Origin of the sequence: Streptomyces sp. NBC_01549 (assembly GCF_026339955.1) — a bacterium.
GTDB lineage: Bacteria > Actinomycetota > Actinomycetes > Streptomycetales > Streptomycetaceae > Streptomyces.
The window spans coordinates 1-51,117 of record NZ_JAPEPW010000009.1; the positions used below are offsets into that span (position 1 = coordinate 1).

Consider the following 51,117-nt stretch of genomic DNA (forward strand, 5'->3'; position numbering starts at 1 on the left):
TCCACCAGCCCCTCGCGCACGGCCACCAGCGCCGCCTGTGTACGGGAGGCCAGGCCGAGCTTCGCGAGCAGCTTGCTGACATGGGTGCGCGCGGTGCGTTCGCTGATCGTCAGCCGGTCGGCGATGGCACGGTTCGAGAGCCCCTGCGCGACGAGGACGAGGACCTCGCGTTCACGGCCGCTCAGAGAGTTCAGCCCGTGCGACGGGGTGACGAGCCGCTGCGTGAGGCCACGGGTGACGGCCGCGTCGAGGAAGACCTCGTCCCGCTGGGAGGCCCTGATAGCCTCCTCGACCTCGTCGGGGGAGGCGTCCTTCAGCACGTAACCGGACGCGCCGTGCGCCAGGGCCGCGTGGACCCGCTCGATCTCCGAGAAGCTCGTCAGGACGACGGTCCGGACGTGCGGGTACCGCTCCGCGATCGCGGCCACCGTCCGGACACCGTCCAGCCGCGGCATGTGCAGGTCCAGAAGGACGACGTCGGGGAGCTCCCCGTGGGCGTTCATCGCCCCCAGCTTCTCCAGCGCCTCCTGTCCGTCGGCCGCCTCGCCGACGAACGCGATGTCGTCGACGAACTCCAGAAAGCTGCTGATGCCCCGGCGGACGACCGTGTGGTCGTCGACGACGAAGACCCTGATGTTCCTGGCCCGCTCGCTCATACCGTGCCTTCCTTCCGGTGCCCCGACCGGCCGCGGGGGAAGGGGAGTTCGGCCCGGACCCGGGTGCCTGATCCCTCCTCGCCGGTCGTGACCGCGACAGAGCCGCCCCACCGGCCGGCGCGGTCGCGCATGGAGGTGAGGCCGTAACCGCCTCCCGCGGTGGCGTTGGCCGCGACGCCACGGCCGTCGTCCACCACGTCGATCCACATGACCCGTCGCTCCCGGTCGAGGCGCGCGTCGACGTGGACCACCGTCGGCGCCGCGTGTTTGACCGCGTTGTGCAGCGCCTCGCTGATGATCTGGTACACGTCCTCGCTGAAGTCCGCCCCTCCCGTGTCCTCCTCCGTGAGGGCGTCGACGGTCAGGTCGACGTTCACGTCGTATCTGCGCTCGATGGCCTCGGCGAGGGCGTTCAGGGCGGGCAGGAGTCCCAGCTTCGCCGACACCGGGGGCTGCAGGGCCAGCACCACCCCGCGGAGGTCGCGCTGCACGTGGTCGACCAGGTCGGTCACTTCCCTGGCGACGGCTTCCACCCGCCCGGCGAGGGGTTCGTCCAGGCGCCGCGCGATCCCTCCGAGTGCCTTGGCCTGCATCCCGATGGAGAAGACGTGCTGGACCACCGAGTCGTGCAGGTCCCGGGCCAGCCGCTTGCGCTCCTCACGGCGGGCGGAGACACGTTCCTGGTGGATGAGTGTCGCGTAGTCGACCGCCAGGGCCGCCTGTTCGGCCATCGCGGTGATGAAGTCCAGCAGGGCGGGGGTCGCCCGGTAGCCGGTGGCGACGTAGACGTTGAGGGCTCCCAGGGCCTTGCCCCGCGACAGCAGCGGTGTGCCGACGAAGTCCTCCCAGTCCAGCTGCGACACGTACGCGTGGAGCGGTTCCCAGGCCGGGTCCGCGAGCATCTGGGCCCGGCGCCCGGGAAGGACCTGCTGACGCCGCTCGCTCATGCTCCGGTGTGTGATCAGGTCGGCGCCCCGGTCCCGCGACGCCATCAGCAGGTCGAAGAAGGGCGCCACCTGCTCGAAGCCCGCGGACCCCATGAGCTGCAGGCGGTCACCGCTCGGGCCGAAGGTGATGATCTGGGTTCCGGCGACGCCGGGGGTCCGCTGGATCTCCGCGGCCATCGCCCCCAGGACCGCCTCGAGGGAACTGTCGGACGCCATGCTCGCGGCGGTGCGCGCCAGCGCCGCCGCACTGCGGTGCTGCTGCTGGTACTCGGTGACGTCGCGGAAGCTGACCAGTGTGGCCTCGCCACCGAGGCGGTCGTCCGCGCCCCGGACGTAGGCCAGCCAACGCGGGGCGCGGGTACCGGCCTGCCAGACGCAGACCCGCTCACCCTCCTCCCGGGAGGCGGTGGTGCCTTGGGGGGCGCCGTTCTCCGGCCGGAAGGGGGCCACGCTGCCGATCAGCTCCTCGCGGGACCGGCGCATCAGGCGCGCTCCGGCCCGGTTGACCCATCGGATCGTCCCGTCCCCGTCCACGAGCGCCGCACCCGTCGCGAGCGCGTCGAGCGCGGATTCCCATTCGACCCGTTCGTCCATCCGTCACAGAGCTCCCTGGTCGCCTCGGCCGCCTACGTCAATTGTCCTCACCGCGTACTCCGTGATCAGCGTGGCCTTCGCGTCGTCCGCCCGATGACCGCGACAGGACGATCCCCCTACCGTCGACATGCGGCAGGCGCGCGTGACGTGCCCGCGCGGTCGGGCCGGGGCGACGCAGTCGCGACGGGCACGACACCCTACCCAACCCGTAGAAAGGTGGCGCTCGTGGACACGTTGGCCATCCACGCCGAGCGGCCGGCCACGGCTCATCTCCTGGACGGCAGAGGCACCGCCCGCACGATCCGGGCGGAGCTCACGGAGAGAGTCGCCCGGCTGACCGCCCGGGGCGTGCGGCCCGGGCTCGGAACCGTGCTGGTCGGCGACGACCCGGGCAGCATCGCGTACGTCGCGGGCAAGCATCGCGACTGCGAGGAGATCGGCATCCGGTCTCTGCGGGTCGAACTGCCCGGGACCGCCACCGAACGCGATGTTCTCGCAGCGGTGGCCGAGCTGAACGCCGACCCCGCCTGCACCGGGATGATCGTGCAGCTTCCGCTGCCCGCGGGGATCGACCGCGGGATCGTGCTGGAGAGCATCGACCCCGGGAAGGACGCCGACGGTCTGCATCCGACGAACCTCGGCCGGCTCGTCATCGGCGCGCCCGCACCGCTGCCGTGCACACCTCGGGGCGTCGTCGAACTGCTGCGCCGGTACTGCGTTCCGCTGACCGGCGCCGACGTCGTCATCATCGGCTGCGGGGTGACGGTGGGGCGTCCCCTGGGACTGCTCCTGACGCGCCACACAGAGAGCGCGACCGTCACCATGTGCCATGAGGAGACACGTGACGTGACCGCCCACCTCAGGCGCGCCGACATCGTCATCGCGGCGGCCGGCGCGGCGGCGCTGGTCCGAGCCGACGACGTCAAGCCCGGCGCGGTCGTCCTCGACGTGGGTATCACCAGGACCGAGGCCGGCATCGTCGGAGACGTGTCCGCCGACGTCGCGGACATCGCCTCCATGCTCGCCCCGATGCCAGGTGGTGTCGGGCCCATGACGCGGGCGATGCTCATGACCAACGTCGTCGAGGCCGCCGAGAGGTCCGTGGCCGCCCGCTGACCGGCCCCGCACCGGAAGCGAGGATCCGGCGACCCGGTCGTGCACCGGGTCGCCGGATCCTCGCGTACGACCGCGGCGGCGGTCGCCGGTGTCCATCAGTCCGGGAAGACCACCGTCGTGCGTCCGTTGACGAGCACCCGTCCCTCGAGGTGGTAGCGCACCGCCCGCGCCAGCACCCGCCGCTCGATGTCGCGGCCCTTGCGGACCAACTGGTCCGGGGTGTCGCGGTGGGTGACGGACTCGACGTCCTGAGCGATGATCGGTCCCTCGTCGAGATCGCCTGTGACGTAGTGCGCCGTGGCGCCGATCAGCTTCACGCCGCGCTGATGGGCCTGGTGATAGGGCTTCGCCCCCTTGAACCCGGGAAGGAACGAGTGGTGGATGTTGATGATCCTTCCCTCAAGGCGGGCGGAGAGCTCGTCCGAGAGGATCTGCATGTAGCGCGCGAGGACGACGAGATCCACCTGGTACTCGTCGACGAGGGCGAGCAGCTTGGCCTCCTGCTCCGGCTTGTTCTCCTTGGTCACCGGCAGGTGGTGGAAGGGGATGTCCCCGAAGTCGAGGTGGTGGTACACGGCGCGGGGGTGGTTGGACACCACGCCCACGACGTCCATGTCCAGCTCCCCGTGGCGCCAGCGGTAGAGCAGGTCGGCCAGGCAGTGGTCGAGCTTCGACGCCATGATGAGAACCCTCATCCGGTCGTGGCTCGCCTTCACGGTCCACGAGGCGTCCAGGGGGGCGAGGCTCGCGGAGACGTTCTCCTCGACGGCGCCGGGGCTCACCCCGGCCGGCACCTCGAATGCGATGCGGCAGAAGAAGCGACCGGAGAACGCGTCGTTGAAGTGGTTCGCGTCCTGAATGTTGCCGCCGATCCGCACGAGTCCCGCCGTGACCCGGCTGACGATCCCGGGGCGGTCCTGGCAGGCGAACGTCAGGGTGAATGAGCTGGGCATGGTGTCGGCTCCCGTCCTCGGATGGTCACGCCCGGCGCAGGTCTGCGCGGCGCCGGTCGGGCTTGTACGGAGCGGGGGCGACGGTCGCCCGGACCGCTTTCTGGGGTCCGTCGGGCCTTCCCCAGTGGACGACCACCTCGGTGCCCGGCTCGCTGTGCTGGACGTCGATGGTGCACAGCGACAGCATCTGCCGGTAGAAGTAGCTGTAGCCGCGGGAAGTGGCCACTCCGACGAGGCCGTCCCCGACCGTGACCTTGTCCGCCCACATGAAGCCGCGCTGGTCGCGGGGCATGTCCATGAAGGGGTAGTGGTCCTCCTGCCGGAACAGCGACGCGAAGACGTCCGCGACGTCGTCGCTGTTCCACACCAGGGTCCTCATGGCGCGGCGCGGGGCGGCCTTCTCCGCCTCGAGTGCCTCGCGCCCCAGGAAGTCGTGGTCGAACTTGATGTTGCGGCCCCATCCCAGCTCGACCGGGCTGCGGTAGTAGTCGCTGATGTCCGTTCCGTCGTACGAGCCGGCGATGTAGGCGGGCTGCGCGAACGAGGGCATGGACGCGGTGAAGGCCTCGCGATACTCCGTCATGTCCGCATCGAAGATGGCGGGAATGTAGTCGGTGGCGATGGTCGGGAAGCACGCCTCCAGATGATTGATCATCGTGGTCCGGGCACCGAGCTTGCGGATACCGAAGGCCTGGCCGACCTCCACGATACGGTCGTACACGTCCTGCTTGAAGGCCATCGGCCCCTGCAGCTCGAACCCGATCTCACCGGCCATGCCCTGGCGGAGCGCCCAGATCTCGTGACCCGCGATCGTGACGGTGTTGACCCGCATGAAGCCGGTCTCCCGCAGGCCGGAGTCGCCCGAGGCCTTCTCCAGCACGTTGACCGACTCGGGACCGGAGACCTGAAGCACGAACCAGTCGTCCCGCTCCACCCTGGCGTCGTAGTCCGTCTGCGACAGGTAGTGCGCGGCCCAGAAGCCGCCACGGCCGTGCAGCATGAAGTCGTCCTGGCCGAAGCGGGTGAGCACTCCCTCGTGGATGACCTTGCCGTCCTTGTTGGTGTGGATGGCGTGCTTCGACTGCCCGATCTCGAACGACGCGAAGCTGTTGACCGTGATGTCACCGAGCATGGCGAGAGCATCCGGCCCGGTGATCCGGTGCTGCCACAGGAACGACCAGTCCCCGATGTAACACGTGTGCTTCCACGACAGGCTCTCGTCGAGCCAGTCGGTGTACTCGGGCTGGCCGAAGCGGCTCCAGGCGTACCCCTCCGGGGGCTTACGCATACTGCTGACTGTGTACGTCATGTCGTCCCTCGCTCCGCGGCCTCACTGCCGCAAGGCCCGACGCTAGGCCGGGGAGCCGACGCCGGGAAACGCTCCTATGTCTCCGCTTCCGCTCGCTTTTGCATGACCGGGCACGCGACAAATGACGTACGACGGCAGGGCGGGTCTTTTGACGCCCACTTGGACGGCGAGATCAATCACCGGTATTTCACCGGCGCGCGGGTGCTCGCCGGGATCGGAGACGACCGATGGCGCTTCACCGACACTGAGAAACCGGGCGCCTGGCCTCGGTCGGACGTGGGCCTTCGCCAGCCCGACCGCCTCACCCGGTGCCCGACCCACTGCGACCGATGACGGGCCGACGGAGCCGGCATACCGCCACCCGAGCAACCCCCGCGGAGGGCTTGACAGAGGGGCGCGGAGGTTCTCGGCCGGGTACCTACGCATGTCCGCTGAGAACCTCGTCCAGCGTCCCCCTCGATCCTGTTTGGCATCGGTAGAGGGGGTCAGGGCCGAACTGGCCAGCAGTCACGGCAAAGGCCGTTGCAGTACTCGTTCACACCGGAAGCCGCATCCATTGCGTCGCGACATACAGCTCTGTCAGCAGCTCCTTGGAGCGGGCGCTGACGAGGACATGATCGAGGAACGTACGGAAGGACTGGTCGTCCGTGCCCAGCAGCCCTTCCTGCGCCATCTTCCACCAGTGTGTGCCGATCGGCTCGCGCTCCACAGGGATCGTGGGCCCGGCCTCTCGAAGAGCCGTGTCGACCAGGCTGAGGGACAGAACGAGTTGGGCCTGGATGACACCGAGGTCGAGTGACCCGTCGAACATACGGAACTCCACGTGGTCCGGCCCGGAATCCCCGCCGAGCAGACCCTGGACGCCCGACAGGTTCAACGCGGGGTAGGAACCGTCGCCGCGGCTGTTGCCCGCCGCCAGCTCGGCTCCCGTAGCGGGCGGCCGACGGCCGACCACGTTCGGTACGGCGAAGCGCAGGCCACGGTGAGAGAAGCTGTGAGGATTCTGGGCCAGCCGGTAGATCACGTCCTCGTTCTCGGCGATGAGCGCGAGCAGCCTGTGGTGGGCGGCGACGCTGCCTGCGAAGTCCGCGACACCGACGTGGATGTGGCCGCCGCTCCGGCCGCCTGCAACACCCCCGTACTTGCGAATGACGCCCAGTACGATCGCGAGGTCGCGCCAGGTTTCGGCCGTGTCGTACAGGAGTGGCGAGATGATCTCTCCGCCCTCCACGGAGGCGTCGTTTTCCAGCCGCCAGGTGTTCGGGTCGTCGGAGTACCCGTCTTCCCGGCTGTGTGACTGCTTGAACTCATGGTCGCCGGTCAGAAACGCGTCGTGGAGAGCGAAGGCGATGGCCGCACGCGCTCTGTTCTGCTGCTCCGAGCTCATCATCAGAGGAAAATCGAATTCCACCTCCAGCCCGAACGGCCTCCCGAACCGCTTCGACCCCAGTCCGTCGGTCACCTCGTGCATCCGGGGCCGCACCCAGGGGCCGCCCTCCCGCGTGCGGTCGGTCGAGGCCTTACGGACGAGTTCGAACGCGGCCGAGTCGCGGCCGTACAGGGCGCCACCGGGCCGTCTGACTCGGGAGGCGTGCGTGGCGAGGGCGCGGGCCCGCCCGGAGGACAGGTGGAGGAATGAGAACTCCGGCTCGGTACCCACGCTGTACAGACGGCGCCGGTCGGCCAGCCGGTCGGCCTCCGGCCGAGAGCCCGGGCGAGTGTGCGCAGAAGGACCCGGACGTGTGGAGGGAACGGCCGGGACGGACGCGGGCGACGGGGCCGACCGAAGCGGACGCGGCACGTCCTGAGCGGGCTGGAACTCGCTCTCCGGAGTGAGCCAACCGAGACCACGCCACAGCGTCCTCTGCCTCATGTCGAACCGGACCAGGCCGGCCTGGTAGGGGTTCACCGATGAGTCGGCCGGCCAGTTGCCCTGGTCCGTGATGTAGTTCTCAAGGTGACCATTGAGGAAGCGCGCCCCGGTCAAGGTGTGTGGCGAGGCCGGCCCATAGTCAGGGCCCACCTTCCGCAACTCGTTCGGGTCCAGATTCCGCAACCTGTTCACGTCCGGAAGACTCTTGATGACCTGTTCCATGAAGACCGAGTGGGGTGGCGTGACGATCAGGTTGCCGCTCACGCCACCCCGCCCATAGGACAGGTCGACCGCGACCTCCTGGGCCTCCTGCCGGCTCAACCGTCTCGGCGGGTACGCAATCGACGCGGGCTCGAGTTCTACCCTGTCCAGGCTTGTTCCGAGTTTGCGCTCGTCCCGTAGCCAGGCCCCCAGAAGGGGCACGCCCGAAGGATCCATGTGGGGAAGCCGAGTGGGCAGGACCACGTTGCCCGGTGCTATGTCGACGTCCACGTACACACCGCCATGGCGGTGCAGTCCGGCGTAGCGGACCACGTCGGATGCCAGATGGTGGGCACGGATCCCCCGAGCGAAGTCGAACACCTCAGCCGCCTGACGCCAGCCGTGGAACAAGGGAGCGCTGCCGTCGACGATGTCGACGCTCACGTGGGGGTGGCGCAGCAGGACCTCGAAGAAGCGCGCGTTGCCGGCCCACCCGGCCTGGTCGGTCAGCAGGTGCATCCGCCAGCCTTCGGCCTCCGCGGTCGCCGCCCTCCAGCTTTCGATGTTTTCCTGGGCCGATGGCCGCAGCCGCCCGCCGAACCAGGCCATGAGCAGCCGGCTGGGTACCGGCTGCGGGTTGTCTCCGGGGCCGGCGAGAACCAGGGGCGCCGGGGTCGGCACCTCGATCAGCTCAGCGCTGATCCCCGCTCCGGCTTCTGACGGCGAACGCTCCCTGGAGGGCAGGGCGAGCTCGTTCAGGGCCAGAAGCCGACCGCCCGGCGTCTTCGCCAGTGCCTCGATGAGGGAGTCCTGCAACTTCCTGGCCGTGATGCGGACGGCGTGCGGAGAGCCGGCGATGGCGAGATACGGCGCGGCCAGCCCACGGCTCCTGTTCGTCACCGCGAGACGCGCGAGCCGGTTGGCCGCGCTGACGACGGTGTGCAGACCCGCCGCGCTGAGCTGCGGCTGATCCTCGGGTTCTGGGCCGACGACGAGCTCGACGATCCTGCGACGGCCGCCGGGTTGTGGCTGGCCGCTTCTCGTCGCCCCGGCTCTCTGGGGGCCGGTGGTGAAGCCGGCGCCTCCGCGGTACACGCCTGGTGGTGGCTGATGGGCTGCCCTCGGAACCCCGGCCGGCCCGCGCCCAGACGACCCAGCCGGCCCGCGCCCGGACAACCCGGTCCCCCCCGGGACGGGCGCGGCGACGGTGCGGGGCATCGTGAACGCCCTCACCACGCCAGGGCTCGGGCTCGGGGGTTCCGGCGCCGTGCCGCGCTCGTCAGGTGACGACGGCAGGGCCGGCCGCGTCGGGAAACCGGCGGCGGCCGACGTGCGTGGTCCGTCGAGTGCCTCCCGCGTGTCCCGCCCGGTCTCCGCGGTGGCAGCCCTGCCCCCGGTCCGCTGGTTCCCTTCCAGGGCGAACCCGTTGGTCCGCTGCTCCTGTCGGACCAGGCCTGCGTGCGCGGCGGTGGCCGGCCCGGCCAGTTCCCCGGACCGGGCAACGGGATCCACGCGTACAAGGGCACCGCCGTCGAGCATGACCAGTGCGGTGCCTTCGCTGTTCGGATCTCGGACCAGGTCCATCACCGCGGTGGCGCCGATGACCGGCGTGTCGTGGCCGAGTTGTGCCGCCAGACGTTGGATGAAGGAGGTAGGTATGAGGTCCTTGGCGGCCGAGTAACAGATCGCGGTGAAGACGGCGCCGGCCCCTCTCCACACCTCCTGGAAGCCGGGCCGCAGCAGCAGGCGGCCGAGTTGCTCGGGGCCCGTTCGGACGGTTTCGCCGCTCGTGGTGAGCAGTTCGACGTACGTGGGGGAGCCGGGCTCCGGGCTCCGGGCACCGTGGGCGAGGAAGGTGTACGCGCCGGTCGGCGCCGGTTGTCCGGCCAGGCCGTCGAGCACGTATCCGCCATCGGCCGCGCGCCGCGCCGTGTACACCCGTGACGTCGGTCCCAGCGCTGCCACCAGCGGACGGTAGGGGGCCGCGTGGCGGTCCGGCAGCGACACGTGGCCGACCACACGTCCCTGACCGTCGTGGATCGGGTGCGCGATCAGTTCGCTGAAGGGAACGGACCTGCCGTCCAGGGTCAGTATCCGCTCATCGGGATCGAGCGCCGTGTCATCCGTTCCACGCCCGCCCGTCAGAGGCTGGCGGAATTCGCGCGAAGCGGTTCCCGGCCCGGTCGCGGTGAACTCGGGCGCTTCCGTGCCCCGCTCCCCTCCGCGGGTGGACAGAGCGCGCGTGACCACCGACCGGGTGCCGTCGGATGACGGCCCGCGGGCGAGTGAGAGGCTTCGCGGGGAGGGCTCGTCAGATGTCGTGGCGCTGCTGCTCTCGCGGGAGGAATCCGCCCTGCCGGAGACTGCCATGCTCTCGGATGCGGGGACCAGACCGCCTCCGCCGGAGTTTGTGCGCCGGCCCTCAACGAGGTGGGGTACCGGTGGTGCCTCCGTGGTCCGCAGGACGGCGGTGCCGGCCACCCAGCGGGTGCCGTTCGGCCCGGTGACTCTCGCCAGCGCGACCGCACGGATCAGGTGGCCGGGCACGCCCCGCGCGGCGCCGGCCACCGGGGTGCCGAATCGCAGCATCTCGCGCCGCGGAACGGCATGGCTGTGGGTCACTCCGGTGGTGGTGCGCTGACCCGTCACCGGGACGGTGGGGCCGAGGCGGCCGGTTCCGTGCGAGGTCGGGGCACTGAAACCGAAGCCCAGCGCGGAGGTCGTGGTCAGGTCGCCCTGGGAGAAGGCGCCGTCGGTGGAGATCTCCACCCGGTCGATGGCGGTGTCCAGGCTCGCGGCCACGCTGCGTGGGCTGTACAGCGCCAGTTGGACCGAGGTCGCGCCGGTGCCGGGCTGCCCCAGGAAGGGCGCGGTCGCGGCCGGCGGCAGCAGGGTGACACGGCCGGTGGCGGCCAGCTGGTTGAGCCGGACCAGCATGCCCTCCGCCGAGGTGGAGGTGGGCAGCGTGTGCCTGCCGCCCAGTGCGGGGTCCACGGCCCGCAGCGCCTCGGCGAGTTGCGGCAGACCGTCGAAGTGGTGCAGAGCGAAGGGCCGGCGGGGAATCCAGGGCTCGGTGCTGAGCAGTCGGCGCAGGGCGAGTGGGATCTCCAGGTCGGCGACGGTCTCGCCGGGGCCGGGCACCGGTTCCCGGGACGGGTCGGCGGTGTAGACGGCCGGACTGACCAGAGGGTGTCCCCCGGCCGGAGGGGGGCCCTCGACCGGATCGGCGGGTGTCTCCGAGCCGTTGAAGCGGAGCACCGCCCGGGCCTCGACGGTGCCCGAGACGCGCTGGACGGGCCAGGGCAGCAGGTCGGCCCACCTCTCCACAGGGATGCGTACGCCCTCGGGGAGTCGGCCGAACGCCCGGCCTGCCAGATCCGTCAGGCCGGTACGGCGGCCGATCGCGTTCAGGGGTTCCGCCAGCAGCCAGGGGGCCGCGGCGGTCGGAACGTCTCGCATCGGGCGGGCGGAGACGGTCACCTCGTAACGGTAACGAATAAGGAACTCGGAGACGTCCATCATGCTGCGCTGCCAGGCGCGCCGCTCCCGCGTCGAGGTGGCGGTGTCGGCCGTGCCGGTCTGCCGGGTCGCGGACAGTGTGGGCCGGAGGCGGTAACCGTCGTACTGGAGCAGTGGCGAGAAGTCTGCCGTGCCGGCCGTCGTGCTGACGCGGGTCTGCCGGGTGCTGCCGGGTACGGGCAGCACCCCTCCGTCGCCGCTGCTGTGCCCCAGGACGTTGTCCAGGCCGGGATTGCCGAGAGCGCGCCGGCCCCGGACGGCTGTCAGGGACTCGGCCGGGCGGGCCCTCAGGGCGATTTCCACCACCATCGGCCCGAGCCAGGAGCGGTGTACGAAGTGGAACGCGGTGTGTCCGTCCGGACCCGCGTTGGTGAGGGTGCGCAGGCCCAGCGAGGAACCGTGTTCGTTGATCCGCGAGAGCACACCGGGCAGGTAGGTGGCCGTGCCGGGGACGGTGCTGCCGGGCGCGACCGTCTCCACCAGTTGCCGGATGGTCCGCTGGAACGCGGACCTGCCGTCCTCCGGGTGGACCTCCACCACGGATCCGAAGCCGATCTGCCCGCCGCTGTCCGTGAACGAGGACGGCAGCCGACGATCCGCCGCGGCCGCGGCCTGCGGGCGCGACACCCCCTCCAGGACGAACTCGGGGTGGTTGCCCTCGCCCAGGTCGTGGTCGGACAGCAGGAACTCGACGGCGTCCGGCACTTCGACGATTCGGGTTTCCTCGTACCCGGGTCCGCCCACCACCGTTGTGGCGACCACGTTACGCAGGCCCGCGCGCACCGTGACGCGGTAGACGGCGGTCGCGGCGAAGCGGTGCGCGGGGACGTCGTTCTCGCTGGTGACGCGGAACACGGCGGAGTTGTCGTGCACCGTCGTGCTGTCCGTGCCGGTACGGCGGAGCGCGAGGTGGCCGGACGGGGCGAAGGCGCGCCGGGAATCGCCGTAGTCCGCGGCCGCGGTGACGCCGAGGGCGTGCCCCCGGGTGGTGCTCCGGGTGTCCGCGGAGGCGTCGACCGACTGGATCCACCGCTCGTAGTCCATCACTCCGGGGCGGGGCAGCGCCCGTACGTCCTTCAGCCTGCCCTCGACTTCGACGATGACGTCGGTGCCGGCGAGCACTCCGGAGGTGCCGGCGCCCTCGACGACGTACGAGTCGTTGAACAGCCGGTGGGCGTTGGCGGTGAGGTGGTGCGGGGACAGGCCGGTTTCCACCACCTCCTGGGCCAGGCTCCGCGGGGCATCGACCCGCTCGCCGGTCGCCGCGCGGCCGATCGCGCCCAGGGTGCCGGCGGCGGCGTCGCCGGTCATCCGCAGGGCCCGGGAAGCCCCGTCCAGGCCGTGGGCCGGCCACCGGTGGGACGGGGCGGGGCCGCCGTGGTCCCCCACGGCCGGGTTGCCGCCGTCATCGCCGGGTCCTCGGTCCCGCGCGTGGTCACCGGTTTCCTGCTCCGGCCAGGCTCCCGGCATCCGCGCCAGTTCGACACCGTCGTCGGCGTGTGCGCTCCGGGCGGCGGCGGTGTCCCCGGCGGCCGGCTGGTGGGCGATGGCCTGCAGCATCGCGTGTACCGCGTCTCGCAGCTCCCGGCTGCCGCCGACACGGTCCGGCCAGGCCGTCTCCGGCAGCCGTAGGTCCGCCGGGCCGTCCGCGTCGGCTTCCGTGGGCGGTCGGACCGGGGGCGGGACGACCGCCTGCCGCTGCGCGGCCGGCTGCTCCAGGGTGCGGTACGTCGGCACCGCCAGGGTGACCTGTCCGTCGGCCCGCCCCGGTGCCATGGCCAGCCCGTCGCTGGAGGACAGCGACGTCCGGTAGGTGACCGGCAGGGTGTGCACCTGGACGCCGTCGGCGGTCGGGCTGAGGGCGTAGAACTCGTGGCCCGTGCCCGCGCTGGAGTTCGTGGCCACCGAGGTCTGGCGGCTGTGGGCGTACTCGGGAGTCAGGCCCTGGAGCCACAGGTTGCCGTGCGCGTCGAACGGGTTGGTCAGCGAGGCCTGCACGGTGCCGCTGACGGCCGACGGGACCCGGGTCAGCTGCTCGTCCCCCGCGATCGTCGAGCCGGAGTAGTTGAGCGTCTGCACGTGGGCCAGATGCAGATCGTGGGTGACGCCGCCCTCGGCGCGGTCCGTGAGATAGCGGCGCTCCACGGTGATCCGGAACGTCGCCCGGTGGACACCGGTAGCGGTGTCCACTTCGAACCGCGTGGGATGGCCGCCCGCCGTCATCTCGTCCAACCCGGCACGCAGCCCCATGCTGGAGCGCATCTGGTCCAGCTTGCGCAGGTTGTTCAGCCGCTGCAGGTGTACGGCGTCACCGGCCGGCGCCTGGTGCCAGGCCCCGGCCCGGTCCTGGCTCGGCGGCAGGAAACCGTGGTCGCGCAGCCAGGCCTCCACGCCGTCGAAGAGCGGACCGGTTCCCTCGACGGCCAGCGGGGTCACGGACACACCCACGTCCCGCAGGTGCAGGATCTCCGGGGGCAGATGGCGGGGCGTTTGCGGGGTGCCCGAGACGGTGGCGGCGGACGGCACGCGCAGGATCAGCGGATACCTGGTGCCCGGCGCGGCCAGCGGGGTGCCCTCGGCCGGGCCGCGCTCGGGGCCGCCGGGCCGGACCAGGGTGACCTGGTAGACCGCGTCCGCGTGGACCCGGAGCAACGGCCTCGCGGTCCGCAGGGCGCGCGAGGTACGGGCGCTGCCGCCGGACCCGAGGGTGTGCGTGGCCTGCCGCTGGACGGCTGCCTGCCCGGTCAGGGTGAAGCCGATCGGGTCCTTCCCGGTGGCCGGGTCCGGGCGGCCGGCCGCGAAGCCGGCACTGACGCCGAGGCCGATACCGGCCGCATGGGTGACCGCCGCGCCGCCCGACAGCCGGACCGAGCGCAGGACGTGCGACTCCAGTACGGAGTTGCGGGTGGGCGGTCCGGCGAGTGCACCCACGTCGGTGCGCTGAATGACATCCGCGTGCAGGCGCAGCATGCCGATGACCGAGCCGTCCTTGGCGAACAGGGTCGGCGAGGTGTGGTGGCCGCCGTACATCAGGGGCAGGTTGCCGCGCAGGCTGCCCTCGGCCAGGAACTGGCGCAGCTGGTCGAGGGACGGCTCGGAGAGGTCCGCCAGTTCGTCGGGGAAGGACCGCAGGACGTCGGAGAGGAACCTGTCGGCGTCCGGCACAGTCTCGGTCGCGAAGAGCGGGACCCGCTCCAGGAGGGTCTCCATCGGCGCCGGCCGCTGCTCGGGGTCCTCGCCGGTCAGCGTGACCGGGTCGGCCTCGTCCTCGACGAGGTGCTGGGGGAACCAGACGGTCAGCGGCGTGCCCGGGCCGTCGGTGAGCGGGTGCCACTGGTCGGGGAACGGGGAGCCGGTGCTCGCCTGAGCCAGCGAGGGGGTCGTACGCACATCCCAGTTCATGTCGTACGCGATCGGCCAGGAGCGCTCGCGGCTGCGCAACAGGACCATCGGCTGCACGGTCGCGCCGACGGTGACCGCGGTGGTGGTCTGGCCGTGGGTGAGGGTGAGTTGCGGAGTGAGCGTCACCCGCCGGTACAAGCCGGTGCCGGCGTGGGGCAGGGTGTGCGCGTAAGCCAGGCTCGCCGAACGCAGGTCGCCGACGGAATCGGTGGTGCCCGACTCGCTGATGCCGAAGACCCAGCGCTGCACGTTGACCGGCGGCCCGTCCGGCATCTCTTCGATCTGCGGGGACACGCGGCGCGGACCGGACAGGCCGAGCCGCAGGCTGATCTGGTACGTCCTGTCCCCGTGGGCCGCCCGCAGGGGCATGCCCTGTCCGCTGAGCAGACGCGCCCATTCGCTGCTGAGCAGGCGCGAGGTCAGCGTGTCCCGCACGGCACGGCGGAAGGCGGGGTCCTCTCCCCGGTCGCCTTCGACCTGCCGGATGACCTGCTCCTGGAGCCAGCCGACGGTGTCCTCGGGCACCGGGGTGATGTGCACCAGTCCCTGCGAACCGTCCCGGGTGGTACCGAACTCGGTGACAGAGCTGCTGAGCCGGTCCGGTCCGGGGCCGGCGACCTGTTCCCCGGCGACCTGTTCCCGTGCCGTGGTGACGGCCGGGGCGGTATCGGCCGGTGCGAGCCCGGCCGGGACGGGCTCCGTACGGCCGGTGCCTCCCTCCCCTTCGGCAGACTCGGCCCGGCCGGCTCCGGAACGGGCGGCCGCCGACAGCCCACCACCCTGTCCGGCCACGGGCTCCACCCGACCGGCCCCGGTGTCCGAGGCAGCGGTCTCCACGCCACGAGGCCCTGGGGCCTGTGCCGTGGTGACGGCCGGTGCGGGCTCGGCCGGGACGGGCTCCGTACGGCCGGTGCCTCCCTCCCCTTCGGCAGACTCGGCCCGGCCGGCTCCGGAACGGGCGGCCGCCGACAGCCCACCACCCTGTCCGGCCACAGGCTCCACCCGACCGGCCCCGGTGTCCGAGGCAGCGGTCTCCACACCATGAGGACCGGCGCCTGCCGCGCCGGCCTCCGCCGGACCGGTGCCCGGGTCCGAGGCGGGCCGGGGCGGGGAGAACAGGTGGGGCAGCGCCTGCTCCACGCCACCGGCCAGGGTGCCGTCGGGGTCCAGCGGGAGCATCCCGTACAGGCCGCCGGGTACCTCGATGCTCAGCGCCCGGCGGGCATCTCCCTCCGGTGTGACCAGCACGGTGACGTCGAACCGGTAGTGGCGGTACCTGCGGGTGGCCTCCCGGTTCGACTCGCGGGTCTCCCCCGCCTCGAACCCCTCCCGGTGTCCGGTGCCCACGCCGGCGTCCAGGGTCAGCCGGTCGTACACGCGGTCTCCGTCGGCGGTGCCGCCGGCCTCCGGGCCGATGGCGAGCGCCCCGCCGCGGGAGCCGCTGTGCTCGCTGCTGGAGGTGGCTCGGTCCTGCTGGTAGCGGCGGGCCTTGACGGCGACACCCTCGGCGGGACCGACCACCTCCGCCGCGGTCAGGTGGAACCCGACCGTGACGGTCCGTCCGCCGACCGGTACCCGGTAGCGGTGTTGCAGCAGCGAGGCGATGTTCGCACGCAGCATCGCGGTCGAGGTGTGGTGGTCGTAGCTCATGCCGGCGGCGGTCAGGGGGTCGATCCCGGGCACCTGCCAGGCACGGTCACGGGTCAGGTCGGGTACGCGTACCGGTTGGTGTGCCGCGGCCCTGGCCCACCGCTGGACGGCGTGGGCGGCCGACACGTCCCACGGGTGGAAGAACTCGGTCAGCGCCCTCAGCGCCTCGGGCACCGTCGGGGACGGGACCGGGGCCGGGTCCGTCCAACTCGGCCTCGGGGCGTCCGCCGGTGCGTCAGGCCGTGCCCGGGTGACGGCCGGTGGGACGGGCTGCTCGGTGGGGACCGTCAGATGCGAGGGGACCAGCAGCCGCACGTCACCGGTGACCTCTCGTCCGTCGCCGAGGCCGTCGTCCTGCCAGGTCCACACCCGGACCGGGTCCCACCGGAGGGCGGGGTCGCCGCCGCGTACCAGCGCCGCAGCGCGCTGGACCGACTCCCGCACGGCGTGCAGCGGCACGGACAGCGCCGCGGGCGGCTCGGTCGTCGCCCCCATCTCGATCCGGAAGGAGAGCCGGTGCTCGAACTCCTCAGACGTGTCGCGGGTGTTGGCCCGCGAGATGTCCAGGTTCTGCCGGTCCGTCTCGTGCGACCGTCCCCCGCCCATTCCGTAGGAGGCCTCGATTTCCACGCCGCCGTGACTGTCGTGGCCGCCTATCCGGGTGCGGACACCGAGGGCGCCGCCGGCGTGGAAGGAACGCTCGACACCGGCCTTGTCCTCGGTGACCGCCTCGGAGCGCAGGGTCAGCCTGATCTCGGCGCGCGGCCGGTGCGAGTGCGGTGCGGCGACGTCTGCGGTCACCCTGACCCACACGTAGCGGGTGGAGCCGAAGGAACCGCTGAGCGGGAACCAGCGTGAGACGCCGGTGCCGGTCAGGGCCGTGTACTGGGTCTGCAGCGCGTCCGAGGAGAAGGTCGCGCGCAGCGCCCGCAGCAGTTGCTCACGCGCCGGCCCGCTCCTCCCCGGGGCGCCGCGCTCGTCCAGTCGTTCCACGATGGTCTGCAGCACGTCGTCGGCGCGCAGCCGCTCCGGGTGGGCGGCGCCTCGCAGCGGGTGACCGGCCAGGTGGGCACGAGCCAGTGGCAGGACCGTGCCGTCCTGAACCGTGCCGTCCTGGACCATGCCGTCCTGAACCGTGCTGGGCGTCCGCGCCGGTGCGGCGGGCGGCGGCAGCAGATCCTCGAGGCGGCGTTCGGGTACCAGCAGTTCGAGGCCCCGCTCGACCCGCAGGTAGCGGACGGTCTCCTGACTGCTGCTGCCCTTCGACCGCCTCACGGTCACCTCGAAGACCGGGGACGCGTGGACGACGTGCGGTGTCGCCCGGTACGTGGCGCGGGTGATCTCGATCATGCCCCGCACCTGTTCCCGGTCGCGGCCCCACGCCCACTGCGCCCCGGCCTCGGCCAGTGCGACGGCCCGCAGCCCCGTGCCGGTCCCCTGGTGGTGTCCGGCGGCGGAGCCCTCCTGCCCCGCCGGTCCGTCCGTCACCGCCGCGCTCTCGTGGTGGGTGCCGCCGGCGAGGGCACCGACGGCGATCTGCGGGCCGACGCTCGCGGACAGGCCCGCATGCCATGCCTGCTTGTTCGCGCGGCCGTACCGGTCGGTCGACTGCGAGTACTGCTCGATCTCCGTCTCACCGGCGGTCGGTCCCAGGTCCCGCGCCGAGAAGGCGCGCAGGCGCAGCCGCACCGCGTACCGCCATCCGCCGCGCTCCAGCTCGGTCTCGTACCCGTGGGGGCCGGTCAAGGCACCGAGGCGCGCGGCGAGCGCCGACGGTCCGGTCAGCTCCAACAGCGGCTCGGGCCAGTTGCCGGGGTCCTCCGCCCAGTCGTCCGGCAGTCCGGCCAGCCGGGCGTAGCCCTCCGCCGCCAGCCGCGTCAGCTCCGGCATGACGACGAAGGCGGGGTACACGCCCCCGGTGCCGCCGCGGGCGAAGTCGACCTCAGGTGCGGTCTGTTGTACGGCGCGGTCGAGCCAGGAGTCTCCTACCGTGGCCCGGCCCACCTCGGCAAGCAGTCCCGTGTCGGCCGGCTGGGCGGGGACGTGCTGCCGGGGCACCACGATCTGCGCGACAAGGCCGGGCCGGTCGATCCACCAGCGCTCGGCACCGATGTGCCGGCCCGGCCGCTCCGGGCTCACCGCCAATTCCCACACCACGTCGTAGACGAACTCGGCGACCCTGCCCTCGGTCTCGGTACGGCGGTACACGGTGTTGGCCGCCGTGAACCGCTCCTCGCGGGACCGCTTGACCCCGCCCCGGACCGTCAGCCCGCCGAAGCGCAGCCGCGTCGAACCGCCGAGCGGCACCAGCGCCCCACCGCCGCCGCCGACCACCGCGCTCCACTCGGTGCCCCGCCGTCCGGTCACCGTGTCGGTGCGCGCGGCCCGGGCGTTGACCGTCATCGGGTATTCGGTGTCGCGCAGGCGGTCCAGGAGGATGGCCTTGACCGACAGACGGTAGCGCCGTCCACCCACGGTCACCGTGTGCCCGGTCTCGTGCAGCGGCAGGTTCGCCTCCAGGGCGGGCCTGCTGAAGTGCAGGCCGAGTTCGGCCTCCACCGCCGCCCACTCCGCGGGCCGCCGGGCGGCTCGCGGGGCCGCCCGCCTCAGCGCCCAGCTCAGGTGGTCCTGGACCATCTCCGAGCCCGGCATGGCCAGGGCCATCGCGAAGCCCAGGCCGCGGCGCGCGGCCAGCGCCCACGGCTCCGCCGGGTGCGGTGCGCCCCGAGGGGCGGCCAGCCGCTCAGGACGCTCCATCGCCCGTACGGGCTCGGTGCCGGACTCCCGCAGCAGGGCCCGCACGTGCGGATGGGTGGAGACCGGGCCGGGCAGGACCGTCGGCCTCTCCGGCAGAAGTGCCGGGGTGCGTACCGCGCCGAGCACACGCTCCTCGAGTTGCCGCGCGCCCTGCCCGTCGCGCCACGGCACCCCGATCTCCGCCTCGACCTCTTCGGTCACCGGATCGATTGCCCAGGTGCGGGACTTCACCTCCACCGTGAACCGCAGCCGGACCCGGTACCTGGCCTGGTCGTCCGCGGAATTGAGCACGGTGTGACCGAGGTTCTGCGCGGTGACCGCCAGTCCGCTGCGGGTACCGCGGTCGACCCCGACGCCGAGCAGGGGCAACAAGCCCTTGCTCCCCGTGCCGGTGCCGTCGGCCGTCGGCAGTGTGAAGCCGTACGAGTTGAAGCCGAGGGAGATCCCGGCCGAACTGCCGCCCGCGTGCCCCAGGCCCCGCGCCGTGCCGCGCCCGAGGTCCTCACGGATCTGGACACCCTCGCTGACCCCGGCGAACTCCAGGCTCTCGATGTCGGCTCGTATGGTGAGACGACCGCCGAACGACCCGCCCGCGGTTCTCCGCACCCGGATCATGCCCGAGATGTCACCGTTGGTCAGCCACCACCGGCTACGGGTACGTGCGGTCCGCTCGTTGAGCAGTTCCCCCGCCTGGGTCATGAACCGCTCCACCGTCGCGGCGTCCAGCCTAATCCCCAGCAGCCTGCGGTGAAGGGCCGCCACGAGCGGGGCGAGGTCCACGGCGTTGAGCACGAGCGGATCGGGCCCCGGCCGTGCCTCACCGGACAGGGGTTCGACGGCAGCCGCGGCCATGGCGGGACGCGGCGCGTCGGCCCCGGTGTACTCACGCGGGATCTCCACCCGAAGGCCGCGGTCGAGAACGGCGTCGGACGCGTGCTCGACACCGACACCGTCCACGAAGACCCGCACCCGCACACCGGCCGAGAAGCGCTGGTTGGCACTGCTGAACAGGGTCCGCCCGGAGATGACGTTGCGCCGCAGGGTCCCGCTGCTCGTGCTGGTGGCCTCCGCCCGCAGCTGCGGCATGCCGAGAATCACCGAGGAAACCACCGCCGAGGCGGTGTTGAGGCCGAGCAGCAGGGCGGAGTCGGCGGCGAGGGACCGCTCGCGGGTGCGTTCCCCGCCGGCGGCGGTCGTCGCGAACCGGACGTTGTACTCGCGCACGGCCTGCTCTGTCTCCTCGGTGACGGGGCGCAGGTCGGCGAGGGCCGGGCGCAGCCATACCAGCCGGCCGTGGGCGGCCAGCGTCACGCCGTACGCCAGCAGGTCCTCCCAGGCGTGGCGTTCTGTGGTGGCCAGCATCGTGTGCAGCGCGCGCTCGACGTCGTGGGCGAGTTCCCGGTGCGGCAGTGCCGTGGCGACCTGCCGGGCCCAGTCGCGCACGGCGTCGTCGTCGAAGGTACCCGTACCGGTCACCGACGCGTGACCTTGCAGTCCGTGGTCCAGGTACCAGGGGTGCTCGGGCCGGGGCGGTACGGCTTCGGGAGTGTCGGGGAGCCGGTCGGGCGCGGACTCAGAAGTACCGGGAAGCCCGTCGAGCACGGACTCAGAAGTACCGGGAAGCCCGTCGAGCACGGACTCAGAAGTACCGGGAAGCCCGTCGAGCACGGACTCAGAAGTACCGGGAAGCCCGTCGAGCACGGGCTCGGGTCGTGGCTGTGCGTCGGGCTCTGTCTCGGGCTCGGGCCGAGGGTTCGGGTCGGCGCGGTGGGTGTCGTCGCCGGCCGGGCTCTGGGTGTCTTCCACCGGGCGTGGCGCGGGGGCGGGGCGGGGGATGAAGTCCACGCGGTGCGGATCAGCGGTGGCCAGGTCGACCTGCTGTGGCGTCTCCGCGACACGCTCCGGCCCCTCGACAGCCTCCCGGCGGGCGGCCGACTGCTCCTGCTCCGCCTGCGGCGCGTTCTCCCCTTCCTCACCGGGAGCGGCAATGACATTCGGATCTTCCTGCGGCGCCTGATCCGCAGCCGACCCGACGGCCTCCCGACCGGTGCCGTCGGCCGATATGGCCGGGTCGGCCGACGCGAGGATCATTAGGGCGTCCAGGCTGGGGCCGGGTGCCGGCAGGCGCAGCTCCAGCAGGGCCTGGTCCAGCCCGTCGCCGATCAGGGCGTCCAGACTGGGGCCGGGTGCCTGCGGGCGCGGCTCCAGCAGGGCCTGGTCCAGCAGGGCCTGCCGGAGCCGCGCCGTGTCCGGGTTCGACCCGGTGGGCCGCGGTTCCCGGAGTGCCCGGCTGCCGTCGCCGGCAGCCGGGCCGTCGACCACGTGGGTCTCACCGGTGACCGAAGGCCGGCGGAGGGCGGTGTGACCGGCGGGGGCCGAGACGCGACCGACCAGACGGCCCCCGTTGCCGCGAAGGGACCGAACGGGCTCATGGGTGACGCCCCTTCCCCCGTCGTCCTCGGTCCGCGGCTGCCCGTTCGGTGCGAGTGCCGCCAGACCCGGGCGCGGGCCGCGGTCTTCGACCGCTCCGGCCCTGCTCGACCGGCCTCGCTCGCCTCCGCGGGAGAACCAAGCGCGCTCGGCACCAGGCTGTGGTCCGGAAGCAGGGGGACTGGACGGGTGGGACGTGGTGATGTCGTCGACGGGGAGCGGAGGGTGAGGTTCCGGGGCGGCGGGGAGGGCGGGACCCCAAAACAGGCTGTGTTCGAAGTCGTTGAGCGTGTGATGCGCATGAGCAGGGTCATGGGTGTAGGAGCGGGCGCCATGCAAAAGGTCCCAATAGTCCCGTGCCCCAAGGCTTTCGGTGGGCCGCATCCGAGCCTCTGCGGCCGACTTGCGCAGGCGTGCCAGATCCGAGAGGTGGAGCCGCAGACTCTGTTGCTCCGGGTCGTTCAGCCGCATGCGTTCCACAGCCCAGGCGCCCTCCAGCAGGAGGGGGTAATCCGCCCGGTCCTCCACCGCCGCGGTGAACACATGGCGCAGGAACCGCACCAGCGCCAGCAGGGTCTCCGGGGTGGGCCGGGCCCCGCCCTGGCGCCTCTGGAGCTCCCCGGCCAGCTCCGCGAGCCGGTCCGAAGTCGGCAACGGCCGGAACTCGACCATACGGGCCGTGTCGCCGCCCGAAACCCCGAAGGGTTCGGACATCGTGTCGGGAAGGACATTGCCCTTCCCGTTGGGTGCGTAGACCGCGTCGTACAGGTCGCTGACCTGATCCACCAGTTGCTGGGCGGGAGGATCATCCCACAGCGGGTCGGCATCGGCTGGTATCGCGCCGGATTTGCAGGCGGTGAGGGCCATGGTTCGCCGGAACGGGGGGCGGCCGGGCTCGGCGGCGGGACGGGGCCGACTGAAGCTCGGCCTGCGCCGCAATACCTGCGCCAACTCTGCCGCAGTCGCCCTCACCATTCCCGCACCGGTCGGCACTCTGAATGTCGCATCATTGCCGTGCAGGTCGAGCCAGTAGGAGGGCCTTTCGGCAGCCGACCAGGGCACCGACAGCATCCGTACGCCGTTCGGAGGCAGGTACCTGCCGTCGGAGGTAATGTCTTCTGGATATCTGAGCCGATACCGCGTTATCTCGGCCAGACTGCGCAGCGAGCTGGCCTCTTGGCCAGGCCGTTCGGCGTCAGAAAGAAATGATCGGCCGAACGGAGTGCCCTGCCAGTCCACGAGCGGGAACGACTGGTAGGTCACCCCTCCTGGCCGCCGGCTCACGTAACCCGCGGGCAGGTCGCCGGGGCGGGAGCGCACCCACACACCCGGTGAACGTCGAGAGCGCTCGTCCTCGTGTGGTCTCATCACGAGGACGTTCCCGTCCAGCTGAGACGTGAACGAGAGTTCCTCGGTATAGGCCCACACGTCACGCCCGGTCCGGTCGGCGACCAGGCGGGGCAGTTCGAGGTCCCCATCGCCCATGTGACTCGCGGCAAGGACGATTTCTGTGGCTTCGCGCCCGGACCGGACGAGATCCGCAGACAGCAGGTTGGCGAACTCCTCGTGACTGAGTGCGAGCCAACGGTTGGCGGCACTGCTCCAGACCGCCACAGTCCTGCTGCTATCCATATAGACTGCTCGGACGCTGTACGGGACTCTCCCGGGCCCGTGCCACGGCGCCTTGACCAGCGAGTCCGCAGCCTGATCTCGTGACCTAAGCGGGTCGGGGGCCATGACGGCATCGGTCCGCAACGGCCGGGCGACGTCCATGTCACTGCTCTTGTAGGTCCAGTCACGGCCCGGATTACCGTGGGCGTCAAAGGACTGACTGACATCCTGCAGCAACGCCGACTCAGCGTGATATGCGCGCAGTTGCTGAGCGGAGCCGGCCCGCGTGTCCCGCACGGCCACCTCGACCAGCCAAGGCAGAGCGCTGTCATCCAGGTCCGCGGAATCGGCCAGGTGCAGCACATACCGGATCATCGCGTCGGGACTGTGGATGCCCAGTTCCCTGCCGTCCTGGTCCAGCAGACCACGCACCAGGGCCTCGGGAGAGATACCAGGACGCGGCGCGAAGGGCATGGGCATGGGCACGGCCCGCGGTCCGGGTGCAGGCGTCGGCCTGATGTCCGTGCGCGGCCGCCGGAAGCCCGGCGACAGGCCTCCGACGCGGCCGGATCGGCTGATCGCGGTGGGGCTACCGTCATCCATTCTGTCGGCGCGGGTGAAGTACCGGCCGTGAACATGTGGCAGGCCGTCCGCCTGGACACCGTCGATGTCCCGTGTCGGCGTGGCGGACGAACGGGAGGATGCGGCGCTGTTCTCGTGGACCGTGGTATCGGACCGCGGGGTCGGTGTCGGGGTCTGACGGGAGTCGGGGGTGAGGGAGTCGGCCGGCCGATCCGTCCTGCGGCCGGACCCTCGATCCTCACGCGACGTCAGAACCTCGTGGTCCGACGCCGTGTCCATCGTCGCGTCGGGGCGCGGACCGACCGCCCCGTCCCGGGCGTGCGGCGCGGACGCGGGCTGCGAGACGTCGGGCGCCGGCGCCTCCCCGTCCCGGGGGGAGGCGTCGGGCGCCGGGCTGAGTCCGGTGCTGTCGCCGGGTTCGTCGAAACGCTCGGTGGCGGCGTCGCGGCGGAACCGCCCGCCCTCGGTGGCCTCGTGGCTGAGCCAGTCGCCGGTGTCGAGCCCCTTCGGGCCGAAGTTCGCGTGGAAGGACTCGAACCAGTCGCGACGGGTCATGTCCGCGATGCGGTCCCATTCCTCGTCCTGCGCACCGCGGCCTGCCGCCGCTTCGCGAGTGCCCTGGGCCCACCGGCCCAGGCCGTCGGTGGCGTCGGCCTCGAAGGCCAGGTGACCTTCCAGCCCGTCACCGAGGTGGCGGCGTAGCTCCCGCCATGCGTGCACAGCCGCCGCGTCCACCTCGCCGGGCGGCGGCGTGTGGGGCGGCCCCCCGGGCTCCGCGGTGTCCCGGGACGGCGCCGCGGCGGTGAACCTGCCGAAGCGCTCGTCGAACAGGGAGGTGACACGGTCGACGTGCCCGTCGGTGAAGCGTTCCGCCGCGTCCTGCGCGATTCCCGGCGCTCGCGCGGCCAGGATCTGCGCCGCCTCGTACCGGGCGGCGCCCTCCTCCGCCCGGCGGGCCACCGCGGCCGCCAGGCGGCGCTCCACGTTCGCCGACGAGGTGAGGTCATCGATGATCCGCCGTCCTCCGTCAGGGTCCCGGTCGGGAAGCCGGGCCCAGTCGTCCAGACGGGCGTGCATCTCGGTGCCGAGGCCCTCCGCGGCGCTCCTCTGCGCCGCCACGTCGGCCTGCCGCAGGTCCAGCACGAATTCCCGACGGAAGACGTCGCCCGCCTCGCCCGGCCCGTCCAGTGCCGTCCGCCACCGTTCGGTACCCGCCGTCCTCCGCACGGCGTCGATCGCCTCATGGGCGGCGGCTTCCTTGGCGGCCTGCAGTTCGACGCGGTCGGACAACTCCCGCAGCCTTGCCGCACGCACCTCCTCCCAGCGGCGGTCGGCCTCGGCCTGCCCGGCGCCGGAGCGCCGCGGGGAATCGAGATCGCCGCGGATCTCGGCGAGATCCCGGTCGACTTCGGTCAGCCACTCATTCCGCAGCCGCTCGCGGCCGCTCTCCGACAGTTCCCGGACGCGGTCTCCGCCCGTCGCCCGATCCGGGCCCGCGGCGCGCGCTCCGGCCCGGTCGGCGATCGTGTCGAACTCACCGGCGGCGGTGTGCCGGACCCGCTCATCGGCCTCCGTCCGCTCGAACAGCCTCGTGACCCGGGAACGCAGTCCCCGGTCCATCAGCTCGGCCACCGCACGCCCGGCCCCACGGATCAGTGGCTCCGGCCCCGAGGCCAGCGAGGAGGGGGTGAGGAGCCGCCCCATCTCCGTTCGCACCGAGCGCTCCACAGCCCGCTCGGCCTCCTCCAGCAGCCGTTCGGCGCGTGTCCCCGCCTGGACCGGCACGCCGCCTTCGCCGTCTCCCGGGGGACGATCGGTCAGCAGCAGGCGATCGGCGCCGGACCGGGGCCCTGGCCCGGATCCCGGACGTGGCTCCGCCCAGCCGTCCAGCCACTGCCGCCGCTCCGGGGGAAGCGCCGCCCGCCACTGCTCGAACGCCGTGCGAACGGCAAGTGACGCCTGCTCCACTCCGTGCTCGGTGACCCATTGCCGGTCCAGGAAGTCCCGCAGTCCCGGCCAGCTGTCGAACCCGCCGTCTCCCCCGTCGTCCAGCTGCTGCCGAAGCCGTTGCTCGGCGGCCTCGTAGGCCTTGGCCACCGCCGGCCCGTACCGCTCGTGCGGGAGCGGGTTCTGCGCTGGTGCCGCGCCGTCACCGGGCCTCTCCTGCGCCGTCGCGGGGGTAACACCGTCCAGGTTCGGACGGGGTGCGGAACCGTCGGTGGTGTGCGGGAGCGCCGACGCCTCTCCCCCTCGGTCCCCCTCCGCCGTCGTCTCCGCCGAAGTCTCCGCCGACGCCTCTCCCCCTCGGTCCCCCTCCGCCGTCGTCTCCGCCGACGGACCGCGGCCCAGCCGGTCGGCGGCCCACCGCTCGAATCCGGCGTCCAGGTGATCGTGCCGCGCGGCGTCCAGCTGTGCCTGCGCCAGCTCGACCTCTCGCTCTCCGGCGATCCGTGACTGCTCGTCGAACCACTGCTCCGCGTGCGACGCGGCCCGCTCCGACGCCGAGTGAGCCGGGGAGAAATACCGCTGTGTCCCCTCCGGCGCGGGAAGCGACGGGCCGAGGTTGCGGTGCAGGTCCCGCAGGAACTGCCGTGCATTCGTGCGGACTTGATCCGCGGCCGGCCCGGTGCCAGGGCCGTGCCCCTGCGCGAGCACCTGTCGCTCGACCCATTCCTCCTGTTCCCGGCGGGTCAACCGCCGCAGCGGCGCGTCGGCACCGGCGTCATGAGACGACGGCGCGGCGTCCCCCTGGCGGTCCCTTTCCTTCACGAGACGATCCACCAGCGATTCCACCGCCGACCGGCCGTGCTCACCCGGCGCGGGCTCTGCGGCCGACCCCGCGTGAGGACCGCCCGCCGACGCCGACGCAGACGCCGTCGCCGTCGCCGTCGCCGGGATGGGAGCCTCGGTGCGGGGCGAGGACGAGGACGCGAACGGCTCGGCCGGGCCGGCTTCCGGGCCGGCTTCCGGGCCGGCTTCCGGGCCGGCACCCCGGACCGCCGACGACCCCCCCGCCGGAACAACCCCGTCGGTGCCCCGGACCGCACCGGCATCAGCGCGGGCAGGAGTGGACCCGGAGTCAGCGGCGGGGCCGGCCGCAGTGGCGGCTGTCTGGGGGACGGCGCGCTGGGTGTCCACCGGGACGGCCGACTCTCGACGCCCGACGCCCGGCCCAGCCCCATCTGCGGTTCTGGTGGGGCCCGGTGCGGTCCTGCCGGGCTCCGCACCGACCGCGCCCCCACCGCCCGCCGCGACGGAATCGCGGGCCGGGACACCGGCGACCGTGGCTGTGGTCTCCGGACCAGGGCCTGGCGCCGCGCCGGTGCGGATGCCCTCCGCCGGCGCGGGACCAGGGCCTGGCGCCGCGCCGGTGGGAATGCCCTCCGCCGGCGCGGCGGGTCCGGTGAGAACTGTCGGAACGGAGCCCGCCGCGCCGCCCCCGCCACGGACCTGACCGGCGCCCGTGACGGCGACACCTTCCCCACGACCCCCGCCACGGACCTGACCAGCCCCCGCGACGGTGTTCGAGGTTTCGGTGCGCGGGCTGTCCGCGGCGGCCGGCGGCGCGGAGCCGGCACCGGCGGCGCGGGCCGGTACGGCAGCAGCGTGGCCGTCCGGAGTGTTTCCGGCTGCGGCTGCGGTGCCGACGCCCGTGCCGGCTCCGACACCCGTGCCGGTAACTCCGACACCCGTGCCCGTGCCGGCTCCGACACCCGTGCCGGTAACTCCGACACCCGTGCCCGTGCCGGCTCCGACACCCGTGCCGGTAACTCCGACGCCCGTGCCGACGCCCGCGCCGGTGGCGGTTCCGGCGAGGGAGTTGCCGGTGTTCTGCGTATTGTGCAGGACGGTGTCGAAGCCCGGGAGTCCGCCAGGGGCATGGCCGTTCCCGGCAACGCCGGCCGTCGTGGCCGGGACCGGGCCGGATCCGGTGACACTCCCCGCGCCCTCTCCGCCCACGGGCCGGGCTCCGGAAACCGGGACCGTTCCCGCCGCCTCCGCCAACCCGCTCGGGGCGGCCCCGCTCGGGGCGGCCCCGCTCGATCCCGTCCCTGCCGTACCGGACACGTCGTTGGCCGGCGAGGTTGGGGAGAACGGCGCGACGCCAGTCGTCGTTGCGGGAGCTCCGTCCCTTCCGGTCCCTGCGGGATATCCCGGGACCTCCGTGGCGGTGACGGCGGTTCCGCCCTTCTCACCCGGGCCGCCGGCCTCCGACGCCGCGGGCATACCGGGCATGTCGGGGATGCTGATCTCCTCGACGGCCCCGCCGTGCCTGCCCAGACGCGCGCCGGCCATCCCGCCGACCATCCCGGAAAGGAACCCCGCCGCCCCGCTCGCGCTGTCCCCGTACACCGCGTTACTGATCTCCGTCGCCAGATACCCCGCGGGTCCCCACACCGCGGCCTGGCCCAACGGCGTGTCCACGAAGGCACGGCCACTGCCGCCGGCTCGCCCGAGCCCACCCAGTTTGCCCCCGAGCCCCTTCACCACCCCGGCCCCCGCCGCATCCACCACCTCGGTGGACCTCAGCGAGCCCGGCACCCCCCGCACCCCGGTGGCGCGGACGGAATTCTTCACCGCCCCCCACACCCCGGCCGCGTCCGCGGACCGGGACACGTCCTTGCCCACATCACCCGCGACGGCCACGAACGGATCAGCCTTGCCGAGATCCTTCACCACCCCTCGCGTCGGAGCCAGCGCGGCATGGAACACCCCGGCCAGACCGCCGCCCACAAAACCCATGACCGCGCCGCTGGCAACCGAGTTCCAATTGAATTCCGTCCGGTCCCCCGCGGCCATCTGCCCCAGCTGGACCAGCCCGCCCAGACCCACCTCGAACCCGGCACCTATCGCCCCGAACTTCAGCCCGGTGCCAGCGGCCGTCCGCATCAGCGGAACGATTCGCGACCACGCCGCCGCCATGCGCTCGACAGCCACACCCAGCACATCACGAAGCGCGGCCAGCAGCCCCCGCTCCAACGCCAGGAACAGCAGGCGCATCACCGCACGGGCCGCACCCACCACTGCCGGAATCAGGTACGGAGCCCAGAACGCCAGCTCGATGAGCTGTTCCGCCAGCCAGATCTCCGTCACGATGATCATGATCTTGGCGTACTGGACCTCCACCGCCGTGTGCTGCAGCAGCTCCCCCACGCCCCGCGCCGACGCCGCCAGATCCGGCAGACTGTTATGCAACGCGGCCAGATACTCCGCCATCGCATCACCCTGCGGACCGGTGGCGCTCTCCCTCACCCGCCTCACCACACCGGGCAACGCCCCGGCCGCCTCTTCCACCAGGTCGGCGGCCTGGTCGTGCGCCTCCGCCAAGCTCGAGAGAGCCCCCTCATCGGACGTGGGAAACCGGCCACCCGACGCAATCATCGCCACCCAGTCCAACGCAGCCGGCTGCCTGATCGTCCTGATGACCCATCACCCCCTCAACACCACCGCACACAGCCAGGAGCAGGGCCTCTTGTTTCTTTTCCCGTGCTCTCGGGCCGACTGATCACATTGTCCGGACAAAGCGGATCTACACAAAGATCGCGCCATTCACGGCAGTCATGGCGAATGTTTCACCGTGCCAGCCGTGAAACTTGATAGCGTTGCGTCAGCAGGGAACCGGGCAGTGAGGCCCAGACCCGGCGGAACTGATGGCAGTGAGGCCCAGACCCGGCGGAACTGATGGCAGTGAGGCCCAGACCCGGCGGAACTGATGGCAGTGAGGCCCAGACCCGGCGGAACTGATGCGGAATCCGGCGCCGGAAGCTAGTGGTTCAGGTCGGCCGCTATCTTTCCGGTCGACTCATCTGTTTCCACCATGTCCTGCGCTGTGGTTTTCAGGCGGTCGCCGGACCCGTCGCCGACTCCTCCGACGGCGGCGAGTACCTTCAGAAGGTTGGCGTGTCCTTCTTCGTACTGTGCGCGCGCCTCCCGCACCGACGCGTCGTGGCCCCAGGGATCACCAGCCGCCGCGGCGGCTCGCTGAAGCAGCCGGAGCGCCTGGCTGAGAGGCCCCGACACGTCCCGCATGCCGCCCGCGGAGGCGCCGACCCCTTCCGCGTCGTTGCTGACCTGGCCCATCAGGACCGCCGCTCAGTCCCGAGGACGTCACCCAGTCCCTTCAGGGCAAACGGGTCCTCCGGCAGTACGGCAGCCGGATCCACGTTGCCCTGGAGGAGATCTGAGGGGTTCAGCGCGCTCAGCACGCCGCCAAGGTCCATGTCCGAGAGCTGGGCCAGAGCTTTGGCCCTGGCCTCCTGGAAAGCGGCCAGAATCGCCTGGGACAACTCCGCAGGGGCCATCCTGCGATAGGCCCCCGTGGGAAACTCCAGCGCGGTGATGTCACCACGCACCCCCACCGTGACCTTCACACTCTGCCGCGGGGCCGTCGCGGTCGCCGAGATCTCCTGGATCTGCCGGAACCGGTCGGCCGACGCCGACCGCGCCTTGCGGTATTCCTCGAGGAGACTTTCGATCTGCTGGTCGTACGGCGTAGTCACAGTCAGCCTCCATCCAACGGTCGCTCCATTGCGTACCGTGTCCAGGTCTTCGAGTGAAGCGGCCCTTCCCCCATTGGCCTAGGGGCCTTCGAGGAAAGGGCCTTTCAGGACCTGCAAGAGTGCCCGAGCAGTCGCCGGGTCGGCCTCTCGGTGGAATTGTCGGCGGCGGCTGAACCTGGACCCAGTCTGGACAGGTGAAATCTGACCCGGGTGTCTTCGGTTCGGCCGTTTCAGTCGTTGTCGGTAGTGGCGGGGACGCGTCCGAGTTCGCGTCCTCGCATGCGGAATGAGTCGCCTTTGAGGGAGTGGACCTCGGCGTGGTGGACGAGGCGGTCGATCATGGCGGCGGCGACGGTCTCGTCGCCGAAGACCTCTCCCCAGCGTCCGAAGGGTTTGTTGCTGGTGACGATCACGGACGCGCGTTCGTATCGGTTCGAGATGAGCTGGAAGAACAGGTTCGCGGCCTCGGCTTCGAAGGGGATGTAGCCGACCTCGTCCACCACGATCAGCGGGTAGCGGCTCAGCTTGGTGAGCTCGGCCTGGAGCCGTCCGGAGTGGTGGGCAGCGGCCAGGCGGTCGACCCACTCGGCGGCGGTGGCGAAGGCGACGCGGTGTCCGGCCTGGCAGGCGCGGACGGCGAGGCCGATCGCCAGGTGTGTCTTCCCCGTGCCCGGCGGGCCCAGAAAGACGGCGTTCTCCTTGCCGGCGATGAAGTCCAACGTGCCCAGATGCGCGAGCTGTTGTCGCGTCATGCCGCGCAGATGGGTGACGTCGAGCTTCTCGATCGTCTTGATCGCGGGGAAGCGGGCGGCACGTACTCTCGCCTCGCCGCCGTGCGATTCGCGGGCGGAGACCTCGCGTTGGAGGCAGGCGACGAGGTATTCGGCGTGGGGCCAGGACTCCTTGCGGGCACGTTCGGCGAGCCGGTCGGCGGCGTCCAGCAGGGCCGGGGCCTTCATCGCGCGGGCGAGGAAAGCGAGGTCGGCGATGGTCTGGGAGCCGGTCCTGCGGCCCGCTCCGGTGCTTTCGGCCGGGGCACTGGTGGTGCGAGGCATCAGCCGGCCTCCCTGTCGCCGCCGCCTTCGATGACGGTGAACAACCGGTCATAGGAGCCGAGTTCGCGTTGCTCGACCTCGACGAGCGGGTCGGCCTCGGCCCGGGCGGCCTGCTGATGGCGGGCCTGCCCGCGCATCGTCTGGCCCGCAGCGGCGTGATCGGGATCGGTGAGGGTCTGGTGGCGGGCCCAGCAGCGGGGGTGGCGGGCGACGATCACGCCGCCGGGCGCCAGCGCGATGACTTCGTCGTTGTCGGTGAGCACGGTGACGGTGCGTCCGATCGCCTCGGGGTGCACGGAGTAGTCGTTGGTATCGACGCGGACGTAGTGGTCACGCCCGATGCGGGTCTGCATCCGCCACCAGGCAGGCGGGTCGACGGGCGGCAGGGCGAGCATCCCGGCCCGGTCGGTCTCCCAGCGGTCGGCGGGACGGGCCTGCAGGGTGCGGTGCAGGCGCCGGTTGGCGACCGCCAGCCAGGTGGTCAGCTGGGTGTTGAAGTCGCCGGGGCCGCTGAACGTGCGGCCGGGCAGGAACGAGGTCTCGAGATAACCGTTCGCGCGTTCGACCAGCCCTTTCGCCTCGGGGTCACGGGGCCTGCAGAGGTAGATCTTGGTGGCGAGCAGGCCCGCGAACGCGGCGAACTCTGCGGTGAGCCTGCCGCGGCCGACCCCGGCCTCGTTGTCCCAGACCAGCGTTTTGGGCACGGCGCCCCACCCGTTCAGCAGCCGCCAGTGTCCGTCGATCAGGTCGCCGGTCGTGCGGGAGGGCAGCATCCGCGCGGCGATCACCCGCGAGTAGCCGGCCACCATCACCAGCACCGGCGGTCGCCCCGTCTGCCCGTAGCCGAGCGGGATGTCCGCGTCGGGAAACCACAGGTCGCACTGGGCCAGCTCGCCCGGCTGATAGGTCGTGCGGGAGACCGGATCGACGGGAACGTAGGCCGGCCGCAGTTCCCGCACCCGCTCCTTGAGGACCGTCATCCCGCGCTCCCATCCGATCCGCTCGGCGATCACGGTGGCGGGCATCGTCGGGGTCTCCCGCAGCAGCTCACGGATCTGCACCTCGACCGCGTCGACCACCGAGCCTTTGGCCGGCCGCTCGTACTTCGGCGGCCGGTCACTCGCCAGTGCACGCTTCACCGTGTTCTTCGAGATGCCCAGATGCCGGGCGATCGCCCGGATCGGCATCTGCCCGGCCCGGTGCAGCCTGCGGATCTCTGCCCAGTCCTCCACGCGGATCACCCTTCCCTCCTGACCTTCCGATCAAGATCAGGTTCAGGCGAAGACCACCGAGAGGGTCACTTTTGATCCGCCGTCAGAGGGTCAGAATTCAGGCGTCGCCGAGAGGAATCAGCCGAAGAGGTCCGAGCCGCGAGAACCGCCCCACTGGCTGTCTCCCTGCCTCAGAAGATGGGCGACAGCCGTAGGCCTGAGACCCTCTTCCCGCGTGTTGTCGGCTTCCTCCTCGGCTTCCTTCTCCGCCTCCGCGGCCCGGGCCGCGTCCTCGTCCGCGGACTGGCTGATCCTCTGCCTGGCCTCCTCGATACGCCGCATCGCGGCGGACATGCTCACTTCGCCTTCATCGCGTTCTGCTCTGGCAGCGCCGGCGCTCGTGGCGTCCGGCCGCCAGGTCGGCATGACAGGGCCGTCGTCTTCCCAGATGCCGCTTTCGGAACGCAGCTGATAGGAGGAGGTTCTGGCGCCCAGTTCATCGGCTTCGTCATCCGTTGTTCGGGCCTGGCCCGGCCCGAACAACGGCAGCAGGAGGGAGCCGGCCGCGACGTCCCACGGGTCACCGGCCACGGCCGCGCCCTGGCCGCCGCCCGGGTCCTGGTCCTGGGAAGGCACGAAGCCGTCGCCGGCCGCCGCCCCTGCCGGTGCCGTCGCTGTTTCCGCCGCCGTCGCCCCTGCCGGTGCCGTCGCCGTTTCCGCCGCCGTCGGCCCTGCCGGTGCCGTCGCCGCGGCAGCGGTGTCCGCGGAGGACACCTCGGACGACACCGCGACGGACTCGGACGTCGGCGCGAACGGTTCGGTCGTGACGGCCTCCGCCGGGGTGCCTGGCTCACCGGCCGCCGCCGCGTCGGATCGCGGCAGGTCCAGAACGGCTGCCCCGGCCTCGGCCCCTGGAACGAATGCCTCCTCGCCGCCGAGTTCGTCGGCCGAGGCGGCCCAGGGCTCCGCATCGGCGGACAGCAGCCCGAAGGCGTCCGAACGCTCGCCGCTGCTCTGCGCCGCGCCGGTGGCCGCGCCTCCTGTACCCCCCATGGGCATGTACGGCATGCCGCCCGCCATGCCGGGCCCCGTGTTCGCGCCTTCTCCCGTGACCGAGGTCGCCGCCAGGCCCTCCACGGGCTGTTCGGCCTCCGGCGTGCCCGCCGTATCGGGATCGAAGCCCGGCAGGTCGAGGCCGGCACCGCCGGCTGACGCGCCGCCATCGGCGCCCATCGTGTCCTCGCCGGCCAAGGAGAGAGGGGAAGCGGGTGTCCAGGGCTTGCTCTCCGCGGACAACAGGCCCGAGGCGTCCGAACGCTCTCCGGCGCCCGCCGGAGAGCCGGCCCCGCCCATGCCTCCCATCGGCATGTACGGCATCCCGGCGCCCGCGCCCGCGCCCGGTGCCATGCCGCCGGTCATGCCCGCCGGGCTCTCCGCCGCCAGCCCCGCGGACTGCGACACGGAGGGGACATCGCTGCCGGATGCCGATCCGTGGCCACCAGCCGATCCGTGGCCACCGGCCGAACCGGTCCCGCCGGCCGAACCGGTCCCGCCGGCCGAACCGGTTCCGCCGGACGCGCCGCCTCCACTGCCCAGACCTGATGTATGCACGCCCGGAACACCCGCGGCGCCGCCACCGACCGTCGAGACACCCCGACCGCCCAGACCCGACGTGTCCACACCCGGGACACCGCCACCGATCGTCGAGACGCTCGCACCGCCGCCCAGACCCGCACCGCCCAGACCCGAGGTGTCCACACCCGGGATGGTCACGCCCGAACCCTGGTCACCGGACTTCGAGCCGTCGGCCGCCCCCGTCCTGGGGCCGGTGCCGACGCCGCCGAAGCCGCTCGTGCCCAGGCCGCTGCCGCCCAGGCCCGCAAGCCCCGCCGCTCCCACCAAACCCGACGTGTTGACGCCCGGAGTACCGATACCCGCGCCGCCCGCACCGCCGATGTCGAGCCCGGCACCACCCGCACCGCCGCCCGCACCGCCGCCCAGACCCGCACCACCCAGACCCGACGACGACACGTCCGGCACCGTCGGACTCCCGCCCGCGCCCGCACCCGCGCCCGCGCCCGCGGGCATCCCACCCGCGCCGCCCGCACCGCCGATGTCGAGCCCGGCACCACCCGCACCGCCGCCCGCACCGCCGCCCAGACCCGCACCACCCAGACCCGACGACGACACATCCGGCACCGTCGGACCCCCGCCCGCGCCCGCACCGGCGGGCATCCCGCCCGCGCCGCCCGCACCGCCGATGTCGAGCCCGGCACCACCCGCACCGCCGCCCGCACCGCCGCCCAGACCCGCACCACCCAGACCCGACGACGACACGTCCGGCACCATCGGACCCCCGCCCGCGCCCGCGGGCATCCCGCCCCCGCCGCCCGCACCGCCGCCCAGACCCGCACCACCCAGACCCGACGTCGACACATTCGGCGTCGTCAGTCTCGGGGAGACACCGGACGCGCCCGTGCCCCCCGCTCCGGACCCGGTCCCGCTGCCCGTACCTCCAGGGGTGTTCCCGTGGCCGTCGGTGCCGCCCGGCACGTTCTGGTTGGTGGTAGTGGTGGTGGTCCCGAAGGGGTTGGCCAGTTCGGGCGGTGTCACCGCACCGCTGACGGTGACCATGTAGTGACCGGCGAGGTTCTGCAGCAGCTGCACCAGGTCGTTCTTCATCGCCTCCTCGACCTTTTTGTAGTAGGCGTCGAGGACGAGCTGCGTGGTGTTCCAGGCCCCCACCGTCATTTGGGCGTCGCTGACGGAGTTGACCGTGTCGGCGATCTGCTGACCGTAGAACCGGTCGATGGCCGTGGCGAGCATGATGGCAAGGCCCAGTGAGTGCGAGTTGTCCGCGACGCTCTGCGGCAGAGCCACACCGCCACCGCCCGCCATCGCGTCCGAGATGGCGGTGATCTCCTTGCCGAAGGAGTTCATGAAGTTGGCGTAGGCGGTCGCGGCCGGCCCCTTCCACGCGCCGCCTTCGCCGGCCAGCGCGTTGACCTGGCTGGCCATGTTCTGATTCACCGTGAGGAGAGTCTGGAGCACGAGTTGGAAGGACTGGGCCGCGCGCTCCAGAGTCGCCGGGTCGGAGACCGAGGTGGCGGCGTTCCTGTTGAACTCGTTGCTTGCCGCCACCATCTGCCCGGGGAGGGTGCCGGCCCCGCCCAGGATCGCGGCCTCCAGTTCCTGCCAGGACCAACTGCTGAACAGGACATCACTGTACGCAACCGACCCCATGGTGTTGGGATCCGACAGGATTTCGTGGCCGTCACCCCGGTAGAACCCGGAGTGCAGGTCTCCCTTGTTGCCCGAGCTGAGAGTGATGTTCGTTGTGTCCGGCATGTCAGACCGCGCTCTCCTGGGTTCTGCTGTTCCTGGCTTTCGTCCGGCTGGGACGTGTGACTAGCTGCCCTGACTCGCCACACCGGCGAGCGTGGTGAGCTTCGTCGCGGTCGAGCTGAACGCCTTGGCGAGGTCCGCCGCGCTCTGCCCGGTCGAGTGGTCGGCGTCCCGGACGGTCTTGCTGAAGGCCCGCAGCTGTGCCTGGTTGTCGCTCAGGACCGCGGAGAGCGCGCTCAGCACCTTGGAGTAGTGCGTTGCCTGATCGACGACCGTCTTGCCGAGTGCGAGGGCCTGCGGGAAGTTACCCGCCTTGATCCCGTTGGTGCCGGCCTTGGCGATGTCGTCCATGTGCTGCCTGGCGGTGTTCACCGCCTCGATCATGGGGTCGAAGACCTTGGCGTGCGTTTCCAGATCGTCGGCGTTCTCGGCCACCGATCCACTGCCCCCGCCCGAATAGCCCGGCACGGTCCCGAGTTGCGGGTCCTGCACCGGAGCGATCGAGCCCGTTCCCCCCGGGGTCGTGGGGTCGGTGCCCGAATCCCACCTCCGCACGTCCGGGTTGGGGTTCCCGTGGTGCCCGCTCCTGTGGGTAAGTCCACTGGGGACAACTGGTTCCCGGTCTCCCACTGTCTTCCCTCCTGTCCGTCATTTCCTGTTGGTCATCGGAGCCCGCGCCGCCGCGGAGGGGTCGCCTACGCGGCGGCACGGACGGGTCCGTGTCCGGGGCGCGTTCACCGGCCTGCAGTGCGCCCCGCCCCACGGATGCCTCGGATCAGAGGCTGGCCCAGCGCTGCCTTCCCTGGGCCTCGCCGTTGTCGAGCTCCTGGCGGATGCTCTCCAGCGCGGCAGAGGCCTGGGCGGCGCTTTGCGACACCTGGGACGCGGCATTCCGCCAGAGATCCTTGATCTGGCCGTACAGCTCGTGGTTGTCACCCACCCATTCCTGGAGGGCCGCCGACGTCTGCGTCTCCACCCCCTGGATGACGTCGACCAGCTGTGTCGATACCTGGTTGATCTGCTGGCTGCCGGCCGACAGGCCGTCGCTGTTGTACGAGTAAGTTCCCGGCATTATCTGTCCTCCATGCTGTTTTCGCGGAACCACGCCCGGCGGGCGTGCTGTCCCTCTGGGCGTCAGAATCCGGGCAGGCCGGTCGGGGTGGTGATCTGACCCGCGATGGAGCTACCCATCTGCCCCGTGGACTGGTTGGTGTCCGTGACGATGCCGGCGTGGGTTCCCATCGTCTGGGTGATCGACTCCAGCGACTGCCGCACGCTCTGCGCGGCGCTCAGCAAGTTCTGCAGCGCCTGGTCGAAGTTGGTCGCCGACAGGCCGGTGAAAGTCGCCTCGAGTTCCGACCGGAGCGACTGCAGGGTGTTCATGAGCGAGGCGATCAGCTCTCCGCTGCTGCTCCATATTGCGGCCGCCCGCCGCATTCCTTCGTCAGTGTTGATCACTGAATTGGCCATGTGATGTCCTTCCTTTTCCGGTCTTCCCGGCGTCCCGCTTTCCGGGCCACCGAGCTGTCGTCAGAATGCCGACTCGCCCCACTGAGCGGGCGGGAGGTCCTCACTTTGTGCCTGGCGGGCCACCTCGCCGTGCCTCAATGGGCCCCGGCGGCCCCCACCGGGACCCGCACCGTGAGGTCGCGGAGATCGTCGGGGCGGACGGACCGACCGGCGGACCTGGCGGCGATCGCGTCGGCAAGCGCGTGGGCGCCGCAGGCGCCGTCCGGAGGCGGGGCTTCGGCGAGCATCGCGGCGAGGTGCCGCATGGTTTCGTCGTCGGTGTCGTGCCCCAGGGCGGTAAGGCGACGGCGTACGAGTTCCGCGGTCTCCTCGGGGGTGTACGGGTGCAGCCGGAGGTACTCGGCGAAGTGCCGGGCGAGGTCGTCTCTGCTGCGCAGGACGGCCAGCAGTCGGGTGTCGGCGCCGGTCAGAACGAGTACCTGGCCCGGCGCTCCACCGCTCAACGCGTCCAGGACTGCGGCGCGTTCGGGTTCCGGGCGGGCCTCGAACGCCTCATCGAGGTCGAGCAGGAGTACACCGCCCTCGGCGTCGCGCAGGAGCGACGCCCACCAGGCCGCGGCCTGTTCGGGGCGCCCGGCGGGGAAGCCGGAGAGCGTGACCGGGAGGACGGCGCCCGTGGTGACCGCGCCGATCTCGGCGAGGCAACGGGCGTAGAGGCCGGTCACCGTCCGCCGCCCGCTGCCCCGTCCGCCGGCGAGCACGAGGTTGGCGGCGCCGTCCAGGGGCGTCCCGGCCTGACGCTGATGAGCCAGTCCGGCCAGACGACGGCCGATGGCGTCCTTGGCCCGGGAGAGGCCCACCAGGGCCTCCAGCCGGCGCAGACCCGGAGGCGGTGCGGGTGCCGCGGAGGGCACGTCCGTGGGGAGTCGCGGTGCGGCCGGGGCCGCGTCGGCCGGCTGCTCCGTCACCTGCTCGACGTCTTCCGCCTCCAGGCGGCTCAGTTCCGTGTTGCCCGTCGACTGCCGTTCGGCGAGCCGGGAGGCCTGTCGGCTGATCATGGACTCGAAGATCTGCCGGGCGACCCGGCCGTTGCCGAAGGTCGGCCCCTTCGGGGTCCGTTCGAAATACTCGCCGAGCGCGTGCAGGGCGTCGTCGCTCAGCTCGTAGTAGTGCTTGGAGCACAGGTTCTCGACGATGGTGACGAGTTCGTCCACCTCGTAGTTGGGGAACTCGACGGTCCGGGAGAAGCGGGAGGCCAGGCCCGGGTTGGACGCGAGGAACTCGTCCATCTGCTGGGAGTATCCGGCGACGATGACGACGATCTCGTCGCGGTGGTCCTCCATCAGCTTCATCAGGGTCTCGACGGCCTCCTGGCCGAAGTCAGGGCCGCTGCCCTTGGCCTGGTTGGTGAGGGTGTACGCCTCATCGATGAAGAGGACTCCGCCGAGCGCTTTCGTGAAGACCTCGGTGGTCTTGATGGCCGTGCCGCCGATGATCTGAGCGACGAGGTCGGCGCGGGCCACCTCCACGATGTGGCCCTGCCGGAGGATGCCGAGTTCGGCGAGCACCGCCCCGTACAGCCTCGCCACGGTGGTCTTGCCGGTGCCGGGCGGCCCCGCGAAGACCAGATGACGGCTGATCGGGGGCATGGGCAGGCCCAGCTCCTGGCGCAGCTGCGTCATCTTGTTGAGGTTGATCAGCCCCCTGACCTCATGCTTGACGCTCTCCAGTCCGACGAGGGCGTCGAGTTCGGCGAGGCGCCCCGCGTTGGCGGCCGGCTCGCTCGCGCGCCGTCCCTGCTCTTGGGCGACCGGCTCCCGCGGTGCCCCGCGCGGGGGCCGAGCGGGACGCGCGGGTTCGGAAAGGGGGGGCGGGGTCTCGCCCTCCCGCACCGGGTGGAGGTCCGTACCGCCGTTGCCCACGATCTCGCAGTCGACCACGTCGACCGGGTCGCCGGCGACGTACCGCACGCCGTCGCCCGCACTGGCCATGACGGTGCAGTGGCTCAGTTCGGCCCGTCCTCCGGCGGCGATGTCCAGGCCGTGCCCGTGAGCGCCGTGCACCCGGCAGCCGATCGCGGTGAGGGTGCCGCCGCCGGTCACCCTGATCCCGTCGCCGGCCGCGTCGGCCAGTTCGCTGTCGCGGAGGGTGAGCCCACCGGCGGGGCCGACGAGGATCCCACACGCCCGCAGGGCGCAGGAGACGACTTCGAGCGTCGCCCCGTCGGCGACGGTGAGGCCGTGGCCGGACGGGGAGGTGATCCGTACGTCGGTGAGCCGACCGGTGGCGTGCCCGGTGAGCTCGACCGCGTTTCCCTCACCGGTGGCCAGGGTGGCGTCGCGTACCGTCAGCGTGGCCCGGTCCCCGACACGGACCCCGCCCGAGCCGCCGGAGACGGACAGCCGCTCGATAGTGGCCTCGCTGTCCTCTCCCGTGACGACGACGGCGGCGTGGGCGGTGTCCCGGATCCTGGTGTCAAGGATGGTGGGCGCGGCCGCGCCTTCCACGGCGATCCCGAGCGGCGTCGCGGAGATCTCGCACTCCTCCAGCCGGGGCCGGGCACCGTTCGTGACATGTACCCCGCCTCGGGCCGCCCCGGCGATGGAGCAGCCGCGCAGCACGGGCGTTCCGCCGCTCACGTACACCGACTGTCCTGCCGAGCCCCTGAAGGTACTGCCGTGGATCTTCACCTCGGCGCTGCTCGTGAGGTAGACGTCGAGCATGGCGCTGGCGGAGACGGTGACCTCACTCAGGTCGGCCTGGCCCTCCTGCTCGACCACCAGGGACGGCTTCGCACACCTGTCGACCATGGTCCGCTCGACCGTGACGCGGCCGCGGCCGTTGACGCAGACGCCGTTGCCGCCCACTTTCTCCAGGACGCAGTCCCGCACGGTGAGGCGGCCCGTCTCGGCCACGACGACCGCGGAGGATCCGACCGCCGAGATCATGGTGTGCTCGACGGTACTGGATTTGTCGGAGGTCACCACGATCCCGGCTCCGGCGGCGTTGGTCACCTGGCATCCGCGGACCGCCAGTTCTCCCTCGTTCCAGGCCAGTACGGCGGTCCAGGCCGCCGCCTCGACCGCGCAGTCCTCCAGGGCCGCCTGTCCGCGGACCACCTCGACGGCCGGAGCCTCGGGGTCCGAGCACGTGAGCGTGAGGCCGGTCACGCGTACGGCCTCGGCGTCCACAGCGACCGCGGGTCCCGCGGACGAGCGGACGTGGGCGCCGTCGGAGCCGCTGAGGGTGACCGCCTTGGTGAGGACCAGCGACTCCTCGTACGTGCCGGATGCCACGGTGATCAACGCGCCGTCGCGGGCCTCGGCCAGAGCTGCGGAGATGCTCCGGTAGGCCCCCCTGTGCGTCGGGGAAACCTCAAGTACCTGTCGGCTCAAGGCTGTTCGCTCCTCGTCTTGTCCGTCTTCGTCGCCGGTCCCGTCGGGCGGATGGCCAGCCCCGGGGCGGCGCCGAAGGCGGCAGCGGCTCTTTCGGGCAGCGGGGCGCCCTGCTCTCCCCCCGCGTGGACCAGTTCGGCGGCCTTCCGCAGCGCGCCCAGCGCGACCTGGTCCAGCGCGTCCTCCTTGGGGACCCCCACGGATGCCGTTTCACGCAGCAGTACGGTGCGGTGGCCGTCCTCGTCGGTGACGTGCAGGACCCGGAACTCGGTGCCCGGCAGGAACACGACGCGGTCCGGCACCTCGGGGTCCATGAGCGCGGTCCGCCGGCCGGTGAGGGACCAGATGAGGATGTCCGTCTCCCCCGGCAGGCCGGGCCTGACGTTGGTCAGCGCCGAGCAGAACCCCCAGTCGGTGACCTCCCGCCTCATGCGGTACCAGTCGAGCTGGGCCTCCGTGAGGGTGGTCCGCAGAAGTGTCACACCCCGGTGCGACGGCAGTTGCCGCAGACCGGAGGCGACGCAACGGGCCAGTGGCACGTGAGGGCCGACCGTCGCGCTGTGCACGGCCTCGTTCAGGGTCGCGCCCGCTCCTGACACGAGGTACAGGCGTACGGCCGCCAGGTCGGCCAGCACGCCCTTGTCCTCGGTGCCCTCCGTGTATCCGCCGCGCAGGCCCGGCGTCTCGGACATCACCCGGGTCACGAAGCCGGCCGCTTCGTCGTAGCGCTCGGCGAGCGTGCGCCGCAGCCAGGCGCGTTCGCGCTCGATGCTCTGCCCCGCCGCGACCACCACGGACACCGCGGGTTCCGGTGCCGGCTGTGCCCGCACGGCGTCGGCGGGCGGTGCCGCGGTACGGGTCGCGGGGTCGGCCGCCGGGGCGGGTGGTGCCGTGGGAGGCGCCTTCGGCGCGGTGGACGGATCCGGCGCGGACTCCAGCCGTGGCCGGGGCCTGACTCGCGGCGGGGTGCCCGCGGCGGCCCGGCTGTCGTCGCCAGTCCCTTCCGGCAGGTCACCCGCCGCGACCGGGCCACCCTCCCCACTCCCCCGCGGTGGGTCGTCAACGGCGTCGGGGCCCGTGGTCCCGTCGTGTGTCCGGCCGGTTCCGGGAATCGGCTCGGTCTGCGGACCGTCCTCGGGCACCGGGGCGGCGGCGGTGGATGCCGGCGCCTCGGCCTGTCCGTACCGCTCCCCGCCCGCTGTCACCGTGGGCTCCCCGTCCGCTGTCACCGCGGGAAGGGCGGCCGTGGCTGTGGCCGCTGCCTGGTGGGCGGCGGCCGGGGCTGCCGTCCGCTGCTCGGCGGACGGCCCCGCGGACGGCCCCGCGGACGGCTCGACGGGTCCCTCCGCCCCGGCGGCTGTGTCAGGCGGCGGCAGGTACCCCACCACCGGCGCCGAGCCGGCGGCGGCGACCGCGCTCGCGGGGATCACCCGGCTGTGCGGGCGCACCTCCGCCGGCAGCTGTTCCAGGACTTCAAGGGCGAGGTGCCGCATGCGCTCGGCGATCTGCGGCGTGCCGTCCTGGAAGAGGACGGCCGCGTGGAGCGGGTCGGCCGGGGCGCGGCGGACCCTCTCCGCGTCGTCGGGCTCCCCGGGGGACCGTAGCCACAGGCCGCTCGCGACGACCTCCAGGACCGCGTCCGGGCCCCACTGGTAGACGCCGAGTCCGGTTCCGGGCTGCAGGCCCGGAACCGGCGGTCGGTAGGCGATCGGAGTGGGCGGTGCGGGGCGGCCGCCGGTCAGGGCGCTGGGCAGATAGCCGACTTCGGTGACATAGGGGCGCCAGCCCGGTTCTCCGTCCGGTCCCAGGGTGTGCACCTCGGGCGTCGATCCCGCGCGGACGAGCGCCGGGAAACCGTTGTAGAGGGTGACCTGCTGGCCGAGGAGATCGGCGAGGACGTGCCCCAGCGTCGCGTGGTCGGGTACGGCGACCGGCCCGTACGGAAGGAAGCGCACCTGGGCGCGGACACGTGGGTCGAGGTTCTCCCAGAACCCGGCGATCTCCTCCAGGGGAAGCGCCGGTGTGCCGGGGGCGCCGAGCACCACGGCCAGGAGTTCGAGGTCGGCGACCACCCGGGCGGCCAGGTGCTGCCGGGCGGCGGCGAGCGTCGGTTCCTCACCGTCGGGCCGCAGCCACATCCCGCCGGGGATCGCCTCGGCGGTACCGAGCGGTCCGGTGGACTGGGGGTCACCGGAGACGAACTGCTCCCAGGCGGGCTTGGGGAAGCGTTGCGAGTCGGGGACTTCGGGCTGCCCGCGCTCGTACCGCAGCCAGCCTCTGCCCTGGGTGGTCGCGACGAAGAGGGCGCCCCCGGCGGCGGCGGTCTGCGTGCCGTCCGGGGCGACGACCACCCGGTCCAGGCGGTCGGCGAGCCACTGCGCCAGCGTGCGGGTCTCGTCCGGCGAGCCGCGTCCGGGCACGACCCGGAAACTGCCCCCGTGGCCGCTGTGCTCGCGCAGGAGACGGGCGACGGACTCGAGTATCGAGGGGCGGGGTCGCGGGGGCAGGTCGAGGACGACCAGGTTGTGCTGGCTGTCGGGAGCCAGGCCGCCGGCGAACACCGCCGCCCGCTCGTCGAGGTGCCCCCGGGGATGGACCAGCAGCGCGCTGCCGACGACACGGCTGGCGAGCAGCCAGCGGTGGGGACGCCGGGAAGCCACCGACGCATGTTTGGTGATCGCCATGTCGTCAGTCTCCGGAGATGGTCGCCAGGGCGGCGGACGTGCTGAGCGTCGGACCGGTGGGAACCAGTGCGAGCACGTTCGACGGCAGCGTTCTGGCCAGGCCGGTGTTGAGGCCGAGCGCGGCACCGGCACCCGGGTCACCCAGCGGGAACTTCCGCCCCTGGTCGGAGATCAGGTACTGCTGGACCCGATCGAAGTCGTTCTTGCTGGGCGGCTGGGCGAGTATCCCCTGGCCGGAGGGCACCAGGACGCGTGAACCGGGGCGCGCCGCGGCACCGTCCTCGCGTACGACGGTGCTGCTGAGCCGCAGCCCGCGGCCGTGGGGCCGCAGTTGCTGCCGCAGGCACAGCGCCGACCCTGTGCGGGAGGCCGCGGACGGGGAACCGGCTCCCAGGGATCCGGTGACGTCCGCTGCGTGCAGCAGGTCGGGAAGCCGGGTCAGCAGGGAGCGGTCGGCGGAGCTGGGCGCGGCGGCCAGAGCGGCGGGGCTCACTCGCCGTACGGTCCCGCCGTGCGCCGCGGCGAGGAGCGCGGACTCGGTGGCGTTGACCAGGGCGACTCCGTCGGACCGGACGACGTAGGACTGGGTGCGGCCTGCCAGGGAAGTGGCGAGCAGCTGGCCGACCTTGGTCGGCTCCCCGCCGACCCGGGGACCGGCGGACCCGTACCCGGTGATGCCGGCGGCGGTCAGAGGGGTCTTGGTGGGCAGGGCTTTCAGCCAGTCCTCCGGCGCCGTCACCGGGGTGACGGCGTCGAGCCCGAGCGCGAGCAGGGCGGACCGCTGGCCCACCCGGTACTTGGCGGCCTGCCAGACGACGTAGCGGGTACCGTCGGCCGCGGCGACCAGGAGCCGCTGATCCCCCGGTACGGCTTCGGCCCGCCTGCCCGGCGCGAAGTCCAGCACGCGGTCGGCGGCGCGGCCCGGGTGCAGGCAGTAGGTCCAGCTCCCGGCCAGCAGTGCCCCGGCCGGCGGCACGCTGTCCGGGGCGCCCGCGATACCGATCTCCTGGCCGGCCGGCAGGCCGCTGAGGGAGCCGGCCGTCACCTTCTCCGGCTGGGTGAACCGGCCCAGTGCCAGGAGCGCCGACGCGTAGTTCCGCACCGGGTGCAACTCACCGTGGTGGTAGATGAAACGAGTGCCGCTTCCCTCCTCGGCGACGAACGCGCCGTCCTTCCGCCAGGCTGTCTCCACCGGTGAGACGTACCCGTAGACGCCGAATCCTGCCACCATCAGGAACGCCAGCAGGATACCGATCATCGAGCCCAGTGCGGCCCGGCGCATCGGACCCTGCTCGGTGTTTGCCTCCCCGCTGACCAGAGCCGAGGACAGGCGTCCGGCGGCGAACCGGTAGGCCTGCAGGTGGTCCTTGCGTGTCTGCACGAGGTCTTCCCCTCAGCTCGCGAGCATCCGGGCCCACGCGTACACGCCCAGCACCTGAAGGAGCAGCGGGACGAGTGCGAGCGTCGTGAGCGGTTCGAGGAGTTCGGCCAGGCGGCCCCAGACGGGCAGCAGCCGGGCACCGGGCAGCCGCCGGGTGGCGGCCAGCAGCAGGCACGCGGCGACGAGGAGGAGGGCCATGACGGCGAACGGTCCGAGCACCCCGAACCAGCCGGCCGACAGCACGACCAGCCCGGTGAGGGCTCCCGCGAGCAGCGTGGGGACGCGCTGCCAGATGCCGGTCTGGGGCCAGGCGCGCAGCAGCAGGACGGCGCCGGTCAGCAGGGCCAGCACGGGACCGCTCCCCCCCGGCACCACAACCAGCAGGACGGCGGCGGCCGTGCAGAGCACGCCGGTGCTGACGGCGGTGATGTCGAGGAGTGCCTCGGCGATGGCCACGCGGCGGGCTATCCGCTCCTCCGGTTCGGGGTCGATGTCCTCCTGCAGCTCGTCGGTGTTGTGCGGCAGCAGGGGGACCCGCAGCAGAGCGGCACGCAGCGAGAACCGGGGCGCCCAGTGGCCGAGCAGCAGTGCCGTGACGGCCACGGTCGCCACGCTGTCCGCGGCGCTCAGGCCGGCCAGGTGCTCCAGCGCCGCCGCGGTACCCGCGAGCAGCGCCGTGACGGCCACGCTCCCCGGCACCGCGACCGGCAGCCGCGCCGTCGCCAGCAACGCGCTCGCGACGATCAGGGCGTAGACGGCCGCGTACATCACGTTCTGGGCGGGCGGAGCGGTCAGGCCGCGGGGGGTGTACCCGAGGGTGAGACCGGCCAGCGTGCCGAAGCCGCAGGCCCCGAGGCCGGCGACGAGACGGGCGGTCGGATCGGCCGGCGTGTGGATGTTCAGGACGCAGACCGTGCCCAGGACGAGCGCGAGGGCGGTGGCGGCGGCCGTCGGTGTACGGCCGGTGCCCTGGGTCACGAGCAGGACGGCGAGCGTGCAGAGGGACACGCAGGCGAGGACGAGCAGCATGATCCGGGTCAGTTCCGGCCGCCAGCGGTCATCGCCCCCGGCGACCGTGCGGGCCACCCCGTCGGCCACGTCGTCGAAGCCGATGCCGGGCAGCGGGTCCGCGGCCGGAAGCAGGTACAGCACGTCACCGTGGCGCAGTCCGGCGCTGTACGGGGTGGCGTCCGGGGGCAGGGATTCCTCGCCGAGCCGCTTCAGCACCCAGCTGTCGGACTCCTCGTCTCCCGGCATGTGCCGTCGCAGGGCGAGAAGCAGGGCGGAAACGGTGGTGGTCACCGGCACCGCCAGGTCGGCTCTGCCCTGCGGCGCTTCGATGGTGAGCCGGCACACGTCCGCGTGGGAGGCCAGCGGCGTGAGCAGGGCGGGCGTGTTGGTCATGGCACTCCTGAAGTGCGTTACAGGGAGGAAGGTGGGCGGGGCCGGGCGGGTCCGGGCCGGCGGGCCCTTCGCCGCGGACGCCGGTGCGCCGTCAGTCGGCGAGCGCGGTGTGCACGAGCCCCACGCTGCGCCGGGTGACCAGCTGGGCGCGGCCGGCCGGCAGGCTGCGGGGCTTGGCCTCTCCGAGGAACTTGCCCTCCTCCTTGGGGTAGGAGAAGAGCAGGGCCGGGGTGCCCAGTTCCCACAGCCGGCGGACCAGGGGGTCGCCCGCGGCGCGCATCGCTCCGGATGTGGAGCGGGCGGCGATGACGTGAAGACCGATGTCGGCGCCGTGCGAGAGCAGCGGGACGAGTGGCGCGACGGGGGACTCCACCCCCGGGCCTCCGGCGAAGTACTCGTAGTCGTCGATGACGACGAACAGCTTCGGGCCGCTCCACCAGTCGCGGCGCGCCAGTTGTTCGGGGGTGATCTCGGCGCCGGGCATCCGTTGGCGCATGGAGACCACCGCGTTGGCGATGAGCCCCGACAGGGTAGGGGAGTCCACCGCGAAGCCCGCCCGGTAGGCCTCGGGCACGGCTTGGAGCAGCCCGCGCCTGGGGTCGGCGAGGAGGATGCGGGCTTCGTCCGGGGTGTAGCGGCTGGTGACGGCGTTCACCATCAGACGCAGGACGTTCGTCTTCCCGGTCTCGGAGTCGCCGAAGACGAGCAGGTTGGGGGTGGTGTCGAAGTCGTGCCACACCGGTGCGAGCCGGCGTTCGTCCAGGCCGAAGCAGACCTCCAGGTCTCCGGACGGCGCGGGCAGTTCCCGCGCGGGCAGCCGGGTGGGCAGCAGGCGGACGGGGGGTGCCTTCCGTCCGGTCCAGAAGGTGTCGATCTCGGCGGTGGCCGCTTTCGTGGCGGCCGTCAGGTCGTCGGTGCGGGAGGAGCTGTCCAGACGGGGCAGCGCGGACAGGAAGTGCCGCTTGTCGTGGATCAGTCCGCGCCCGGGCTCGTTGTCCGGAACACCGGCCGCCACCCTGGATCCGTGCTCCGACTCCATGGGATCGCCGAGCCGCAGTTCGAACTTGGTGCTCAGCAGGTCGCGCATCCGGGACCTGATCTCGGACCAGCGGACCGCGGAGATGACCACGTGGATGCCGAACGACAGTCCGCGTGCGGCCAGTTCGGAGATGCGTCCTTCGAGGTGCTCGAAATCGTTGCGGAGCGTGAACCAGCCGTCCACGACGAGGAACACATCGCCGTAGGGGTCCTCGATCCGGCCCTCGGCGCGTGCCCGCCGGTAGGCGTGCATCGACTCGACGCTCTGCTCGGTGAACGTCTGCTCGCGCCGCTCCAGCAGCTGGAAGAACTCCTCGACCGTGCGGCTGACCCGGTCGCGGTCCAGTCGGGTGGCCACGGAGCCGACGTGCGGCAGGCCCGCTATGGAGACCAGACCGCCGCCCCCGAAGTCCAGGCAGTAGAACTGCACTTCCTGCGGGGTGTGGGTCAACGCCAGCGAGAGCATGAGGGTGCGCAGCAGGGTCGATTTGCCGCTTTGCGGGGCACCCGCGACCCCGACATGCCCGTGTGCTCCGGACAGGTCGGCCACCAGCAGCTCACGCAGCTGCTCGAAGGGGCGGTCCACCATGCCGAGCGGCACGCGCAGCCCGCCCGCCGGGTAGCCTCCGGCGGTCATGCCCCGCGTGGGGTCCGGCACGATGCCGGGCAGCAGCTGGTCGAGGCTGGGCGAGACCGCGAGCGGCGGCAGCCACACCTGCCGGGCAGCCGGGCCCGCTTCGTGCAGCCTGTCGACGAGGACGTGCAGCAGACTGTCCTGGTCGTCGTCGGCGCCGGCGGCAGGCCGGGCGGGTTCCGCGGCCGGCAGCGCCGCCACCGGCTGGAGCTCCTGGGGGCGCTGCTCCAGGCCGAACGGCACCACCTCGTCCGCGGCGCGCACCGGATCCCCTCGGCTCTCGGTCTCGGCAAGGGGTGCGGGCCCCGAGACGTAGGCGGCCTTGAACCGCACCAGGTTCACCGTGTCGATCTTGAGGAAGCCGTTGCCGGGCGCGGACGGCAGCTCATACGCGGCCGCGACGCCGATGACACTGCGGGACTCCATGGAGGAGAAGGTACGCAGCGCGACGCGATACGACAGATGCCCTTCGACCTTGCTGATCCGGCCCTCGTCCAGCCGTTGCGAGGCCAGCAGGAGATGGACGCCGAGGCTGCGGCCGAGGCGTCCGATGGAGACGAACAGCTCGATGAACTCCGGTTTGCTGGACAGCAGTTCGGAGAACTCGTCAACGATGACGAGGAGCGAGGGCAGGGGGGCGAGGCCCGCGCCGGCGAGGCGGGCCTTCTCGTACTCGTAGCTCGACGCGTAGCCCGCCTCGCGCAGCAGTTCCTGCCGGCGGACCATCTCGCCGTTGAGGGAGTCCCGCATCCGGTCGACCAGGTGGAGTTCGTCGGCGAGGTTGGTGATGACGGCGGAGGTGTGGGGCAGCCGGTCCATGCCCAGGAAGGTCGCGCCGCCCTTGAAGTCGACCAGGACGAAGTTGAGCACCTCGGAGGAGTGGGTGGCGGCCAGGCCGATGACCAGGGTGCGCAGCAACTCGCTCTTGCCGGAGCCCGTGGCACCGATCAGCAGGCCGTGCGGTCCCATGCCGCCCTGGGCCGACTCCTTGAGGTCGAGTTCCACCACCTCACCGTCCTCGCTGACGCCGATGGGCACCTTGAGGCGGGCGTGCTGAGGGATCCGGGCCCGCCACAGGGGCAGTACGTCGTAGCGGCGCGGATCACGGATGCCGAGCAGGGTCGTCAGGTCGAAGTCGGACTCCAGTGGCCGGTCCACCTCGATCACGTTGCCGCCGGTACGCATCGGGGCGAGCACCCGGGCCAGCGTCTCCGCCTCCGCGGTGCTCAAGGTGTCCATCTGGGCGCGCACCGTGTCCGCGCCCGAGGGGAACTCGACCTGCCCGTCGTCCCGTGCGGTCAGCCGGAGCACCTGCGGACCACCCGGCATCTCTCCGGTCAGGTCCAGGAGGACCACCCCGCGCAGTCCCGTGCGCAGCCGCGCCGTCTCCGGGACGCGGGCCCGGTAGGCGATGACCACCACGAAGGGCTCCGCGACACTGGGGGACGCGTCCGGCTCATGGTCGGGGCGCGCCTGCACCTCGTCCCCGAGGAGACTCAGCAGCGCGTCGGGGTCGTCGGCCGCGAGCCGCAGCGGCCCCGCGGTGTCCTGCTCGGTGGGGTGGGCGTTGTGCGGCAGCCACTTGATCCAGTCCCACTCCTCCTGCCCCACCGCGTCGGTGAGGAGCGCGATACGCAGTTCGTCCGGTGAGTGCAGCACGGCCAGCTGCCCGACGAGCGCCCGCGCCAGGGCGAGCGCGGCCTGTCCCGACCCGGCGAACTCCACGGCCGTGAAACGCCGAAGGGGTACCGGCAGGGGCAGGTGCGTGACCGTCTGGTAGGCGTGCACGAACCGTCGCAGCGAAACCGCCGACAGCGGCTCCAGGTCCTCGACGGGCTTGGTCTGCGGTGGGATGAACTCCAGCGCGGCGCGGCGCGGGCCGAGCCCGATCCGCGCGGCCGCGAAATCGTCCGCCCCCGGCCTCCGCTCCCACACCCGGGGCCCCAGAGCCACCAGCCACAGGTCACGCGGGTGGGGGTGGTCCCAGTGCGCGGCGGCCCGCTGCTCGGCCGCCGCCTCGCGCGCCCGCTCACGCAACTGGTTCAGATACCTGAGGTAGTCCCGCCGCTCCGCCCGCATCTGCCGCTTGCGCTGGGCTCCGGCCCGGCCCATCTGGGCGACGCCCATGCCGAGCATGGCCACGCCCATCATCCCGGACATGAGGTACGTGGACAGGGACCCGCCCTGCGTGCTGTACATCATCACCATCGCGCCCGACATCAACGCCATGGGCAGATACATCATCACGGAGCTGAAGTCGGCGGTGGCGGGCTCACCCAGGATGGGCGGCTCCGCCAGCTCGACCTGCCCCTCCGGCGCCTCGGGGCCGCCGGCGCGCGGCTTCCGCCTGACGACCTGGGTACTCATCTGGAAACCTCTCGCGGGAACGCGGGACCTACTCGGGATCACCGTAGGAACGAAACGCTCGGAGAAGGGGTTCGAAGTCGATGGTGGGCCCCAAGAGGAACCTGACATGACCCGTCAGGACCCGCCAGGAGCCGTGGCCGGCCCACCGGCGGGCAGCGGGGGCAGCGGCGGGCAGCGCGTCGTACACGACGCGGCACCGTGTCCGCGGCCCAGCCTGCCCTGGGCCGGTGCGGTCAACAGGCCACTCAGGCCCCGCGGGGCATGCGCCCGGCCGGGAACGCACGGCACGTCCCGGCCCTCCTCGGCGGCCAGGTCCCGGCCGACAGGACCGCCACACGCCGGACCTCTGGAGCCGGCACCCGTGGCGGAGGCCACGCCCCGCACGCCGTTCCACACGGGCACCCGGGCGCGGGAATCGCCGTCGGCCCGGAACCGCCGTCGGCCCACCGCCGGCTCAGGCTCACCGCGGTCCCCGGTGCCGCTCGAGCCAGGCCAGGAACGTGCCGAGCGGGGGCCGGTGAAGCTGCCCGCCGAACCCCCGCGCCGTGCCGAGCAGGCGCCTGTACGCGGCCCGGCGGGCCTCCTCCGAGGCACTCATGATCGCTTCGCCGTCCTGGGCGCGCAGCAGCGCGTCCATCAGGGACAGCGAGAAGCCATCGGCCGACAACTGCGGGTCCGCCAGCCGCATCTCGTCCACGGCCACACCGCCCGCCAGCAGATCGAGGTATTCGGGGCGGTCCTCCACCGCACGGCCGAAGGTGTGCCACACCCAGCGCATGAGCAGCAGCAACGGAGGCACGTCGTCGCGGCCGCTGCCACTCGCGTACGCCTCGGGGAGGCCGAGCCGTCGCGCGGTCCGCCTGAGTTCCGCTGTATCCGGCTCTGCCCGGAACTCGTGAATCTGGGGTACGAATCCAGGAGGGTCGTCATCGTTCGGCTCAAGTATGAGCCTCGTCCACAATCTTCCCTCGCCTCCAGCAGTGTCGACCCGCCGCCTGGACGTCCCGATGCGCCGATCGGGTGCCCACACCTT

The 51,117-nt window shown here is 72.2% G+C and carries 20 protein-coding genes; 1 reads left to right on the forward strand and 19 read right to left on the reverse strand.

Translation table 11 applies throughout. The features are described 5' to 3' along the window. Positions 1–656: response regulator transcription factor (locus OG819_RS57825; RefSeq protein ID WP_266658255.1), on the reverse strand; the 656-nt coding region annotated here is incomplete at its 3' end. Continuing rightward, positions 653–2,197: a histidine kinase gene (locus OG819_RS57830; RefSeq protein ID WP_266658257.1), complete on the reverse strand. Its 1,545-nt coding sequence runs from the start codon at positions 2,195–2,197 to the stop codon at positions 653–655. The genes OG819_RS57825 and OG819_RS57830, both read right to left, overlap by 4 nt. Before the next feature lie 234 nt (positions 2,198–2,431). Here OG819_RS57830 and OG819_RS57835 point away from each other — a divergent pair, with 234 nt between their 5' ends. Next, complete coding sequence (locus OG819_RS57835; protein ID WP_266658295.1) at positions 2,432–3,313, forward strand: bifunctional methylenetetrahydrofolate dehydrogenase/methenyltetrahydrofolate cyclohydrolase; 882 nt, start codon at positions 2,432–2,434, stop codon at positions 3,311–3,313. 95 nt (positions 3,314–3,408) lie between these two features. Here OG819_RS57835 and purU read toward each other — a convergent pair whose 3' ends face one another. The 17 genes from purU to OG819_RS57920 form a co-directional block, all read right to left on the reverse strand. Continuing rightward, positions 3,409–4,266, reverse strand: coding sequence for a formyltetrahydrofolate deformylase (purU, locus tag OG819_RS57840; protein ID WP_266658259.1), 858 nt, complete (start codon positions 4,264–4,266; stop codon positions 3,409–3,411). A gap of 25 nt (positions 4,267–4,291) precedes the next feature. Beyond that, complete coding sequence (locus OG819_RS57845) at positions 4,292–5,554, reverse strand: hypothetical protein (protein WP_266658261.1); 1,263 nt, start codon at positions 5,552–5,554, stop codon at positions 4,292–4,294. 556 nt (positions 5,555–6,110) lie between these two features. Continuing rightward, entirely contained in the window at positions 6,111–28,928 is a 22,818-nt protein-coding gene (locus OG819_RS57850; protein ID WP_266658263.1) for a glycosyltransferase, read from the reverse strand. Between the two features lie 438 nt (positions 28,929–29,366). After that, on the reverse strand, positions 29,367–29,681 hold the full coding sequence (locus OG819_RS57855) for a hypothetical protein (protein WP_266426502.1): 315 nt from the start codon (positions 29,679–29,681) through the stop codon (positions 29,367–29,369). Further along, positions 29,681–30,100: a YbaB/EbfC family nucleoid-associated protein gene (locus OG819_RS57860; protein WP_266426505.1), complete on the reverse strand. Its 420-nt coding sequence runs from the start codon at positions 30,098–30,100 to the stop codon at positions 29,681–29,683. Before OG819_RS57860 ends, OG819_RS57855 begins: the two co-directional genes overlap by 1 nt. Positions 30,101–30,330: 230 nt before the next feature. Continuing rightward, complete coding sequence (istB, locus tag OG819_RS57865) at positions 30,331–31,155, reverse strand: IS21-like element helper ATPase IstB (protein WP_266658266.1); 825 nt, start codon at positions 31,153–31,155, stop codon at positions 30,331–30,333. Beyond that, entirely contained in the window at positions 31,155–32,396 is a 1,242-nt protein-coding gene (gene istA, locus OG819_RS57870; protein ID WP_266658268.1) for an IS21 family transposase, read from the reverse strand. Before istA ends, istB begins: the two co-directional genes overlap by 1 nt. A 108-nt stretch (positions 32,397–32,504) precedes the next feature. Then, on the reverse strand, positions 32,505–35,714 hold the full coding sequence (locus tag OG819_RS57875; protein ID WP_266658270.1) for a WXG100 family type VII secretion target: 3,210 nt from the start codon (positions 35,712–35,714) through the stop codon (positions 32,505–32,507). Between the two features lie 60 nt (positions 35,715–35,774). Then, a complete protein-coding gene (locus OG819_RS57880; protein WP_266658277.1) occupies positions 35,775–36,203 on the reverse strand; it encodes a hypothetical protein in 429 nt (142 codons plus the stop codon). Between the two features lie 283 nt (positions 36,204–36,486). Beyond that, on the reverse strand, positions 36,487–36,783 hold the full coding sequence (locus OG819_RS57885; RefSeq protein ID WP_266658279.1) for a hypothetical protein: 297 nt from the start codon (positions 36,781–36,783) through the stop codon (positions 36,487–36,489). 62 nt (positions 36,784–36,845) lie between these two features. Then, the gene (locus tag OG819_RS57890; protein WP_266658281.1) at positions 36,846–37,181 is read right to left on the reverse strand and encodes a WXG100 family type VII secretion target; all 336 of its coding nucleotides are present in this window, start codon (positions 37,179–37,181) and stop codon (positions 36,846–36,848) included. Positions 37,182–37,315: 134 nt separating this feature from the next. Then, on the reverse strand, positions 37,316–40,576 hold the full coding sequence (locus OG819_RS57895) for a right-handed parallel beta-helix repeat-containing protein (protein ID WP_266658283.1): 3,261 nt from the start codon (positions 40,574–40,576) through the stop codon (positions 37,316–37,318). Then, positions 40,573–43,260, reverse strand: a complete 2,688-nt coding sequence (locus OG819_RS57900) for a hypothetical protein (RefSeq protein WP_266658285.1) — start codon at positions 43,258–43,260, stop codon at positions 40,573–40,575. Before OG819_RS57900 ends, OG819_RS57895 begins: the two co-directional genes overlap by 4 nt. A 4-nt stretch (positions 43,261–43,264) precedes the next feature. Then, positions 43,265–44,641, reverse strand: a complete 1,377-nt coding sequence (gene eccB, locus OG819_RS57905) for a type VII secretion protein EccB (RefSeq protein WP_266658287.1) — start codon at positions 44,639–44,641, stop codon at positions 43,265–43,267. 12 nt (positions 44,642–44,653) lie between these two features. Then, a complete protein-coding gene (gene eccD / locus OG819_RS57910) occupies positions 44,654–46,045 on the reverse strand; it encodes a type VII secretion integral membrane protein EccD (protein ID WP_266658289.1) in 1,392 nt (463 codons plus the stop codon). A 91-nt stretch (positions 46,046–46,136) separates the two neighbouring features. Beyond that, positions 46,137–50,084: a type VII secretion protein EccCa gene (eccCa, locus tag OG819_RS57915; RefSeq protein WP_266658291.1), complete on the reverse strand. Its 3,948-nt coding sequence runs from the start codon at positions 50,082–50,084 to the stop codon at positions 46,137–46,139. Between the two features lie 460 nt (positions 50,085–50,544). After that, a partial coding sequence (locus OG819_RS57920) for a hypothetical protein (protein WP_266658293.1) occupies positions 50,545–51,117 on the reverse strand: 573 nt, incomplete at its 5' end.

Excerpts from the sequence above, each read along its gene's own strand:
- OG819_RS57830 (WP_266658257.1), bottom strand. The coding sequence starts at position 2,197 with ATGGACGAACGGGTCGAATGGGAATCCGCGCTCGACGCGCTCGCGACG.
- purU (WP_266658259.1), bottom strand. The coding sequence starts at position 4,266 with ATGCCCAGCTCATTCACCCTGACGTTCGCCTGCCAGGACCGCCCCGGG.
- OG819_RS57845 (WP_266658261.1), bottom strand. The coding sequence starts at position 5,554 with ATGCGTAAGCCCCCGGAGGGGTACGCCTGGAGCCGCTTCGGCCAGCCC.
- OG819_RS57855 (WP_266426502.1), bottom strand. The coding sequence starts at position 29,681 with ATGGGCCAGGTCAGCAACGACGCGGAAGGGGTCGGCGCCTCCGCGGGC.
- istB (WP_266658266.1), bottom strand. The coding sequence starts at position 31,155 with ATGCCTCGCACCACCAGTGCCCCGGCCGAAAGCACCGGAGCGGGCCGC.
- OG819_RS57875 (WP_266658270.1), bottom strand. The coding sequence starts at position 35,714 with ATGCCGGACACAACGAACATCACTCTCAGCTCGGGCAACAAGGGAGAC.
- OG819_RS57885 (WP_266658279.1), bottom strand. The coding sequence starts at position 36,783 with ATGCCGGGAACTTACTCGTACAACAGCGACGGCCTGTCGGCCGGCAGC.
- OG819_RS57890 (WP_266658281.1), bottom strand. The coding sequence starts at position 37,181 with ATGGCCAATTCAGTGATCAACACTGACGAAGGAATGCGGCGGGCGGCC.
- OG819_RS57900 (WP_266658285.1), bottom strand. The coding sequence starts at position 43,260 with ATGGCGATCACCAAACATGCGTCGGTGGCTTCCCGGCGTCCCCACCGC.
- eccD (WP_266658289.1), bottom strand. The coding sequence starts at position 46,045 with ATGACCAACACGCCCGCCCTGCTCACGCCGCTGGCCTCCCACGCGGAC.
- eccCa (WP_266658291.1), bottom strand. The coding sequence starts at position 50,084 with ATGAGTACCCAGGTCGTCAGGCGGAAGCCGCGCGCCGGCGGCCCCGAG.